The sequence below is a fragment of the Pseudoalteromonas sp. 2CM37A genome (assembly GCF_023161885.1).
Classification (GTDB): Bacteria; Pseudomonadota; Gammaproteobacteria; order Enterobacterales; family Alteromonadaceae; genus Pseudoalteromonas; species Pseudoalteromonas atlantica.
The window spans coordinates 1-57671 of record NZ_JALNTJ010000014.1; the positions used below are offsets into that span (position 1 = coordinate 1).

A 57671-nucleotide genomic window follows, 5' to 3' on the forward strand; every position below is an offset into this window, starting at 1 on the left:
TCCTTTATTTTTCGAGTCAACACTTAATTTTAAACTTTCTTTTTAGAAGATTTAAAACCGAAGTTTTACTTAACTCTGTGAGCAGCTCCTGCCTCGCTATGCGTTGGCGTTCCCCGTCTCAGTGGGGTCGCATTATAGGGAGAACAGATTTTTACGCAAGCACTTTTTTAAAGAAAAACCAAAAAAAAGCACTGTTCGGTCAATATGTGAACTAAACCCTCTATAACTGGTAGTTTTATAATCAAAACAGGCCTTTTCTGGCCTATATTTAAGTGTTGCTGTTACACTCAAGCGACTATAACTGGTATTTAAAAGGTATATATATGGCTATCCGTTCTTATAAAGGTGTGACTCCCTCTTTTAATTCGTCTGTTTATGTTGATGAGTCGTCTGTTTTGGTAGGAGATATTACGATTGGTGACCACTGTAGCGTATGGCCTTTAGTGGCAGCGCGAGGAGATGTTAACTATATACGTATTGGTGAACGTACAAATATACAAGACGGTAGTGTTCTTCATTTATCACGCGCGACTAAAAGTAACCCAGATGGTTACCCACTTATTATTGGTGATGATGTGACAGTAGGACACAAGGTGATGCTGCATGGATGTACGCTTGGAAATCGTATACTTGTCGGTATGGGCGCTATTGTAATGGATAATGTAATTGTAGAGGACGACGTTATTATTGGTGGGGGGTCATTAGTACCGCCAAATAAACGATTGGAGTCTGGTTATTTATATGTTGGTAGTCCAGTAAAGCAAGCTCGCCCATTAACAGAGCAAGAGCTTGCCTTTTTAAAAGTATCTGCAGATAACTATGTGCAATTAAAAGATGAGTATTTAGCAGAGATCAACTAGATTCACTTCTATCTGCCCTGCCGAGTTATAACTTTCATCTTCTATAAGTTGCTCGGCACATTCTTCGTAATCAAACCGGTATTTGTCAAAATGCTGCGTTGCATGGCTTTCATCTTGAAGCCCTAGCTTTCGTAAATCTATAATACACTCCACCAGCATCCCTGTTACTTGTGCAAAAAAGACTAGTTGGTGGGAAGGTTCTCTAAACTCGAGTCTATCTATAAACTGTATGGCTTGATTCATTTAAGCATGCCTTGTTTTAGTGCTTTAACAACAGGAAGTATGGCGGGCATTTTATTACGCCATACATAATATGCCTGTGCAGCTTGGCCTACTAACATACCACTGCCATCTAACAGCTTAGCGTGGTTATTATGCTCTGCAACCCAGTTCATAAATACGGTATTTTGCTGGGAGTAAAACATATCGTATGCCACCGCGCACTGGCTTAGGTGTTTTTCGTCAAGTGCTGGTAACTCGTTGTTCATACTGCTAGAGGTAGAATTTACGATAAGTGAGTAATCGCTTACAGGTAATGTATCAAACCCATAGCCTGTTACCTTGCCATATTCAGCAAATAGTTGTGCTAAGTCTTGCGCTTTTTTTGCCGTGCGATTAACAATCGTTATTTCAGCTGGATTATGCTCAAGTAGAGGTAGTATCACCCCTCTTGCTGCACCACCAGCACCAATAATTAAAATACGCTTATTGGTAATTGTCACTTCATTGGCAAGTAAATCATTAACAAAGCCCACGCCATCGGTGTTATCGCCTAACAAAGTGCCATCATCGCGTTTTTTAAGTGTATTAACTGCACCAACAATTTTAGCAAGTGGGGTGAGCTCATCAGCCATGGCATACGCTTGCTCTTTAAATGGCATAGTAACATTGGCACCTATTCCGCCTTGCTCAAAAAAGGTGGTTACTGTTTTTTCAAAGTGATCGATAGGTGCTAATATTGCGCGGTAGTCGATTTGCTCACCCAAAGATACAGCAAATTGTTTATGTATCGCGGGGGATTTTGAATGTTTGATTGGATTTCCAAAAACCGCATATTTGTCCATTTTAAAGCAACCTCTTTGCAGCTATACACTGCCTATTAACGATGATAAGTAATATGATTAAACGACTTTTTTCAAAATCTAAACCAGCTCCTGAGCAACCAGCGCCCACTCCTGAGAAAACACCGTATGAAATTATTGGTGGAGAAGCAGGTACCCGTGCTATTGCTAATAGATTCTACGACATAATGGCCAGCGATGAATACGCCAAACCATTATATGATATGCATCCTCTGCCATTAGATAGAATTCGCCAAGTGTTTTTTGAATTTTTATCGGGTTGGTTAGGCGGGCCTAACCTATTTACTGAAAAGCATGGCCAACCTATGCTGCGAAAACGCCATATGCCTTTTACTATAAATAAAGACCTGCGCGATCAGTGGATGTATTGCATGAATAAAACGCTCGATATAGAAGTAGACAACCCCCTACTGCGCGAAGGGTTAAAGCAATCTTTTGGACAACTTGCCACGCATATGATTAATGAGCACTAATTGTAACTACTTAGCAAAAAGGCGCTGTTAAGCGCCTTTTATTAGGGTTTGTTGAGCTTTGCGGATTAAACAGCCCCTACCTTAATTTAATATTTATAATTGCCACTCTCTGGCTATCAAATCAGTAGGTTTAGTGCTTAGCCACTCTTGTGGACGTAAATAGTATTGATACAAATTAGCCTCTGCGCTGTCGGGCGCGGGCTTATAATTGTATTCCCAACGCGCCAGTGGCGGCATCGACATTAATATAGACTCTGTGCGCCCACCGCTTTGTAAGCCAAATAGAGTACCTCTATCCCACACAAGGTTAAATTCTACGTAACGACCGCGGCGATACAATTGAAAGTCGCGCTGCTGTTGCGTGTATTCATCATTTTTACGACGCTCAATAATAGGTAAGTACGCATCTAAAAAGCCATTACCAACCGATTGCATAAATGCAAAGCTCTGCTCAAACCCTAGCTCGTTTAAGTCATCAAAAAATAAGCCGCCTACACCGCGTGTTTCGTCGCGATGTTTTAGGTAAAAATATTCATCACACCACGTTTTGTATTTTGGATACACTTGTTCACCAAATGGTGCACAAATGTCGTGTGCGACTTGGTGCCAATGCTGTACATCTTCAAAAACGGGGTAAAAAGGCGTTAAGTCAAACCCTCCGCCAAACCACCAAATAGGCTCTTCGCCTTCTTTTTCAGCTATAAAAAAGCGTACATTGGCATGACTTGTAGGAACATGTGGGTTTTTTGGATGAATAACTAATGAAACACCACACGCATGAAAGCTTCGCCCTGCAAGCTCTGGTCTATGAGCGGTCGCAGAGCCCGGCATAGATGCACCAAACACATGCGAGTAGTTAACGCCGCCTTGCTCTATTACATTACCGTTAGTGGTAACACGCGTACGCCCGCCACCGCCTTCGGCACGTTGCCAGCTATCTTCTACAAATTTTGCATTGCCATCGGCCTGCTCTAAACCTTGGCAAATGGTGTCTTGCAAAGCCATAAAATACGCTTTTACTTGTTCTAATAATTCGCTTTGCATATTAACCTCTAAATACTTTGCCGGTCATGGCATCTTTAATTGTGCTTGGCTGCGTGTTGCCCCCTAAGGGCTCATCAATGTAACAGCCTACCTTATCTGCAAATTGCTGCTTGGCTTGTTCAATACTTGTTACCGTTGGCTGTCCGGTTAAATTAGCACTAGTAGAGACAAGAGGCTTGCCTAATTGCTGGCATAAGCGCTTAACACTTGGATGATCAGTAACCCGTACGGCAATCGTATCAAACTGCCCTGTTAACCATTTAGGCGTATTTTCAGCTGCAGGCATTACCCAGGTAATAGCACCGGGCCAACTAGAGAAAATATCAGCGCGCTTGTCCATTGGCAGCTTTACATCGTCAACATACTTTAATAACTGGCCGTAGTTATCGGCGATTAAAATAAGGCCCTTTTCAACGGGACGCTGTTTTATTTCTAGCAACTTCTCAACAGCTTGCTGATTATCTGGATCACACCCTAAACCATAGACAGCTTCAGTAGGATATAAAATAACTTTACCTTGTTCTAAGCAAGATATAGCCGTAGGCAATGTAGAAAGGTCTGACAAAATATGCTCCAGAAATTTATATTAATCAGTAGTGGTAAGTTTATGCAGGCAACTTTTTTGTGGGCACTGTAGCACAGTACCATTAGCCATTTTTTTCTCAATAACAAGCGGCCAATCGCACTTAGGGCATGGCTTGGCTATGGGTTTGTTATTTAGAGTATATTTACAGCTTGGGTAACAATCGCATGAGTAAAACGTTTTACCAAATTTATTGCTGCGTGCAACTAGCTGCCCTTTTTTACATTTAGGACACCCAGGTAATTCATCATCGTTATTATTAGGTTCGTCATCGTGGGCGATATAATGACACTCAGGGTACCCTGTACACCCAATAAACATACCATAACGGCCGTTTTTAACCACCAGCGGTTTTGTGCACTGTGGGCAGGCTGAATCTTCAAGAACCTTTATTTCGTTGCTGTCGTGATGCGCTAATGGACGAATAAAGTCGCATTTAGGGTAACTAGCACAACCCAAAAACGGACCTGTTTTAGAGTTACGGATCACTAATTCAGAACCACATTGTGGGCAGACTTCGTATTCTTTTTCTAAGGCGTGTTTATCCGCCGAGAAAAGCGAATGGTCGATTTTACTCATGAGGTTCCTAATGGGTTGCTGAATTTTCGCCTAATATACCCAAACCACTTAAAGATACAAGCTGTGCATATATGTTTAAGTGGTTTGGCATACAATTTTAATGTAGAAGTTCGGTGGGTTCGTCAAATATAAGGTCTTCCATTTGCTCGTAAGCCTCTTCTGAGCCAGGTACGTTAAATAACACCATAAGCACCACCCACTTTAAGTCGTCGAGCGAAATATAAGGTTTATCTAATGCGGCAAGGCGGTCCATAACCATTTCGCGGGTTACACTGTTAACCACCCTTATTTGCTCTAAAAACATCAAAAAGCCACGGCATTCAACGTTTAACATTTTGCATTCGCTATCGGTAAAAATGCGCATTGCTTGGTGAGGCTTTGTAATTAAGTAGGGCGACTCGTCGCTGCGTTGTAAATCGGCCAATTGTTCAAGCCAGTTTAACGCTTTAAAAATTTCGGTCTTATTAAAGCCCGCGCGAAGTAATTCATCGGTAAGCTCGTTTTCTTCAATATAAATATCGGCTTCACTGTGAATGTAGTTTTCAAAAAGATACATGAGAATATCAAACATATTACCTTCCTGTGCTTAGCTTTATATACCCGTCTAACACTCGCTCTATTTCGTCGTCTAACTCTAAATCGAGCAACCTTGCCAGCACTTTATCAATTGGCCACTTGGCGCGACGTACAATTTCATCAACACTGGTTACCTCATACCCTATACTATTTAACACCTCACACTGTGACTGTTTGTTTACAGGCTCCTCTTTATTATATAGACCGCTTTGATAAGAAAAGCTCACCTCATCTAAAATATCTGTTACATTTTCGACTAACTTAGCGCCCTGCTTTATTAAAAAGTGACTCGCTTGCGATAATGGGTTTTTAATAGAGCCTGGTACTGCAAACACTTCTTTATTTTGTTCAATAGCGTAACGTACCGTGATCAATGAACCGCTTTTAATTTCAGCCTCTACAATAACCACGCCTAAAGACAGCCCAGATATAATACGGTTTCTGCGTGGAAAGTTATGCGCATTAGCAGCGGTACCCGGTAAAAACTCGCTTATTAATAAGCCATGCTCTAATACTTGGTCTGTTAATAATTTATGGCGTTTGGGGTAGTAAATATCAACCCCAGTCCCTAATACACCAATTGTTTTGCCATTATTGGCCAATGCACCTTTGTGCGCGGCACCATCAATACCCCGCGCCATGCCCGAGGTAACAGTAATACCGGCTAAAGTAAGCTGATAAGCAAGCTCCGAAGCTATTTCAAGCCCCGTAGGGGTCGCGTTTCTACTGCCAACAATAGCCACTTGCGGGCTAGATAATAGCGATATATCGCCTTTACAAAATAACAGTAAAGGGGCACTGGCTATGTGTTTTAGCTCGTTTGGGTATAGCGCATCAAAAATACACACCACTGTAATATTAAGCTGCTGTATTTGTTGCTCGTAATGGTTTACTTGCTGCCAATTGGTATTGAGTAAGTTGCAGGCTTGGTTTTGGGTAAGGCCAAGCTGTTGTAATTCACTTTGGTTTAAATCAAATAATGATTCGAGGGGGTGAGTATGTGATAAGGCTAACAGTGTTTTAATACCTAAGCCTTTACACATATAAAAGGCAAGCCAGTGGGCTAGCTTGCCAGATGACTGATCCATGCTCTCTCCTAGAGCACCGACTCGCTACAACTTAATGAATTACTACACTATCTCCAACGCGAATTGGGTGCTGATTTTTTGTTATTAATGCATAACTCACTTTGTCATACACTTTAAATACAATTAACTCACCCACTTTTTCGTGTGGCATTGTCCATGTTGTGGTGTCTTCATCTGGCTCGCTGCCAAATAATTCACCTGCATCAGATAAAAGCTTTTCAAATTTGCTCGAATCCTCTGGATAACGCGGTCCTCGAGGGCCATCAATAACGGTGGGTGATTGGCGTTCTAAATCGAGGATATGACCAACTTCAATTTGTTGCTCAGCACCTAAGTTTAGCACCACTACATCCATTGTGCTGAATTCTCTTACTTGGCGCGGCGAGTCAATAACACTGCCGGATATACTTTGCTTAGGACGATGCATATTAAAGTACGCTGGTAACATTTGCCCTTGCATAGCAGGGAGTAAAAAATCGCCCTGTTGTATTTCTTGTTTAACTGACTCAACCCGTAAAGACGATGGTACGCCATTGCTTTCATCGCCCGTTCTAAATGCACGAGCCATACCGACATAAGTAGCGCGAGTGGCTAGCTCTTCACCGGTTTGTGTATCTATGTAAGGTTCGCCTTTGTGATAAATAGCATACGCTTTATGTACTTTTAAATCGCCCTTAACGTATAAAATATGCCCGAGAGTTTGCGTTTTAGTATTTTCGTTTGCCCCTAAAATATACGGCTTATCATCTATGTCATCGCTGTTAATCGCTTGCTCATAGCTTAAATAAGGTTTAATTATTTCAAGTGGCAAAGTGGTGATGGCGTTATTACCTTTTGGTGTAATACGCCCTTGCGGCGATAACTTTCTGTACGCTTTATTAATCACCAAACGCGGGTTACCGTCGGCGTCGTACACTAACGCGAGTGCATCGCCTGGGTAAATTAGATGCGGGTTATCTATTTGCGGGTTCATTTGCCACAACTCTGGCCACAGCCATGGTTCTTCTAAATAAATGCCGGAAATATCCCAAAGGGTATCGCCTTTTTTTACAACATATTGTTTTGGAGCATCTTTTTTTATTTGTAAAACATCAGCGACTGCAGGAAAAGCAGTACTTAGTGCAAACATAATTGCAGCCAATTGAGATTTCATTGGGCTTCCTTGTATTGTTTTTTCATTATTATTGACCAAAACCTGTTAAAGGGGAACGCGAATGGCTAAAATAAGAGCATACAATACCCTAAATTAAGCACAAGTGTAAAAAGGTAACTATGGCTAGGTTAGAAGTTTTAAGATTTCCAGATGAGCGTTTACGTACGGTAGCAAAAGAAGTTGCACAGGTTGATGACAACGTTCGCCAAATTGTAAAAGACATGCTAGAGACAATGTACGATGAAAACGGCATTGGGCTAGCTGCTACACAGGTTGATATTCATCAACGTATAGTGGTGATCGACGTATCAGAAGAACGCGACGAACCACTGGTTTTAATTAACCCACAAATTATTAAAAAAGATGGTGCAACAATTAGCGAAGAAGGCTGTTTATCAGTGCCTAACTCTTACGCAAAAGTAGACCGTGCTGAAACCGTAACCGTTGCTGCTCTTAACGAAAATGGTGAAGAATTTGTACTAGATGCAGATGAGCTATTAGCTATTTGTATTCAACACGAACTAGATCACTTACAAGGTAAACTATTTATTGATTACCTATCGCCATTAAAGCGTCAACGTATTCGCAAAAAGCTTGAAAAAGAAGCTAAATTTGCAGCGAAGTAATAAGCACCTTAGGAAAACTCAGTGACAAAACCACTACGCATTATATTTGCCGGTACGCCGGACTTTGCCGCTCGTCACCTACAAGCGTTAATTCAAAGCGAACACCAAATTGTTGGAGTTTACAGCCAACCAGATCGCCCTGCTGGGCGTGGTAAAAAGTTAAAAGCCAGTGAAGTAAAAGCGCTTGCGCTTGAACATGAGCTACCTGTTTTTCAGCCACAATCATTAAAAAATGAAGACGCACTCACTGAGCTTAAAAGCTTAAATGCCGATATCATGATAGTGGTGGCTTATGGCTTAATTTTACCAAAAGCCATTTTAGAGGCGCCACGCTTAGGGTGCTTAAATGTGCATGGCTCTATTTTACCGCGCTGGCGCGGTGCTGCCCCTATACAGCGCGCAATTTGGGCTGGCGATGAAGATACCGGCGTAACCATAATGCAAATGGATGAAGGGCTTGATACCGGCGACATGCTGCACATTAGCCGCTGCCCTATTGCTGCGGATGAAACCAGTGCCAGTTTATACACTAAACTGGCTGAACTTGGTCCCGGAGCACTTGTTCAAACCATTAATAAGTTAGCCAATGGCGAGCTTATAGCAGAGCCGCAAAACGACGAGCTGGCAAATTACGCTAAAAAGCTTTCAAAAGAGGAAGCAAATATTGATTGGACGATGGATGCTGTACAAATTGAGCGTAATATTCGTGCATTTAATCCATGGCCAGTGTGTTTTACTCAAATGGGTGAGCACAGCGTAAAAGTTTACCAAGCCTCAGTCGTTGAGCAAACAGGCCCTGCGGGCGTTGTTTTATCAAGCGATAAAAACGGCATTGTAGTGGCGTGTGGCAAGCAGGCATTAAGTATTACACAGCTGCAACCCCAAGGTAAAAAACCAATGGCAATTAGCGACTTTTTAAACGGTCGCAGTGACTGGGTAACTCCTGGTACCGTATTAGGCGAAAACAATGAGTAATGTTCAAAACGTACGTGCGCTTGCCGCTGAAACTTTATATAACGTGGTTGATAAAGGCGCTTCGCTAAATCAAGAGCTACCATTTGCCAGCCAAGGCCTGCCCCCTAAAGACAAAGCGCTATTACAGCAAATTTGTTACGGCGTGTTGCGCTACCTACCTAGCCTTGAAAACTACTGCCAACATTTAGTAGAACAGCCACTTAAAGGTAAGCGTCGTATTTTTCAGTTTTTGTTGTATGTCGGTATCTATCAGCTGCAGCATATGCGCGTGCCACCGCATGCCGCCATTTCTGAAACCGTTAATGCCCTTGGCCAAATGCGTGCATTAGGCTTAAAAGGCTTAATCAACGCTATTTTGCGTAGTTTTCAGCGCCAACAAAGCGAGCTTGAAGAAAAAGCCAAGCAAATACCAGTGTGTTTATATAACCATCCAAATTGGTTTATTAAACAAGTGCAAGCTGCCTACCCAGACAACTGGGAAGCGCTTCTTGAAGAAAACCAACAACAAGCCCCTATGTGGTTACGTGTCAATCAAGCCCAATACAGCACGCAACAATACAGCGAAATGTTAACGGCTAACGATATAGAGCACACGTTAAACCCTGAGTTTGTTGATGGTATTAAACTAGCTAAGCCGCGTGATGTATTTTCGTTGCCAGAATTTGATGTGGGCGCCTGCTCAGTTCAAGACGCCGCAGCACAATTAGCCGCACGCTTTTTAGCACCTCAAGCTGATGAATACATTTTAGATGCCTGTGCAGCACCTGGCGGTAAAACATGTCATATATTAGAGCTTGCTGATGCAGAAGTATTAGCACTTGATAGTGACGCCACTCGCCTAGAACGTGTTAAACAAAATTTAACCCGTATCGGTTTAGGCGCAGACCTACAATGTGCAGACGCTTCGCAGCCACACACATGGTGGGATGAGCAACAGTTTGACCGCATTTTATTAGATGTCCCTTGTTCGGCAACCGGTGTTATACGCCGCCACCCAGATATAAAATGGCTTCGCCGCGCATCAGACATTGAAGATTTAGCCACACTACAAAGCGATATACTCAATAGCATTTGGCCGCTACTTAAACCAGGCGGCACAATGATATACGCAACCTGTTCGGTACTGCCGCAAGAGAACCAACAGCAAGTCGCTAAATTTTTAGCTAATAATAGTGACGTTGAGCATATACCACTGCACGACAACGACACAGTTACCAACCCTGGTTTACAATTACTACCAGGTGAAAGCGACGGATTTTATTACGCTAAGCTAGTTAAAAAAGCCTAATAGCCGTACACTCAATAGCCATTTATTAAACAGTAAATGGCTATTTTTTTAATTAAACAGTAATTCGGGTAAATAATGAAAATAATCATACTCGGTGCCGGACAAGTCGGTGGTACGCTTGCTGAAAACTTAGTTGGCGAACAAAACGAAATAACCGTTGTTGATATAGACGGCAACCGCTTACGAGAGCTACAAGATAAGTACGACTTACAAGGGGTCACGGGGCACAGTGCTCACCCAGATGTGCTCAGACGTGCAGGTGCTGAAGACGCCGACATGATTATTGCGGTAACCAGCTCAGATGAAGTCAATATGGTGGCGTGCCAAGTCGCGTATAGTATTTTTAATACGCCAACTAAAATAGCCCGTATCCGATCAGAGCAATATTTAAAATACCGCGAAAAGCTATTTCATAACGATGACCTCCCGGTTGATCACTATATTGCCCCCGAAGCACTTGTTACCAAATATATTCGCCGTTTAATAGATTACCCAGGCGCGTTGCAAGTGCTGCAATTTGCCGATGGCATGCTCTCTCTTGTGGCTGTAAAAGCTTACTACGGTGGCTTATTAGTGGGTTATGCGCTTTCTGCTTTAAAAGAGCATATTCCGAATGTAGAAACCCGTGTAGCAGCAATTTATCGCCAAGGTAAAGCTATAAAGCCACTGGGCACCACGGTAATAGAAGCGGACGATGAAGTATTTTTCATTGCTGCCACTAAGCATATTCGCGCAGTTATGAACGAGCTACAAAAACTTGAGCGTTCTTACAAAAAAATTATGATAGCCGGTGGCGGTAACATTGGTGCAGGCCTTGCTCGCTCACTGGAAAAAAACCACAGCGTTAAGTTACTAGAGCGTAGTAAAGAGCGTGCTGAGCAACTCTCTGAAATGCTAGATAACACCGTCGTGTTTTGTGGAGACGCCTCAGACCAAGAACTACTATCTGAAGAGCACATAGAGCAAGTTGATGTGTTTATTGCCGTAACCAACGACGATGAAGCAAATATAATGTCGGCCATGCTTGCAAAACGCATGGGCGCACAAAAAACCATGGTGCTTATTCAGCGTGGTGCGTATGTAGATTTAGTGCAAGGGGGTGAAATAGATATTGCTATATCACCACAACAAGCAACTATTTCGGCGCTACTTACACACGTACGCCGTGGCGATATTGTTAATGTGTACTCGTTACGTAAAGGCGCGGCAGAGGCCATTGAAGCCGTTGCCCATGGCGATGAAAACACATCAAAAGTAGTTGGCCGTGCGATTGCCGATATCAAGCTACCTGCAGGTACAACGATTGGCGCTATTGTACGTAATGACGACGTACTGATTGCCCACGACGACACGGTTATTATGTCTGGTGATCACGTTATTATGTTTTTAATCGATAAAAAGCATATAAACGTAGTAGAAAAGCTATTCCAAGTTAGCGCTATATTTTTATAGTTAAACACAAAAAAGCCGCTGACTAAGGCGGCTTTAGTGGAGTATGTTTTTTTAATGCTAGGCAACCCTGCTTAGCAGCTTCTAATTACTGTACTTTTGAAAACTCTTGCTCAGAAATTTCACCATTACCATCAGTATCTAGCTGGTCAAAAATTTTCACTAGCTGTGAATTTACCTGCGCTTCTTGCTTTGAAATTGCACCATCACCATCGGCATCAAACGAGGCAAAGTCGACTGCAGCGTACGCCGCTGATGAAGAAGCTAATACGATAACGGCAAGTGCTGTATTTAATGTTTTCATAGTTGTGTCCTAATTAAGAGGAAATCCTTTTCTAAGATCCATGGGTTTAAAAATTAACTAAAAAGTGCTTTTGCCAATGTGCATTACTAAGTTTTAATGCACATTGGGTTAGAGCAAATGACTCTTTGCTAAGTGAACATGCGCTGTCCTGCCTCAATTGGCAAAGATCATCACACCCTAGTATTTAGAGAACTCTTGCTTTGAAAGCTCACCATTTCCATCGGTATCAAGCTCAACAAACTCAGCCATTAAATCCGCATCAACCGATGCTTCAGCTTGGCTAATGGCGCCATTGCCATCTACATCTAGCGTGTCAAAATCAGTTCCTGCAAAGGCAGCAGAAGAAGAGGCAATAGCCATAAATGCGAGTGCTTTATTTAAATGCTTCATAATTTAATCCTTCAATATAAACAAATTAGTTAAGTTCACTACGTGGTGTACGCAATCCTTGTAATCCTTTTTCGTAAGCTCCCTTGCCTACTTAGGTTGTCATTGGCAACTCAGGATTGTTACCACACTTTAAGCTTCTGAAAATTCTTCTTTTGATAGCTCACCATCTTGGTCAGTATCTAATTCTGAGAACATGCTCATCAGTTTTGCATCAATTGATGCCTCTGATTTGCTAATCGTGCCGCTGCCATCTACATCTAACGTATCAAAATCGGTTGCTGCAAATGCCGCTGATGATGAAGCAAGGGCGATAAGTGCTAAAGTTTTATTAATGCTTTTCATAATATAATTCCTTCAAGTATATGTGTGCGATTAAGTGTTTTACTTTAAATCACGTTATTGTTCAGTACAGCCAGACTATTACAACTTGAATGCCAAGTTTTAAAAGCTCATTAATTTCAATCAGTTAAAAGAGTGCTTGGCTATTTTTGATAAATCTGCGGGGGTTTCATGTTGCAAACTAGCAACAATGGGTAAAGCTAAGTTTTTAAATGCAATAAAAACAGCTAGTTACATAAGAGAAAAAAGCTACAATTTTCGGCGTAAATTGTAAGAATGAAGTTTTATCGAAAAAAGAGACTAAATTTTAGCCGTGAGGGGAGCTAACGTATTAAAATAACTCACTCGTAAAACTAATCTATACAGCTGATTTTTATAGAAAATAAAAATTATTTTTTGAATTTTTAAAAAATATGACTGCCACTCAAATAAAAAATGGCCATTTGTTGCTATTAAGCGAAAGTGCTTATTCTAATGGCAGCTCAAGCATCGCGGGATCGATAAAGTGCTCTTTCATAAATGCCTTCATTTCATCTTCACTGGCTAGAAGTTTAATACCACAATTAACTCCTGCGGCGTGTTCTTTTACACTGCATATTTCGCCAGTAAATGCTTTATTGTTGGTATCAACCGTCACCGTGCATTGCATATCTTTAATATTTTCATCGTTTTGATCGCCGCGTACATCAAACATCACCCCGGTAAGCGAGATGTCTTTAATCACCCCTTCAAGTACTCTATCGTCACTGAGAGTTAATTTTGCAGGTAATAAGGTAGGTATGCGTGTTTGCGCGCGCAGTGCAAATAACTGCACTTGCGTAGGGTAATTAATAAAAATGAGCCTAGCAGGGTGTGAGGCAACCGACATAAGTTGCTGCCTAAATGCTATTACTTGTCCGCCACTGCCTTCTATAACCGCTCTTACCACCACCATTACACCATCACGTAGGTAATCACTTGCAGCAGCTAAACGCTTTGAACTTGGGTAATTTAAAATAATAAATTTATTTTCTAGCAAGCCAATAAACTCTGTTTTCACGCGTTTACTACTGGTAGGCGTAACAATTTCCAAGTCGACCAATCGCCCTGTTGTTAACTGGTGTAATTTATATAAATTAGAATGTGGCATGCCTGTTCCTAAGCATCATTTGTATATTATTACCCACGCCAAAAGGTCGGCGTAAATAGCACGAGTAAAGTGAATATTTCTAAGCGACCAAATACCATGGCAATGGTTAATAGCCATTTGGCACCATCGCTCACCGCCCCATAATGCGAGGCAACATCACCTAAGCCTGGGCCTAAATTATTTAAACATGCCGCTGTAGCAGAGAACGCGGTAATGTTATCCATGCCGGTTCCCATTAGCGCCAGCATTATAATAATAAACACCAATGCGTACGCTGAGAAAAACCCCCAAACCGCTTCAACTACTTTATCGGGCAGGGCTTTACGACCAAGCTTAATAGAGTATATAGCACGTGGGTGCACTAAGCGGTTAAGCTCACGTATGCCTTGTAGGTAAAGTAAAAACACGCGTACAACTTTCATACCGCCACCGGTTGAACCTGCACAGCCACCTATAAAGCTCGAAAAAATAAGCAATATAGGTAAAAACAGCGGCCAAGTAGAAAAGTTATCGGTGGCAAAACCGGCTGTGGTACTCATAGACACCGCCTGAAATAAGGCCTGATCGAGGGTTTCATCACCATCGGCAAATATTTCGTTAGATGAAAGCACCGTAAAACAAATCACCACCAGCGCTAACTGAATCAGTAAAAAAACTTTAAATTCAGGGTCGCGAATGTATACCTGAATATTACGACTCGCTACCGCCGCGTAATGCAGTGAAAAGTTCACCGCAGCAATAATTAAAAAGAAAACACATATAAAGTTAATGACAGGGCTATCAAAGTGCCCTATTGAGGCATCGTAAGTAGAAAAACCGCCAATCGCCACTGTAGAAAACGCATGGCATATAGCATCAAACCACTCCATACCTGCCGCCCAATACGCCAACATACAGGTTACCGTTAACGACACATAAATGTACCAAAGGTGCTTTGCGGTATCGGCAATGCGGGGGGTCATTTTTGAATCTTTTACTGGGCCTGGGATCTCAGCTCGGTATAACTGCATGCCACCGACCCCAAGCATGGGCAGTATAGCAACAGCAAGTACAATGATCCCCATACCGCCAAACCACTGTAATTGCTGGCGATAAAACAAAACAGACTTAGGCAGGTATTCAATTCCGGTAAGTACCGTGGCCCCAGTGGTTGTAAGGCCAGAAAAGGCCTCAAACACCGCATCGGCCATAGACAAATTAGGTTCTTGTAAAAAAATCAGCGGTAACGATGCAAACGCCCCTAGTACCAGCCAAAACAGAACAACAATTAAAAAGCCTTCGCGTGCTTTTAAGTCGCCGTTTTCATGCCTGTTTGGGTAATAAGCTGTTAAACCAATAACCACACTAAATATAAACGCTAATACAAAAGGAACACCACCACCATCTTTATAAAATAAAGACACCACCGCAGGCGGCACCATGGTAATACTAAACAGCGCAACAAGTTGGCCAAGGATTTTTATGATGGTACGAAATTGCATGTAGCTTATCGCTTTTATTATTAGTAAATATAAGTGTGTAAGTTATTGTCTTACTCTTTGATAGTTAACTCAACTGCGCCATGGCTTAAATCAAAAATATCTTTAATGGCCTGTTTTGCTTGGCGGCTATCAATAGTAATAACCCATTCAATATTAGCAGTAAATTGTTTTTCTATATTAAGTACTTGATAATTGGTTTTTAACAATTGCTCTATTGCGCCCTGCATGCTGTATTCACTCTGGCCTACAATCTCGATACTCGGTACTTTAGTCACCGTTTTTAGCTGCGAAAGTGCATTATTAAGCGACCCACCATAGGCACGTACTAACCCACCGGTGCCCAGCTTTATACCGCCAAAATAACGGGTGACAACCGCAGTAATTTCGCCAAGTCCAGAACCCACCAGCACATTAAGCATGGGCTTTCCTGCGGTACCATTTGGCTCGCCATCATCAGAAAAACCATAAACATGGCTTCCGCCTGGGTTACCCGCTACGTGCGCCCAACAATTATGACGAGCATCTGGGTACTTTTCTTCAATGCTTTTAATAAATGCTTTAGCAGCCTGTAGGTCTGGCGTATGCGCGATATGAACTATAAAGGTGCTTTTTTTAATTTCTTCTTGATGAAACACATCATCGGCGGGGTATTTATATTCAGACATAATTAAAGCTCAATTAAAAATGGGGCCAAAAGGCCCCTTTGCATTCGCGTATTTTAGCGCGTATTGGCGAGCTCGTCTTTATTAGCTTAGTCGAGCGCTAAATCACGAGTCATATTTTCTAGGCTGTCTTCGTGAACAATAATATTGTCTTCAATACGAATACCGCCGTATGGTTTTAACGACTCGATTTTTTCCCAGTTAATAAACTGCTTACTGTCGGTTTGCGCTAAATCACCTAATAATGAGTCTATAAAGTAAAGCCCTGGCTCAATAGTAAACACTTGGTTTTTCTCTATTTTACGAGTACAACGCAAGAATGGGTGCCCTTCTGGCGATGGCTGGTGGGTGCCTTTATCATCACGCATAAAGCCGCCCATATCGTGCACTTGTAAGCCAAGGTGATGGCCCAAGCCATGAGGGAAAAATGTTGAGGTAATTTTACGTTCCACAATTTCTGTTGCAGGTAAGTTTACAATATTGAAGTCGCTAAGAATTTGCGCAATACGGTTATGGCAATCAACGTGTAAATCGCCATATAACATGCCTGGCTTTAATGCGTTGCCTAACTCAATTTGTATTGCCGTCATAGTTTGTACTAGCTCAGCAAATTCGCCCTGTTTTTTAAAATCGTACGTACGGGTTATATCTGCGGCATACCCATTAAAGTTTGCGCCAGCATCGATTAAAAATGAATTATGAGTAAGCGGTGCTTTTGGCTCAAAATGTGTGTAATGCAAAATAGCGCAGTTTTCGTTAAGCGCTACTATGTTGCCATACGGCATTTCGTTTTCGCTTTGGCGTGTAGCCATAAGGTACGCTTGCTGAATATCAAATTCGCTACCACCATTATAAAACGTATCGCGTGCTGCTTTATGTCCATCTACCGCAATGCGGTTGGCTTGGCGTAAACATTCAAGCTCGTACTGCGTTTTATAAGCGCGGTTATAATGAAAATAGTTAAGTACCGGCTCAGGGTTCATAATACTAAAGCCAAGCGCTTGCGCTACCTCTAGGTATTCGCCCATGTAAGCGTATTTAGCTTTATCGTAAGGTAATAGTTTTTCAACTTGATCAGGCTGTAGCAATAATTCTATATCAAAGTACTCAGCCCAAAAATCACGCGGCTCATCTGGCACTTTGTGCCAAAAATCAACTGGGCGGTAAAAAATAAGCTTAGGTTTATCGCTACCATTTACCACAATCCAACAATGTGGATTATCAATAACAGGAAGCCATGCTTTAAAGTGTGGATTAACTTTAAATGGGTAATACATGTCGTCTAAAAACTGGCGCTTAGCTTGGCCTGAGTGAATAACTAAACCCTCGAGCCCTTCACGGTCACAAATTGTACGCGTACGTTGTTGTAATGTGGCAATATGCTCTGCATATAAAACGGCTAATTTATCCATTGTTAATCCATCTGTTAAATTTAACTTGCTTTGAGTCTACCACTTAAACGTAAAGCGCTCAAAAAAGGGGGATATTTAACATGTAAATATCCCCCTAATACTTATACCCATCATGTTAAGTTATTAGCCCTTTATTTAGCACGCTAGAATGGCTAAATATTTTAGGCAATTGGTATTACATAATTTACCCGCCCATTTTCATGTTGAGTAACGGCGCGAGCACGTTTCCTTCTCGGCCCATCCGGGTGTGATAAACTTGGCGATAAGCAAACACATTTTTTACGTAATCTCGCGTTTCTCTATACGGGATCAGCTCAACCCATAGCTCTGCTGGTATGGCTTCGTCAGGTAACCAGCGTTTAATACGATGATACCCTGCGTTGTAAGAAGCCGTAGCAAGTATTTCATTCCCTTTGTTTTTCTTTTTTAAGTACTGCAAGTAACTAGTACCTAAGCGTATATTGGTTTTAGGTTGGTACAAACGCGTACTCGATACCCTTGCTTTGTTAACGTATTCTGCCGTACTAGGGAGCAATTGCATTAAACCACGCGCATTTGCATGCGAACGCGCATCTGGTGCAAACGAGCTTTCGCGCCGTGCAATTGCAATACTCCACGCGGGGTCTATTTTGCTGCGTTTACTGTAGCGCTCAAATATATCTTGAAATGCAAACGGAAAACGCAGTTCAACATAATCCCATGCTTTAATTTTAGCTAACGTGAAAATAACGTTATCGTGCCAATTGTTTTGCGCTGCAACCTTTGAAGCAGCTAGTTTTTCTTCATCTGTAGAGGTGTTCGTTAAGTAATTCCATTCTCGGCGTGCAGAGGTAAAACGCTCGAGTTCGTAAAGTGCTTTTGCACGTTTAAAGCCCGGCGCATTCTTCACCTTCTCTACTAATTTTTGATCAACCTGCAAAGGCTGATTATTTAAATCAACTGGCAGCCCTAATCGTGCCGCCGCTAAAAAACCATAGTAATCGCGGTTAGCGGCCACTTTAGTCCAAATTTCGTCTGCTTTTTGTTGCTCGCCTCGCTTAGCATAGCTATAAGCAAGCCAATATTGCTGACCTAAACTTAAATCGTCTTTACCTGTAAAAAAAGCCGCTATGCCTTCCCAGTCTTGGGTTTTAAGCATATTACCAAGTTGCCACTGAATTAACTTTCTGTCTTGTCGCGCTTTAGGCACTTTATTAAGCCAAAAACTGGCCTGTTTATGCCCACTTGAAGCAAGCGATAAAGCAAACGTGTAATACAAATCTGCTTTTTCTTCATCGCTGAAGGTAAACATTTTTTCTAGCTTTTGCCAGGCTCTTAAAGCCAGCGCTTTATCGCGCCAAATTAAACGCTTAACACCATAAATGGCTATTTGCGCTTCTTTTGCCGACTTAGTTTTATAACGATACAAGCCTGCGGCCGCACTAGGGTCGCGGCGTACTTTTAAATATAAATCGGCTAAGTAACGCTCGTTTTTAGGTAACAACGTTTTTAAATAAGGGAGTAAACTTTGCGTACCGCCCTGCGCTGCAAGGGTTATGCGCTTCCATACAAGCTCATTATTTAAATAACCTTTTTTGCGCCAAAGCGAAAATAGTGAGTCGCATTCATTCGGTTGCGACTTACCCACCGTCCATAAATCGGTAACCTGATTAAAAATGGCTTTTTCTGGCGCCCCTAAATCAAGCTGAAAATCTAAAAACGTGCATGTTAGCGCTGCGTTAGACGTTTCTCGGTAGTTTTTTATATACGCTGCTTTTTTATTGTTTTTTTCAAGATACTCTAACCACGCTTTACGTACCGGCCACTCAAGCGGGGTATGTTCATAAATGGTTAGGTAATCTTCAATTTCGCTTTGGTATTTAAAATTGGGATGGCGTTGCCAATATGTTTTTTCGACATACGGCTTTAGCGGGTGGTCTAACCCGTTTATTGCTTCTTTAAAGTCTTGGTAGCTTCCATAGCGCACTTTTTTTTCAGCATCTAAAAACGCGTCATTATCGATACTCGCTTGGGCAGAACTAAAAGGAAGAATAAAGGCAGCTGCCACAGCGCTTAATAAAATTTTTTTCATAATATCCTTTAGGTTTAACGACCTGTCAGGGTTAATAATTTCCAGTTTGAGACACTAAAACAATAATGAGAGTGCCTTTAATAAAGTATGAACAACATTTAATTTACGCACTCATAATAATTAATGAGTACCTTTAGCACATTCCAGTACACCTTAGCACCAAACCAGCTATATTTTAACCAACCGTTTGTAACCGAGTTAAATTTTTCGTTGCATTTTAATTTTAAAGCAAGCACACTGGTCGAAATGCAAACTCATCGTACCAGTCTTAGTTCGTCAACTAGGGAGAATAATAATGTTATATAAAAGCGATTCCTTTGAAGTTAGCTTCCTAAAGGAAAACATCGCCGAGTTTAAGTTTTGTGTTGCAGGTTCTGTAAACACACTATCTCAGCAAACTCTTTCAGATTGTGCAGCAGCATTAAAAGAATTAGCGTCTAATTCTGATATCAAAGGCATGATTTTTACCAGTGATAAAGATCACTTTATTATTGGTGCAGATATCTTCGAATTTTTACCAACATTTACTAAACCAGAAGAAGAATTAGTAACGTGGATCAAAAACGCAACCGACGTTTTTGACGCAATCGAAGACTTACCATTCCCAACTCTTAGCGCTATAAATGGCTTGGCACTTGGCGGCGGCTGTGAGTGGGCACTTGCTACCGATTATCGCGTTGCAAGCGAAACCGCTAAAATGGGCTTACCAGAAGTTAAACTAGGTATAATGCCTGGTTTTGGTGGCACAGTGCGCTTACCACGCATTATTGGCGCAGATAACGCCATGCTTTGGATCACCTCAGGCAAAGAAAACCGTGCCGCTGACGCCCTAAAAGTAGGTGCGTTTGACGCGGTAGTTAGTGCTGACAAACTTTTAGAGTCAAGCCTAGCAACACTTGAATTAGCAATTGCCGGCAAGCTAGATTGGCAGGCAAAGCGCGATGTTAAACTTCAGCCACTTAAATTAAACCGTGTTGAGCAAGGCATGAGCTTTGCAATGGCAGAAGGTATGGTAATGGGTAAAACCAAAGGCCACTATCCTGCTCCGGTTATGGCAGTTCGCACTATTAAAGCAGCGGCCAACTGTACTCGCGATGAAGCAATGGCAATCGAAAATGCTAACTTTGCAAAACTTGCGCGTACTAATGAAGCTGCAGCGCAAACCGGTATTTTCTTAAATGACCAGTTTATTAAAGGTAAAGCACGTAAGCTTGCTAAGCACAGCGATGTTGAAATTAAACAAGCGGCTGTATTAGGCGCAGGTATTATGGGCGGCGGTATTGCATACCAGTCAGCTTATAAAGGCACACCAATCATAATGAAAGACATCCAACAGGATGCGCTAGATTTAGGTATGGGCGAAGCATCTAAACTACTTGGTGCAAAAGTTAAACGCGGCCACATGCCAATGGAAAAAATGCTGGCAACGCTTAGCAAAATTAAGCCAACGCTTAACGATGCAGACCTACAAAACGCCAACATTATTGTTGAAGCGGTTGTAGAAAACCCTAAAGTTAAGCAAGCGGTATTAGCTGACCTTGAAAAGAACATGCCAGAAGGCACGGTACTTACATCAAACACATCGACTATTTGTATAGACTTACTTGCAGAAGCACTCGATAAGCCAGAAAACTTCTGTGGTATGCACTTTTTCAACCCAGTGCCAAAAATGCCATTAGTAGAAATTATCCGTGGTGCAAAAACCTCTGATAAAACAATTAATGCAGTTGTTGATTACGCGCTTAAACTTGGCAAGTCTCCAATTGTTGTAAACGATTGCCCAGGCTTTTTTGTAAACCGTGTTTTATTCCCGTACTTTGCGGGCTTTAGTAAATTAGTTGTTGAAGGCGCTAACTTTGCAAAAGTAGATAAAGTAATGGAAAACGTATTTGGCTGGCCAATGGGCCCGGCTTACCTGCTTGATGTTGTAGGTATTGATACGGCGTATCACTGTACTGGCGTAATGGCTGACGGTTTCCCTGAGCGTATGGCACGTGCAGAAAAAGATCCGGTAACTGTTTTTGCTAACGAAAAACGTTTTGGTCAAAAGAACAAAGCAGGTTTTTACAAGTACGAAACAGACCGTCGTGGTCGTCTTAAAAAATCAAGCGATGCAACAGCAGTTGAGCTACTAGCGCCAATTACTGATGCACCTAAAGAATTTGATAAACAAGAAATTATCGACCGTTGTATGATCCCAATGATCAACGAAGTACTACTTTGTTTACAAGAAGGCATTGTTGCTTCTCCTCAAGAAGCTGATATGGCCCTTGTATACGGCGTTGGTTTCCCTCCATTTAGAGGCGGCGCGTTCCGTTACTTAGATCAAACAGGTTTAGCTAACTTTGTTGCAGCAGCAGACAAATATGCTCACCTAGGTGCGATTTACCAAGTATCAGAGCAAACTCGCAAATGGGCCGAAGAAGGTCGTGTTTTCTATAAGGTGGAAGGTTAATATCATGAATAATCCAGTAATTGTAGATTGTATCCGCACACCAATGGGTCGCTCAAAAGGCGGCGTATTTAAAAACAAGCGTGCGGAAGATTTAAGTGCTCACCTTATGAAAGGGTTATTAGAGCGCAACCCAGCAGTTGACCCTGCATCAATTGACGATATTTATTGGGGCTGTGTACAGCAAACATTAGAGCAAGGCTTTAACGTTGCACGTAACGCATCACTGCTTGCGGGTATTCCACATTCAGTACCAGCTACAACCGTTAACCGTTTATGTGGCTCGTCAATGCAAGCATTGCATGACGCAGCACGCGCTATTATGACAGGCGCTGGCGACACTTACCTTATTGGTGGTGTTGAGCACATGGGTCACGTACCTATGACTCACGGTAACGACTTTCACCCAGGCTTAGCAACTTCAATTGCACAAGCATCTGGCTCTATGGGTTTAACTGCAGAATACCTTGCTACTATTCACGGAATTAGCCGCCAGCAGCAAGACGAATTTGCATACCGCTCACATCAACGTGCACATGCTGCAACAGTTGAAGGCCGTTTCCGCCGCGAAATTTTAGCAATGGAAGGTCACGCAGCTGATGGCTCTTTAATTTTAGTTGAAGATGATGAAGTAATTCGCCCTGAAACAACGGTTGAAGGTTTATCTCAGCTTCGCCCAGTATTTAACCCTGCCTCTGGCTCGGTTACTGCGGGTACATCTTCTGCACTTTCTGATGGCGCATCAGCCATGTTAGTAATGAGCGAAGAGAAAGCAAAAGAGCTTGGCTTACCAATTCGTGCACGCGTTAAAGCAATGGCTGTTGCCGGTTGCGATCCATCAATCATGGGTTACGGCCCAGTACCAGCAAGTAAAAAAGCACTTGCACAAGCTGGTATTACTATTGATGACATTGACGTAGCAGAGCTTAACGAAGCATTTGCAGCACAATCACTGCCTGTACTTAAAGACTTAGGTTTAGCAGACGTGGTTGATGAAAAAGTGAATTTAAACGGCGGCGCAATCGCACTTGGCCACCCACTAGGTTGTTCAGGTTCGCGTATTAGCACCTCGCTTATACACTTAATGGAAGACAAAAATGCAAAATATGGTCTAGCAACTATGTGTATTGGTTTAGGCCAAGGCATCGCGACTGTATTTGAACGTGTTCAAGACTAATTATTAGCTTAAACATGTAAACCATCTTTGTGATTAAAAAGGCGAACTAGCGCAAGTTAGTTCGCCTTTTTTTATGCCACCAGCTTATTGCTGATATGAATAATGTGATCGGGTGTATTAAATTTAAACCAGATTATTTTTTACTGTATTACGCTTACCCGTTATATGCAAAACAGTTAACCAAACAGATTAATTGCGCTAAACTACCCGACCAAACCAAGCCGCGACTATTTTTACAGGTAACTTTTTATGAGCTTTGATAATCCCGATCACCAATTAGACGCCATGGGCCTACGCTGCCCAGAACCTGTAATGATGTTACGCGCTGCAATTCGTAAGATGAACGACGGTGAAACGTTATTAATTACCGCTGATGACCCATCAACCACCCGTGATATTCCAAGTTTTTGTACGTTTATGGATCACACGCTGGTGGCTACAGACGCCAATGAAGCACCTTATAGGTATGTGGTGAAGAAAGGGTTATAGGTTTGAAAGTTGGTTTAGTAAGTTAGGTTATTTTTGTATATTTAACGCATCGTTAAGAACTTAAACCAAATGTAGGTTGGGTTGAGTTTTAGGAAACCCAACTTGTTTTATAACACCGAAATTTTATTCATCATACAAAGTGGTTGAATCATTATTGCACTCCCAATCTTGGCTTAGTTTTGATTTTTTAACGTATTGATGAAAGCTTGAAAATGGCCAATCACTCACTTTAATAACATGGTTATGTTTCACCGGGTTGTAGTGAATATAATTAATATGATTATTTAAGTCTTCTTCATCTCTAATTTTATGTTCCCAATAGCGACGCTGCCAAATCCCGCGCTCTCCTTTCGCTATTCGACTTTTATTACAAAACTCTGTTGCTGGCAGCTCTCGAGAAAAGCCTGATTTTATAAGTCGCCAACGCATTGCGTAATTACTATCACCTTTAGGTAATTGCCAAATAGCATGAAGGTGATCGGGCATGATAACAATTGCAATCGTCTTTATTGGATGCTTTTTTGCCACCTTTGAATATACACGGCGTAATAACTCTATATTTTCCACAAGCAAAGGCTGAGATCTATCTTCTAAATTTACCGTAAAAAAATAACATGCGCCCGCCTCTAACATACGTTTATAACGCATATTTTTATCCATAAAATAAACAGATAAATAAGAGTATAGATTAGTTTTGTTAATTATAATCAAGACAAGTTTACGTAACTCAACGTATTTGATAACCAGCAGCACAGTTTTATTCGCAGCATATGTTGGGTTTCGTTTCACTCTACCCAACCTACTTAAAATCTACTTATCCATTATCGCGCTTTTGGTTTACGACTGTAATTAGACTAACTAAGCTCATTAATTTGATTGTATATTTATAGCAATCAATAAAAATTATTATTGATGTAGGTTGGGTTGAGTTTTACGAAACCCAACGTATTTGATAACCAGCAGAACAGTTTTATTCGCCGCATATGTTGGGTTTCGTTTCACTCTACCCAACCTACTTAAAATCTACTTATCCATTATCGCGCTTTTGGTTTACGACTGTAATTAGACTAACTAAGCTCATTAATTTGATTGTATATTTATAGCAATCAATAAAAATTATTATTGATGTAGGTTGGGTTGAATTTTCGAAACCCAACGTATTTGATAACCACCAGCACAGTTCTATTCGCCGCACATGTTGGGTTTCGTTTCACTCTACCTACAACATCCTTGTCGCAAATCTATAAGCCCACTCGGGCAGCTAAAAGCTGACAGCTCCCAACTAACAGCTATTTCTTCGTTATCGTCACTTTCGGCTTATCATAGTCACTGTAATCAATACTTACTATGTAGGTGCCTTTTATCGCTGGCGTGTAGCTAAAGTAGTTATAAATAGTATTACAGTCTGCCAGTACGGGTTGGCCGAGCGTTAGTTTTTGCCCTGCTGGTTGGGCATCGCTGTAGCCGCAGTTGTAGCCTTCACTAAAATCGGCATCGGCTATTTTAAATTCGTACACTTTACCTGGGGTGCTAAATTTAACTTCTGCTTGGTAAAGCGCGCCGCCTACTGGCATAAACTGGTACTGAGGCTCTGCATCCCAAAGCGTAAAATCGCCTCTTAGGTAAATTGTTTTATCCAGCTCTTGCTGTGGCAGTACGTCGTTAATAGACACTTGGCTAGTACACGCTGTGAGTAAGCCGGCAATGGCAAGCGTTAAAATTCGTTTCATTGGCATCATTAATGGGTTTCCTTCGTTCTGTTAAAACTAAAAAGCCAGCAATACGCTGGCTTTTTATTGGCTTAAGCGGTGTTATTTTTGTAGTACAGATATATCTGCAATATCTAAAAATAAGCGGCTTAACTGGCTTAATAGTGCGAGGCGATTTTGCTTTACAGCTTCATCGTCGGCCATAACCATGACGTTGTCAAAAAAGTTATCAACACTTTGGCGAATACCCGCCAATTGGCTTAATGCCTCTTGGTAGTTTCCATCGGCGTAAAGTGGTGCAAGCTCAGTTGCAAATTTTGCTACTTGTGATGCTAATACTTTTTCAGCGTCATCGCTTAATAGGCTCTCATCAACATCACCTTCGGTGGTAATGTTATTTTTAGCTAGTATGTTACCTACACGCTTATTCGCTGCTGCAAGCGCTTCTGCGGCGTCTAACGTACGGAAGTGGCTTACTGCTTTAACACGACGGTCAAAGTCAGTAGGTTTAGTAGGACGACGTGCCAGTACTGCCTGAATAACATCTACTTCAATGCCTTCGTCTTGATACCATGCGCGGAAGCGCCCTAGCATAAAGTCAAATACGTCGGTTGATACATTTAGGTTAGTAAGCTTTTCGCCAAACAGTGTTTGTGCTTTTGCTACTAGGTCTAAAATATCAAGCGGTAGCTCTTTTTCTACCATGATACGCAGTGCACCAATGGCAGCACGACGAAGTGCAAATGGGTCTTTGTCACCTTTTGGTGCTTGGCCTATACCAAAAATACCCACCAGCGTATCAAACTTATCTGCAATTGCTACTGCACAGCTGATTAGGTTTGTAGGTAAATTGTCGCCTGCAAAACGCGGCATGTATTGCTCGTTTTGTGCAATAGCTACATCTTCTGCTTCGCCATCAAAGCGTGCATAGTGCATACCCATTACACCTTGCACGTCGGTAAATTCCATTACCATTTCGGTCATTAAGTCTGTTTTACTTAATAGGCCAGCACGTTTTGCAAGGTCTTTGTCGGCACCTAGTTGCTCTGCAATGTAGCCGGCAAGCTCGCTAATACGTACAGATTTATCTTTAAGCGTACCTAACTGCTTTTGGAATAAAACAGTATCAAGTGATTCTAGGCGGCTTTCTAGGGTTTTCTTTTTATCTGTTTCAAAGAAGAACTGCGCATCAGCTAAACGTGGGCGCACTACTTTTTCGTTACCAGATATAACCACACTTGGATCTTTACTTTCGATGTTAGATACAAACAAAAACTTATTTAAAAGTTTGCCGTTTTGATCTAATAGCGGGAAGTATTTTTGATCATCCTTCATGGTGTAAATTAGCGCTTCGGCAGGTACATCTAAAAATGCTTCTTCAAATGTTGCCGTTAACGTTACTGGCCACTCTACTAGTGAAGTAACTTCTTCTAATAAGTCTTCATCCATTGCAACAACCGCATTCACTGCGCTTGCCGCTTCTTCTATTTGTGCACGGATTTGCGCTTTACGTTGTTCGTAATCAGCAATAACGTAGGCTGATTTTAATACGTCGAACACGTCATCAGCATGGTTAATGGTGATTTTTTCTGGATGATGAAAACGGTGGCCTTGTAACTGATTAGTTACTTGCTTACCTAAAATTTCGCCTTCAATAAGTTCATCACCAAATAAAATAGTTACGGTATGAACTGGGCGAATAAATTGTGTTTTATTCGCGCCCCAACGCATTGGCTTAGGTATTGGCAGCTTTGCTAACGACTTTGCAATGGCATCGCTCATCAGCGTTTTGGTTTCTTGTCCTGCTACTTTAGCAATATGTAAAAGCCAAGCGCCTTTGTCGGTTTCAAGAGTTTGTGCTTCACTTACGTCAATACCACAACCACGTGCCCAACCCATTGCTGCTTTAGTTGGGTTACCTTCACTATCGAACGCTGCTTTAGTTGCAGGGCCACGCTTTTCTACTTCTTTATCTTGCTGCTTTGCTTCAAGCGCTTTTACTTGTAAACCTAAACGACGAGGCGATGCATACCAGCTTACGCCTTCATGCCCAAGCTCTAGTGTTTCAAGCTCTGCAGTTAAGTTTGCGGCAAAGGCTTCTGCTAATTTGCGCAGTGCTTTTGGTGGCAGCTCTTCGGTGCCAATTTCTACTAATAAATTTTGTGCTGACATGCTTACTTATCCTTACACAGCGGGAAACCAAGCGCTTCACGTGCATCGTAATAACTTTGTGCACACGCTTTTGATAACGCTCGAACGCGTAAAATATAACGCTGACGTTCGGTTACTGAGATTGCATGGCGCGCATCGAGTAAGTTAAACGCGTGCGATGCTTTCATTACTTGCTCGTAAGCAGGCAGTGGTAAATTTGCTTCTATTAGCTTTTGGCTCTCAGCTTCACACTTATCAAATTGTGCAAATAAGTCATCTACGTTTGCGTGTTCAAAGTTGTAAGTAGATTGTTCTACTTCATTTTGATGGAATACATCGCCGTAAGTTACACGCCCTAATGGACCGTCTGCCCATACTAGGTCGTAAATACTGTCTACGCCTTGAATGTACATTGCTAAACGCTCTAGGCCGTAAGTAATTTCACCAGTTACAGGAGAGCACTCTAAGCCCCCTACTTGCTGAAAGTATGTAAACTGCGTTACTTCCATACCGTTTAGCCAAATCTCCCAACCTAAGCCCCATGCGCCTAGTGTTGGCGATTCCCAGTTATCTTCTACAAAGCGTACTTCATGCGTTAGGGTATCAATACCCATCGCTTCTAGTGAGCCTAGGTAAAGCTCTTGAATGTTATCTGGTGATGGCTTTAAAACTACCTGAAATTGGTAGTAATGCTGTAAGCGGTTTGGGTTTTCGCCGTAGCGGCCATCGGTAGGACGGCGACACGGTTGTACGTATGCGCTCGACATTGGCTCAGGGCCAATAGATTTTAAGAATGTTTGCGGGTGAAATGTCCCTGCGCCCACTTCCATATCAAGTGGTTGAATAATGACACAGCCTTGCTGCGCCCAATAATCCTGTAAAGCCAGGATCAAACCTTGAAAGGTTTTAACGTCATATTTTTGCATATTTGGCTTTTTACTATCTGAAAGTAGCGTGAAAATTACCCTCAGTATACCTTGTGCACACGCAGGTTTTAAGCAGTTTGTGCGGTTGTTAAAATAAAAAAGGAGCCATTAGGCTCCTTTTAAGATGTAAGTATAATTTTTTACACGTCTAAGTTAACTACGCGAAGTGCGTTGGTTTCTATAAACTCACGACGTGGCTCAACTTGATCGCCCATTAATGTTGCAAACAATTGATCTGCCGCTACAGCATCTTCAATTGTTACTTGTAACATACGACGAGCTGAAGGATCCATTGTGGTTTCCCACAGTTGGCTAGGGTTCATTTCGCCTAATCCTTTATAGCGCTGAATGTAGATCCCGCGCTTAGATTCTGCGATCAACCATTCCAAAGCATCCACAAAGTTATCAACAGGTTTTGTTTTCTCACCACGTTGAACATATGCGCCTTCTTTTAAGATGTTTGCGATCTTCGTGCCAGTCACAGCAATGCGTTGGTAGTCACGTGAGGCAATAAAGTCGTAATGTAATACGTGTGCTTTATCCACACCATGCTGACGAATATTCACAACCGGGAAGTACAAGTTGCGCTCTGCATCATGCTCTGTTCCAGCGTGGAAAATTGTCGCATCTTCATCACGTTCAACTAAGTCGTCAACTAGCTCTTTCGTCCACTCAATTACTTTAGCTTCGTTAGATAAGTCTTCTACTTTTAACTCGCTTTGGTAAATCAAACGTTCCATTACCGTGTTAGGGTATTTACGTTTTAAGCGCTCAATGACTTTAACTGTGTTTTGGTAATCTTGTACTATTTGCTCAAGCGCTTCACCTTCAATTGCACTTGCATCTTCGCTTGTGTAAAGCGCTGCATTATTTAGTGCAAGTGATGTTAGGTAATCTACTAGTGCAGGATCGTCTTTAATATAACGCTCTTGCTTACCTTTTTTCACTTTATAAAGTGGCGGTTGTGCAATGTAAATATAACCACGCTCAACAATTTCTGGCATTTGGCGATAGAAGAATGTTAGTAGCAATGTACGAATGTGAGAACCATCCACGTCCGCATCGGTCATGATAATGATGCTGTGGTAACGTAGTTTTTCTGGGTCATATTCATCACGGCCAATACCACAACCTAGGGCTGTTATTAGCGTCGCTACTTCTTGTGAAGAAAGCATCTTATCAAAGCGTGCTTTCTCTACGTTCAAGATTTTACCTTTAAGTGGTAAAATAGCTTGGTTTTTACGATTACGACCCTGCTTGGCTGAACCGCCAGCTGAGTCACCCTCCACTATGTATAGTTCAGATAATGATGGGTCTTTTTCTTGGCAGTCAGCTAATTTACCAGGTAAACCTGCTAAATCCATAGCGCCTTTACGACGAGTCATTTCACGGGCTTTACGCGCCGCTTCACGTGCTCGTGCTGCATCAATAATTTTACCAACAACAATTTTGGCATCCATTGGGTTTTCTAATAAGAAATCAGAAAACTTTTCAGCCATTGCTTGCTCAACCGCAGATTTAACTTCGCTTGATACTAGCTTGTCTTTAGTTTGTGATGAGAACTTAGGATCAGGTACTTTAACACTTACAACCGCTGTTAAGCCTTCACGCGCATCATCGCCCGTTGCATTACTAGTTGTTTTAGCTTTTTTGTTAAAGCCTTCTTTTTCCATGTAGTTATTAAGTGTACGTGTTAGCGCAGATCTAAAGCCGGCTAAGTGAGTACCACCATCACGTTGTGGAATGTTATTAGTAAAACAGTAAATGTTTTCTTGGAAGCCATCGTTCCACTGCATTGAAACTTCAACGCTAATCCCATCTTCTTCACGCTCGTGAGTAAAATGGAATACACCTTTATGTACAGGTGTTTTATTGCGGTTTAAGTATTCAACAAACGCTTGAATACCGCCATCATATTTAAAGTGGTCGGTTTTATTTTCTTCGCGTTCATCAGATAAGATGATGCTTACACCAGAGTTCAAAAACGATAGCTCGCGTAAACGCTTAGCTAAAATATCATAATGAAAATCAAGGTTTGTAAATGTTTCGCCACTTGGCCAAAAACGCAGTTCAGTACCCGTAGTGTCAGCATCGCCAATAACAGTTAATGGAGCGTTAGGTACGCCCATGCTGTAAGTTTGCTCGTGCAATTTGCCTTCACGACGAATAGTAAGAGTTAGTTTTTCTGATAATGCATTTACTACCGATACACCAACACCGTGTAAGCCACCTGATACTTTATAAGAGTTATCATCAAACTTACCACCAGCATGAAGTACCGTCATGATAACCTCGGCAGCAGACACACCTTCTTCTTCATGGATAGAAGTTGGGATACCACGACCGTTATCTCTTACAGAGACTGAACCGTCTAAGTGAATCGTTACATAAATATCATCACAATGACCTGCTAAGGCTTCATCGATAGAGTTATCAACGACCTCAAACACCATGTGGTGTAAGCCTGTGCCATCATCGGTGTCCCCTATATACATTCCAGGACGCTTTCTTACTGCGTCTAATCCTTTAAGTACTTTAATACTCGACGAATCATAATTCTCAGACATGGTTAATCCCACTTATCTTGTTATTAGGTTGCCATGTTTCACGTGGAACATTTGTAGTTCTCGTTGCATGGGTTCCACCACAGCAGAAATACTTTCAGACAAAATTGAAGAAATAAAAATTTGAGAACTGCAATGAGCCAATAATTGTCCCACTTTCTCTTTTGTATCCTCGCCTAACTCTGAAGGTAGATCATCTATTAGCAATATAGATTGCTTATCTGTCTCTGACTCAATTAAACTATTTTGCGTTACTTTTAACGCATAAAGCAATAACTTCAATTGACCGCGTGAAAACGTATTCTCTACGCTGTTGCCAGCGACACTAAAACTAAAATCGGCCTTATGAGGGCCTTTACTTGTAAAACCTTGGCGAGCGTCTCGCTCAAAGTTTTGCTCTAATGCATCACTTAAAGACTCACTGTCTTTCCAACCTGCATTAAAGTTGATTTCTAAATCGCGTATAAGCGTTAACTCTGCACACATTTTATCAAAAAACTGCTGCTTAAACCTACTTATATACGCCATTCTTAATTTATTTATTTGTTCTGCCAGTCTAACAAATTCTTTGTCCCAAAACCTAATTTGGTCAAAATAATTCTTTGGCTTACTTTTTAATAATGCATTGCGTTGTTTAAGCACTTTATTAAACGACTGCCATAAGTAAAAAAACTCATGTTCCACGTGGAACAAACCCAAATCTAAAAACTTACGTCGCTCTTTTGGACCACCAAAAAACAATGAATAGCTTTCGGGTGTAATAATTTGCACAGGCATTAACTGTGCAAGTTCAGAGATTTTTCTACTGGCTTTGCCTTGTATTTTTAAATTAGTTTCACCACTTTGGGTTTTACTAATCCCAATAGGAATAGACAAGTTGTGTAGCGCTTTGCGGCCGTGTATTACAAACTGATCTTGCTGATGTTGAATAATACTTTTATGTTTAGGTGTTCGAAAAGATTTGCCGTGAGAAAGGTAATAAATAGCCTCTAAAAGGCTGGTTTTTCCGCTGCCGTTTTCACCATAAATTATATTAACGCCGTTGACTGGTTCTAGCGTCAGTGCCTCAATATTACGAAAATACTTGAGGCTCAAGTGACTTAAACTCATTTATAATGGGTATCTTATAATCGCATAGGCATAACCACGTACATTGCTTCTTCATCGCCTGCACCTTCAATAAGTGCACTGCTGTTTGAATCTGCTAATGTAAATAGTACATCTTCTGTTTTTAATGTATTTAGTACATCTAATACATACGATACATTAAAACCAATTTCTAGCTCATCACCCTCATACATTACTTCTACTATTTCCTCAGCCTCTTCTTGCTCAGGGTTATTAGCCGTAATTTTAAGTAAGCCATTAGCAAGGTTTAAACGCACACCTCTAAATTTTTCGTTAGATAAAATAGACACGCGTTGAAACGCATTACGTAACCATTCACGGTTAGCAGTAATTACTTTATCTCCACCACGCGGTAATACGCGGCGGTAATCAGGGAAGCGGCCATCCACTAACTTACTGGTAAAAGTAAATTCCACATCGATAATACGAATATGGTTAGCGCCAAATTGAATAGTAACTAATTCTTCATCGGCAACCATAAGGCGCATAATTTCTTGCACACCTTTGCGCGGTATTATTAATTGGCGCTGCGTATTTAACGATTGGCCTAATTCTTTTTGCGCTATTGCCAAACGGTGGCCATCGGTTGCCACTGTTTTAATGTCGGTATTATCTACTTCAAACGACATGCCATTTAAGTAATAGCGAACGTCTTGGTTAGCCATTGAAAAATGCGTGCTTTCAAGTAACTTACGTAACTCTAAACGCGTTAGCTGAAACTCAACCTCGCCATCCCACTGCTCTAAATTAGGAAAGTCTTCCGCGGCAAGCGTAGTAAGTGAAAAGCGGCTTTTACCACTGGTTAAAAGCAGTTGGTGCTCTTGTAAGCTCAATGTAAGCTCAGAACCATCAGGCAGGCTTTTACAAATATCGAGTAATTTTTTAGCTGGTAGTGTTAACTTTGTATCGGCAATATCATCACCAACAAAAACACCTGCAACTAGTTCAATTTCAAGGTCTGTGCCTGTCATTGAAAGTTGCCCGTTTTCTACCACTAACAATACATTAGATAATATAGGTAACGTATGTTTACGTTCAATTGCACCCGATACTTGCACTAATGGCTTTAAAAATTGTTCTCTTGAAATGGTTATTTGCATAATAAAGTCAGCCCTAAGATGACAACGTTCTTATTAAATTTTGATAATCTTCTTTTATTTCGTGGCTTTCATCACGAAGTGATTTAACCTTTCTACACGCATGTAATACCGTGGTGTGGTCACGTCCACCAAATGCGTCACCAATCTCAGGTAAGCTGTGATTAGTTAATTCTTTAGATAATGCCATAGCTACCTGGCGCGGCCTCGCGATAGAGCGGCTACGGCGCTTAGATAACAGATCTGATACACGTATTCTGTAATACTCAGCCACAGTGCGCTGTATGTTGTCTATAGTGACAAGCTTATCTTGTAGCGCCAATAAATCACGCAGCGCTTCTTTTACAAAGTCGATAGAAATAGGACGTCCGGTAAAATTAGCATTAGCTATTACACGGTTAAGCGCACCTTCTAATTCACGTACGTTTGAGCGTAATTTTTTAGCGATAAAAAAAGCGACTTCGTGCGGTAAATTAATTTTACTCTGCTGCGCTTTTTTCATCAAAATGGCAACGCGAGTTTCAAGCTCTGGCGGCTCTATAGCAATCGTTAAACCCCAACCAAATCGTGATTTAAGCCTGTCTTCTACGCCCTCAATTTCTTTTGGGTAGCGGTCAGAGGTTAAAATAATTTGCTGATTACCTTCTAATAATGCATTAAAGGTATGAAAAAATTCTTCTTGTGAGCGCTCTTTATTAGCGAAAAATTGAATATCATCAATCATTAGCGCATCAACACTACGGTAATAACGTTTAAATTCTTCAATGGCGTTATTTTGTAGTGCTTTTACCATGTCTTGCACAAAACGCTCAGAATGCATGTAAACAATTTTAGCATCGGGCTTGTTAGCCATAATGCCATTACCTACTGCATGTAATAAGTGAGTTTTACCTAAGCCTGTGCCACCGTAAATAAATACTGGGTTAAAGGCAGAGCCAGGGTTATCTGCAACTTGTGTTGCAGCCGCTTTTGCTAGCTGGTTAGATTTACCCTCAACAAAGCTGTCAAAGGTATAGTTATCTTTTATATTAGATTTATAGCCTGATTTAGGCGCAGGCTCTACTGCTGCTTTTTGTTCTACAGGTTGCTGTTTAGCAGGTGCCTGTGAACTAGGTGATGCAGGGGCTTCAACACTTGGCGCCGCCGCTTGAGTATTTAGTAGTGGTTTACTACCTACATCAAAACGCAATTCGGGCGCTTCATCACCACAAATTTCTACCAGTAACTCATTAATACGGTTTAAATACTTTTCTCTTACCCAATCAAGAACAAAGCGATTAGGTGCGTAAATCGTTAAGGTATCTTCGGTACTTTCTGCTTGTAGTGGTCTTACCCACATACTGAATTGTTGCGAAGGCAACTCATCTTGCAATACATATAAACAACTTTGCCAAACCGACAGATACACAGTTAAACTCCCAGAGGTATAATTTTTATTCCCGCACATCAATAATGATTAAAAATCATGCATTTATTGCGTTCAATTGGCCAGCTACCCGACCCAAGACCGGGTATTATGAAGGCACTTTATCCACAAGTAAAAGATTGATTTTTATAAAATTGTTGATATCAGTGTATAAATATCTTAACAGACTGATTTATAGCGACTTTTATTTTAAAGCCTGATAACAGATCATAACAAAAACACACTGAGATCGCGAACCAATTTTACGATCTAAATGAGTTTTCCCATGCTTTTATTCACTTTTTAAACACCAGCTGTGGAAAACTTCTTAATTATGATGATCCTAGTTGATCACCCTACTTTATTACGATCCACATTCTTTTAGCCAGTCTCGGCCATTAATTCGCCTTTTTGCGTAAAAGCAGACCATTTTGCTTTAAAATTAATCCATAAATATCAAGCCAGCGTACAAAAAATGTAATAAACACGGTGTTTACAGCGCAATTATGATTGACTTTAAAGTGCTTAATCTATAATATCTCGCGCTCGCAATGGCACCTGTGCCAGGATCGCGACCTGCATAGGATGTTTTAACTTTAACCGATCGGATGAGATTGTTATGAAAAGAACTTTTCAACCTAGCGTTTTAAAACGCAAACGTGCACACGGCTTCCGTGCTCGCATGGCAACTGTAAATGGCCGTAAAGTATTAGCACGTCGCCGCGCTAAAGGCCGCAAAGTTCTTTCTGCTTAATATATAAGTGGAAGACTTTAGCTTTAGCAGGGAGTTACGTCTGTTAACTCCCTCGCATTACTCTCGCATATTTAATGAACCCGCTCGGGCTGCAACTCCTTTATTTACTCTTTTAGCTAAACCTAATGACCAAGATAAACCTAGGTTAGGACTCACTGTTGCTAAAAAACGTGTAAAAAAGGCATGCCAACGTAACCGTATTAAACGACTCGCTCGCGAAAGTTTTCGTTTAAATCAACACACCATCGATAATATCGATATTGTGCTTATGGTAAAAAGTGGTATTGATGAGCAGTCTAACGAAGAAATAACCAAACAACTTACAAAGCTGTGGCGTAAAATAAATGAACGCTGCAAACCTGGTGCACCTAAACCACCACCTTTTAAAAAACGCCCAAACAAATCAGCTAAATCTAATAAACAAACCCGATAGCAATAGAATTGCAGGGTTAATTAGGGTATCTTTAGCTCACCTTTTAATCATGCGTTTAAAATCTCTAATTGAGCCTTTAAATACATGGTATCTATTCACTAAATATACGCAGGGGTATAAACACCATGAGGTTACTTAAACCACTTGTTGCTATTCCAAAGCGTTGTTTAGTGTTATTTATCCGCGGTTATCAAATGTGGATAAGCCCACTACTAGGCCCGCATTGTCGTTTTAATCCAAGCTGCTCTCATTACGCTATTCAAGCAATTAATTTGCATGGATTTGTAAAAGGGAGTTGGTTAGCACTTAAACGCATATTAAAATGCCATCCTTTACATTCAGGCGGAGAAGACCCCGTTCCTGAAAAATTAACCCGTATTAACCACCAACACGAGAAATAAGAGCTGTTATGGAATCGCAACGCACGTTTTTATTAATCGGTTTAATGTTAGTGTCGTTTTTATTATTTCAAGAATGGAATAATGACTACAACACTCCTAAAGCCGATCCTAGTGCCACTACACAAACACTAAACACAACGTCACCAGAGTCAGATGATTATATACCGTCATCGTCAGATTCAGGTTTACCTGCTTCGGCTACCGCTGCTAAGCGTTCAGTTATTGACATTACGACTGACGTTTTCAAAGTAAAAATAGACACCAAAGGCGGTGACATTGTTGAAGCAGACTTACTCCAATACGAAGAAGTAAAAGGTGAAGAAACACCATTTATGCTTCTAGGCGAGTTTGATGGCAATCAATACTTCTCACAAAGTGGTTTAATTGGTTTAAATGGCCCAGACGCATCAGCGAATGGTCGCCCTACTTACCAAGCAACGCAAAAAGCCTACACGCTAAGCGGTGATGAGCTACGTGTACCACTTACCTATGTAGATAGTAATGGCGTTAGCTTCACTAAAACATACGTATTTAAAAAAGGTCAATACGATGTAGGCCTAGAGTACACAGTAAATAATGCTACAAGTGCGCCAGTGCAAGTACAGCTATACACGCAAATTAAGCGTACCGTACAAGAAAAAGGCAGCTTAGTAGATCAAAACTATTTAGGTGCAGCTTACGGTACTGATGAAGAGTCGTACGAAAAATACAGCTTTTCAGATATGGCTGACAAAAACCTAAATAAAAACACCCAAGGCGGTTACGTTGCATTTATTCAGCATTACTTTGTAAGTGCATGGGTACCTAAGCAAGACGAAACACACACGCTTTACAGCTTAATTACTAAAAGTAATGCCGCTATTATTGGTACAAAAGCAGCGCCTATAAATGTACAAGCCGGCAGCGAGCAAACTCTTAATGCGACTTACTACATGGGTCCTAAAGAGTCAGATATTCTTGAAGCGATTCACCCAGATTTAGACTTAACTGTAGATTACGGTTGGTTATGGTTTATTTCGCAGCCTTTATTTGTACTTCTTAAATGGTTACACAGCATTTTAGGTAACTGGGGTGTCGCTATTATTGCCATCACTATTATCGTTAAATCATTAATGTACCCACTGACTAAAGCGCAATACACGTCAATGGCTAAAATGCGTGCCCTTCAGCCTAAAATGGCTGCTCTTAAAGAAAAATATGGTGATGACCGTCAAAAGTTCGGCCAAGCTACTATGGAAATGTACAAAAAAGAAAAAGTTAACCCTATGGGTGGCTGTTTCCCTATTTTGCTACAAATGCCAATTTTCTTAGCGCTATTTTACGTATTCTTAGAATCAACAGAGCTGCGCCATGCAGAGTTCATTCTTTGGCTAACAGACCTTTCTACAAAAGACCCGTACTACGTATTACCAATATTATTTGGTGCAAGTATGTTTGTGACGCAAAAACTACAACCAATGACGGTTACCGATCCAATGCAGCAAAAAATGATGACCTTTATGCCGGTTATCTTCTCTGTATTCTTCTTATGGTTCCCATCTGGTTTAGTACTTTACTGGTTAGTGTCTAACCTTATTTCTATTGTCCAGATGCTTATCATCTACCGTGGCATGGAAAAGCAAGGTATAAAAGTAAGAGGCTAGCTCAACGGCTACTCATATAAAGGCGACTTAGGTCGCCTTTTTTATTGCCTATTTTTTACCACAGCTATTCGCTACCAATAAATGCATAGGTTACAATAGCGCCATTAAAGTTACTCTCGTTGGCAAATAAATAGCATGATCAATCAAGACACAATTGCAGCACAAGCGACCGCTCCTGGGCGTGGTGGCGTAGGTATAATTCGGGTTTCTGGCAGCCTTGCTAAAAGCGTGGCCGAAAAAATAATAGGTAAAGTACCTAAGCTTCGCTATGCCGACTACGTTCCTTTTAAAAGTTTAAGCGGCGAGCAACTCGACCAAGGCATCGCTATTTATTTTGCAGGGCCAAATTCATTTACCGGCGAAGACGTACTTGAACTGCAAGGTCACGGCGGCCCTGTTGTACTCGACATGCTATTAAAAGAAATTAGCCAAATAGAAGGCGTTCGCTTAGCTAAGCCTGGTGAGTTTTCTGAGCGCGCCTTTATGAACGACAAGCTTGATTTAACCCAAGCAGAGGCTATTAGCGATTTAATTAATGCAACCTCAGAGCAAGCAGCTAAAAGCGCCCTACAGTCGCTACAAGGTGAGTTTTCTAAACACATTGAAACCCTAGTAGAAAAAGTTATTCATTTACGTATGTATGTAGAGGCAGCCATTGACTTCCCTGATGAGGAAATTGATTTTTTATCCGATGGTAAAGTATCGGGCGATTTAGATGCCATCATCAGTCAATTACACACAGTAACGAGCCAAGCTAAGCAAGGCAGTATTATGCGCGAAGGTATGCGCATTGTTATCGCAGGGCGCCCTAATGCGGGTAAATCAAGCCTACTTAATGCCCTAGCAGGACGCGAAGCTGCCATAGTAACCGAAATAGCCGGTACTACTCGCGACGTACTACGTGAGCATATTCATATTGATGGCATGCCACTGCATATTATCGATACCGCAGGCCTACGTGAAAGCCCAGACCGCGTTGAACAAATAGGTATAGAGCGCGCGTGGGATGAAATAAATCAAGCTGATCGCGTGTTGTTTATGCTTGATGGCACCGACACCACCGACACCGACCCACACGCAATTTGGCCTGAGTTTATGGCAAAATTACCGCAAGGTATGGGTGTTACCGTTATCAGAAATAAAGCCGATTTATCGGGCGATGCAGTAGGTATGAATGAAAACCAACAATACCCAGTAATTAGTTTAAGCGCTAAAAATGCGCAAGGTATTGAGCTTGTACGCGATCACTTAAAAGCTTGTATTGGCTTTCAGGGCGCAACAGAAGGTGGATTTATGGCGCGTCGCCGTCATTTAGATGCACTTGAACATGCGGCCTATCACTTAGATACTGGTAAAACGCAGTTAGAAATGCACGTAGCCGGCGAAATATTAGCCGAAGAGCTACGCTTAACGCAGCAGTACTTAAACGAAATAACCGGTGAATTTACCTCAGACGACCTACTAGGCAAAATATTTAGCTCGTTCTGTATTGGTAAATAACTCGCTAAAGCAGCATAAAATAACACTTACTTTAGGGCACATTAGTGCCCTTTTTTATGCCCGGTATAAAAATTTAAAAAGCAAAATGGGTTAAAATTAAATAAAAACGCGCCTGATTTTAGCGTATACAACTCACCTGTTTAATCTCTCACAGTATAAAAAAACACCACGTTAAGCGCGTAATTGGCGCTCGATATAGCTTAAAAAAGTACCAATATGACGCTAAAAAGTATCCTTAAGTAGATCGTTTTAACTACGGTTTGTGAATTTATAAGCAAAAGTAACCGGTACTATTAAGGCCAGCGGGCTCGTTTTTAATTGCTCCACCAGCAAAACTCCTCGCTGAACTTGAAAAATAATAAGACTAATTAAAAAAGGTTATCCACAATCGCCTACTTTATGGCTAATAAATCAAAAATAGCGGCACATTTATAAGCTTAAACCGTCACGATCTATAAAAAAGCGTGGTTTATTACACTTATTTTCACTTTTTTAGGGCAGATCTGCTTAATCGGATCGTTTTTAAAAATTATTTTTGATCGCCTTTTTAAGTTATCAACAAGATTACTATCCACATTATGATCAACAACAGCTTAGCTATATAAAAACGTGGGCTGGTGGCCTCACTTATAATAAAAAATCAATGACTTAGCTATATTTAGATCTACAAAACATACTAGTTAAGCAGAGCTTTCCCCAACCTTATCAACAACTTGATCAGAAGATTACATTTAAATAGTTTTTGTTAATTCATTCATATTCAATAACTTATATAAGCGATTGCAACAAAGAGCAAAAACAACTCAAAAATAGTTATACAAAATTACAAAGGTTTCCTTTACTGCAAGCCTAACTCAGTTATCATAGCGGGCAAATAAGTAAAGTGTGATCAGTTTAAATATGAGTTCTGTAAATATAATCGTTGGTAGTCAAATGGGATCTGCAGAATATGTAGCAGAGCAACTATGTGATGAGTTAAATAACCAAGGTATAAGTGCTGAACTACATGATCAACCTAATTTATCTGATATTGATCAACACAATACAATCTGGCTTATATGCACATCGACCTATGGCGCGGGCGATTACCCCGACAACCTTTTACCATTTATTGAGCAGCTAAATCAGCAAAGTGACTTATCTGCAATTAAATATTCAGTCATTGGCTTAGGCGATACCAGCTACGACACCTATAACCTTGCTGGGCGTAATATAAATAGTTTAATGGCAAGCCTTGGCGCAACATGCATAGCGCCAAGGCTTGAATTAAATATTCTTGATGAGGCATTACCCGAAGATACCGCCCTAGAGTGGTTAGATTCGTGGATAGAGAAAACACAATTAAAGTAATGTGATCGATTAAAATGCATAAACAAAGTTACCCACAATTTACTAATAATTTAATAGTTTTTGTGGATAACCGCTGATCAAACTGCGTTTTTAAGCATGCTTATCCATGGGATAAGATCCAATCGATATTGGGCTGTGTATAAACCCCCTTTTTGATCAGAGCTTATTTGCCTGATGATCCGATCATATTAACACCTTTAGATCTGATCTAATTTTATGTTTTAAATGAATAAATAGAGCTTATCAACAGAAAACCCGATCACTAGTAGTAATAGTATTAAAAGATCTCTTTAAAAGATCCTTTATATTATAAGTGATCAGTGACTTAGATCTTGCCCACTGTTTAATCATTTATCTTCTGCTAATTTCTAGGTAGAATACGCTCCCTTTTGAAGTTTACTGGTTTGATTAAGTAGGATCCCATTAATGATTTTTCACGAAAAGTTTGACGTTATCGTAGTAGGTGGTGGACATGCAGGCACTGAAGCCTCATTGGCTGCTGCACGTATGGGGATGAATACCCTGCTGCTAACTCATAATATGGATACACTTGGTCAAATGTCTTGCAACCCTGCAATTGGTGGAATAGGCAAAGGCCATTTGGTTAAAGAAATTGATGCGCTAGGCGGTGCTATGGCACAAGCTATTGATAAAGGCGGTATTCAATTTCGTACCTTAAATTCTTCAAAGGGACCTGCTGTTCGTGCAACTCGAGCACAAGCTGATCGCGCTTTGTACAAAGCTGCAATTCAAAACACATTACAAAACCAAGAAAACCTAAAAATATTTCAACAATCGTGTGATGATCTTATCGTTGAAAACGACAAAGTTGTTGGCGTAGTAACCCAAATGGGATTACGTTTTAGCGCACCTAGTGTTGTATTAACCGTAGGTACTTTCTTAGGTGGCCAAATACATATTGGTTTAGAGAATTTTAAAGGTGGTCGTGCAGGCGATCCCCCTTCAATTGCACTTGCTGATCGTTTACGTGAGTTACCTTTTAGAGTAGACCGTTTAAAAACAGGTACTCCACCACGTATTGATGCCCGTACAGTTGATTTTAGCAAGATGCAAGAACAACCCGGTGATGCGCCCACACCGGTATTTTCGTTTATTGGTAAACAAAGCGATCACCCACAGCAAATACCATGCTATATCACCTACACAAACGAAAAAACCCATGAGGTTATTCGTAACAATTTACATCGCTCGCCTATGTACTCTGGCGTAATTGAAGGTATAGGACCACGTTACTGCCCTTCAATAGAAGATAAAATTGTGCGCTTTGCTGATAAAGACAAGCACCAAATATTTGTAGAGCCTGAAGGTTTAACATCGTACGAGCTTTACCCTAACGGTATTTCAACCAGCTTACCTTTTGATGTGCAGTTACAAATTGTGCAATCGATAGATGGTTTTGAAAACGCACATATTTGTCGTCCTGGTTATGCTATTGAATATGATTTCTTTGACCCACGTGATTTAAAACAGTCATTAGAAACCAAATTTATAGACGGGTTATTTTTTGCAGGCCAAATAAATGGTACTACTGGTTACGAAGAAGCCGGTGCACAAGGTTTAATTGCCGGCATGAACGCCGCTTTACAAGTACAAGGCAAAGATGCATGGACTCCACGTCGTGATGAAGCGTATGTGGGCGTACTAATAGACGACTTAGCAACGCTTGGTACAAAAGAACCGTACCGTATGTTTACTAGCCGTGCGGAATACCGTTTATTATTGCGTGAAGATAACGCTGATATTCGCTTAACAGAAAAAGGCCGTGAACTTGGTTTAGTTAGCGATGAGCGCTGGCAGGCATTTAACGAAAAAATGGAAGTGATCGAAAAAGAGAAACAGCGTATTAAAGAAACCTGGATCCACAAAGATCATGCTGTGGTTGATCAAGTAAACGCCTTATTAAAAACACCGCTTACTCGTGAAGCAAGTTTAGAGGATCTACTTCGTCGTCCAGAAATTCGTTACGACGATTTAATGGCTATTGATGGGCTTGGATCTGAGTTTACAAACCAAGCTGCACTTGAACAAGTTGAGATCCATACTAAATACGCAGGCTACATTGCGCGCCAGCAAGATGAGATCAATAAACAGCTTCGTCATGAAGAAACCATTTTGCCTAAAGAGTTCGATTACTCAACGGTATCGGGTTTATCAAACGAGGTAGTTGCTAAGCTAACAGATGCGCGTCCAGACACTATTGGCCAAGCTTCTCGTATTTCTGGTATCACCCCAGCGGCGATTTCGCTATTATTAGTGTATCTGAAGAAGCAAGGCTTATTACGCAAAACTGCGTAATGGTAAAGGTAAACTGTGTTACAGCAACAATTAACAACATTGTTAGCGCAAACTGATATTGCGCTAACCGAAAAACAACAACAGCAATTAGTTAAATACGTTGAGTTACTAAACAAATGGAACAAAGCGTATAATTTAACGTCTGTACGCTTACCAGAAGAAATGATGATTAAGCACATTATGGATAGCTTAGTTGTTGCACCTCATTTACCCGGTCATCATTATATTGATGTAGGCACAGGTCCTGGCTTACCAGGTATTGTATTAGCTATTGCACTACCTGATACGCAATTTGTATTGCTTGATAGCTTAGGTAAACGTGTTCGCTTTTTAATGCAAGTTAAACACGAGCTCGGGCTAAATAATGTCACCCCTGTGCAGTCAAGAGTTGAAGAATATCAACCAAGTGTTAAATTAGATGGCGTACTAAGTCGTGCGTTTGCTTCACTGCAAGATATGGTTGATTGGTGTTCACACTTAATTGATCACTCAGGCAAATTTATAGCGCTTAAAGGTGTGTTTCCTAGTGAAGAGCTAGAGTCACTTCCTGAGGGGGTAAAATTTGAAGATAAAATCTCGCTAGTAGTGCCTGAGCTTGATGCACAACGACATTTAATTATTCTTTCTAAAGACTAGGGATCAGAGACATAGTGGCAAAAGTCATCGCATTAGCAAATCAAAAAGGCGGCGTTGGTAAAACAACAACGGCTGTTAATCTCGCTGCATCTATGGCTGCAACGAAGCGTAAAGTGCTGTTAATAGATCTCGACCCCCAAGGCAACGCTACGATGGGTAGCGGTGTAGACAAATATGGCGATGTTGCCACCATTTACGATTTACTCATTGAAGAAAAACCAATGGATGAGGTGATAATCACTGAAACCTCGGGTGAGTATCATATGATAGCGGCCAACGGCGATGTAACCGCAGCCGAAGTAAAGTTAATGGAATTGTTTGCACGCGAAGTACGCCTTCGTAATGCGCTTGAAAAAATACAAGATAAATACGAATTTATTTTTATCGACTGCCCGCCTTCACTAAATATGTTAACAGTAAACGCCATGGCTGCTGCTGATTCTATTTTAGTACCTATGCAATGTGAATATTATGCGCTTGAAGGGTTAACCGCATTAATGGACACTATTACGCAACTTGCAAAGTTAGTTAACCCTAACTTACAAATTGAAGGTATTCTTCGTACTATGTACGATCCGCGCAATCGATTAGCAAATGATGTATCAGAACAATTAAAACAACATTTTGGCGATAAAGTATACCGCACCGTGATCCCACGTAATGTGCGTCTTGCCGAGGCACCTAGTTTTGGTGCACCAGCAATGTACTACGACCGCGCATCAAGTGGCGCAAAAGCCTACTTAGCACTTGCGGGCGAAATGCTACGCAGAAAAGAAAAAACAGCGCCGGTAGTCGCCTAACTTTAAGGTAAAAAAATAACATGTCTGCTAAAAAACGAGGTTTAGGCCGAGGACTCGATGCCCTTTTAAGTTCATCAAAACCAGCGCCGAGCTCAAGCAAGGAACAAGACACAGTAAATGTGACTGAGGCTGTACAAACTGCAGCACAGCCCGTTGCGAATGAATTGCAAAAGCTGCCTATTGAGTTTTTACACTCAGGAAAATACCAGCCTCGTAAAGATATGTCTGAAGAAGCGCTTGAGGAGTTAGCAAGCTCTATCCGCTCTCAAGGCATTATTCAGCCAATTGTGGTGCGCCCTGTTGCAGAAAATAGCTTTGAAATAATTGCCGGTGAGCGCCGTTGGCGTGCTGCACAAATAGCAAAGCTAGAAAGCGTACCTTGTATTGTAAAAGATGTGCCAGATGAAGCCGCCGTTGCTATTGCGCTGATAGAAAATATTCAGCGTGAAGATTTAAACGCAATGGAAGAAGCTATCGCTTTAAACAGATTATTGAATGAATTTGAATTAACGCACCAGCAAGTTGCCGATGCGGTGGGTAAATCGCGCACGACCGTGACCAATTTACTACGATTAAACAATTTAAATAGTGATGTTAAAATTCTGTTAGAGCATGGCGACATAGAAATGGGCCACGCACGCTGTTTATTAGCACTTGAAGGTGAAGCACAATCTGACGCTGCAAGATTAGCCGTTGCTAAAGCGCTAACTGTTCGCGAAACCGAAAAGTTAGTACGCTCAATTTTAGAGCCGGTTGCTGCTAAAGAAGCACCAGAAAAAGACCCAGACGTTAAGCGTTTAGAGCAAAAATTAGCCGACAACTTAGGGGCTAAAGTAGAAATAAATTATAACGCGAAAGGCAAAGGTAAGTTGGTTATTTCTTACACCAATTTAGATGAGCTTGATGGCATTTTAAATCGTATAAATCACAGCAATACCGACCATTAAAATTTTACATGTCCGATAAGAGACATTTGTAGCTATTTTGTGTTACAAAGCGTCTACTCAAGTTGCAAAACTGGTAGGATTAAGTATAATTTCGCCAGTTTTCACACCCTAACAATTAGAACGCCATAAAGGTTAACTAAACGTGACTAATAAGTTAGCAAGACCTTATAGGCTTGCCGCATTTAAATTAATTTGTCTTCAGGGTATCGTAGCACTTGTAGCTGCAGTAATTATTTTTGTTGGTTGGGGAGTAAACGCCAGCGTATCAGCACTTGCCGGTAGCAGCGTAGCAATACTTCCTCACCTAGTATTTGCGCTTTATGCATTCAGATATATGGGTGCAAGCAAAGCAAATCAAGCGTATACCTCGTTAAAACGCGGTAACGGATTAAAATTTATGCTAACAATCGTATTGTTTGCACTGATACTCAAGTCAACCACGGTCGTTTTAGTGCCGTTTTTTTGTGTTTACGTATTTGTGCTCTTTACTGGATTGTTTGCACCCGTTTTTTTTAAACATTAACTTTTGGGATATAACATGGCTGCAGAAGAAGTTACTATATCAAGCCATATCCAGCATCACTTAACAAACGCTAAGATGTGTATGACCGACTCAGGTCTTGCCTTCAACAAAGCGTGTGCAGACAGTGGTTTCTGGACATGGAATATAGATACCCTCGCATGGTCAATCGGACTTGGTCTATTATTTTTATGGACCTTCCGAAGCGCCGCAAAGAAAGCTCACACCGGAGTACCGGGTAAATTTCAATGTTTTATTGAAATGATTGTTGAGTTCGTTGGTGACAACGTACGTGACACTTACCACGGTAAAAGCAAATTAATTGCTCCATTAGCCTTAACAATTTTTGTTTGGGTGTTCTTAATGAACTTAATGGATTTAATCCCAGTTGATTTCTTACCTGCACTTGCTGGTTTTGTTGGTGAACAAGCCTTTGGCATGGACTCACACGACGTTTACATGAAAATTGTACCTACCACAGACATAAACTTAACCGCTGCATTAGCATTGGGTGTGTTTATTCTGATGATTGGTTACTCTATTAAAATTAAAGGGGTTGGTGGCTTCATTAAAGAGCTTACACTTCACCCGTTTAGCTCTAATAGCAAAGTGGCTATGATTTTCTTAATTCCTTGTAATTTATTACTAGAAACAATCGCTCTAGTGTCTAAGCCTTTCTCGTTAGCACTGCGTTTATTCGGTAACTTATACGCTGGTGAATTGATATTCATACTTATCGGCGCAGTTGGTTTAATGCAACTTCCGTTGCACTTTGTTTGGGCTGTATTCCATATCTTAGTAATCGTGTTACAAGCATTCGTATTTATGATGCTAACCATTGTTTACCTAAGCATGGCAAGTTCAGACAATCACTAATTTATACACTTTTTATATTTAACTTTAACAATTGAAACTTTGGAGAAAAAAATGGAACTAGTATTAGGTCTTAAGTACATCGCAGTTGCTTTACTTATCGGCTTCGGTGCAATCGGTACTGCTATCGGCTTCGGTAACATGGGTGGTAAATTCCTAGAAGCATGTGCGCGTCAGCCTGAACTTGCACCTTCATTACAAGTTAAGATGTTCATCCTAGCTGGTCTAATCGATGCGGTAGCAATGATCGGTGTTGGTATCGCAATGGTAATCCTGTTCGTACTTTAATTTTATTTTTTGAACAGCTTACTATTTTAAGGAGGAGCGGTCGTGAACATAACAGCCACTCTTATCGGTGAATTAATTGCGTTTACGGTGTTTGTACTATTTTGTATGAAATATGTATGGCCACCACTTAATGATGCAATTGAGTCTCGCCAGAAGAAAATTGAAGATGGTTTAGCTGCCTCTGATAGAGCCGAAAAAGACTTAGAACTTGCGCAACAAAAAGCTGCAGAACAGCTTAAAGATGCAAAAGCTCAAGCGGCTGATATCATTGAACAAGCTAAAAAGCGTGCCGTGCTTATTGTTGACGAAGAAACTGTTCGTGGACAAGAAGAGCGTGAAAAAATTATTGCTCAAGGGCACTCTGAAATTGAATCAGAGCGTAACCGTGTAACAGAAGAGCTACGTAAGCAAGTAGCAACTCTGGCAGTGGTTGGCGCTGAAAGAATTTTAGAGCGTGAAATCAATCAAGCCGCACATAGTGACATCGTTGAAAAACTTGTCGCTGAGCTGTAATTAGGAGGGTATGAGCATGTCTGAATTGACTACTATCGCTCGCCCATACGCTAAAGCGGCTTTTGAACTTGCCGTTGAAAAAGGCACGATTGAAAGCTGGAATGACATGTTGTTTTTTGCAGGCGAAGTTGCCAGCAATGAACAAGCATCAGCCATTCTAGCTGGATTGCCTACTGCTACTGCACAAGCTGAGTTATTTATTAACTTATGTGCTGAGCAGCTCAACGAACAAGGTCAGAACCTAGTTAAGGTGATGGCTGAAAATGGACGTTTGATTGCACTGCCTGAGGTTGCTCAGTTATTCGCTGCGTTTAAAGCAGAGTATGACAAAGAAATCGACGTAGATGTGATTTCGGCAACCCCTCTTGCTGCAGCGCAGCAAGAGTCATTGGTAGCGACACTTGAAAAACGTTTCGCACGCAAAGTTAAGCTGAATTGTAGTGAAGACGCTGCAGTTGTTGGCGGCCTTATTATTAAGGCGGGTGACACTGTAATCGACGGCTCAGTACGCGGTAAATTAAACCGCTTAGCCACAACACTACAATCGTAATTGGGAAAAAGAGCATGCAACTTAATTCCACTGAAATTTCAGATCTGATCAAACAACGTATTGAGCAGTTCGAAGTTGTAAGTGAAGCTCGTAACGAAGGTACTATCGTATCTGTTACTGACGGTATCATCCGCATCCACGGTCTAGCTGACTGTATGCAAGGTGAGATGATTGAGCTTCCAGGCAACCGTTATGCTATCGCACTAAACCTTGAGCGTGACTCAATTGGTGCAGTAGTTATGGGTCCTTACGCTGACCTTACTGAAGGCGTAAAAGTATACACAACTGGTCGTATCTTAGAAGTTCCTGTTGGTGCTGGCTTACTTGGTCGTGTTGTAAACACACTAGGTGCTCCTATCGACGGTAAAGGCGCTTTAGATAACGACGGTTTTGAACCTGTAGAAAAAATTGCACCAGGTGTAATCGAGCGTCAATCTGTAGATGAGCCAGTTCAAACTGGTTACAAATCTATTGATGCGATGATTCCAGTTGGTCGTGGTCAGCGTGAGCTTGTAATCGGTGACCGCCAAACAGGTAAAACTGCACTAGCAATCGATGCAATCATCAACCAAAAGAACACAGGCGTTAAGTGTGTGTACGTAGCGGTTGGCCAAAAAGCATCTACTATTGCTAACGTAGTACGTAAATTAGAAGAGCACGGTGCACTTGCAAATACTATCGTAGTTGTAGCATCTGCTTCTGAGTCTGCGGCACTTCAGTACTTAGCACCGTTCTCGGGCTGTACTATGGGTGAATACTTCCGTGACCGTGGTGAAAACGCATTAATCGTATATGATGATTTATCTAAGCAAGCTGTTGCTTACCGTCAAATCTCATTACTACTTAAGCGTCCACCAGGTCGTGAAGCATATCCAGGTGACGTATTCTACCTTCACTCGCGTCTTTTAGAGCGTGCATCGCGTGTAAACGCTGATTACGTTGAAAAGTTCACTAACGGTGAAGTGAAAGGACAAACTGGTTCATTGACGGCATTGCCAATCATTGAAACTCAAGGCGGCGACGTTTCTGCGTTCGTACCGACAAACGTTATCTCTATCACCGATGGTCAGATCTTCTTAGAAACTGACTTATTCAACTCAGGTATCCGTCCGGCAGTAAATGCTGGTATCTCGGTATCGCGTGTTGGTGGTGCTGCACAAACTAAAATCGTTAAGAAACTAGGTGGCGGTATCCGTCTAGCCCTAGCTCAGTACCGTGAATTAGCTGCGTTCTCGCAGTTCGCGTCTGACCTTGATGATGCAACTCGTGCTCAACTTGAGCATGGTGAGCGTGTAACAGAGCTAATGAAGCAGAAACAGTACGCACCAATGTCTGTTGCTGAAATGTCTTTGTCGTTATTTGCAGCTGAGAAAGGTTATCTTAAAGATATCGAAATCTCTAAAATTATGGATTTCGAAGCAGCTTTACTTTCTTATGCAAGTAGCACATACGCAGAGCTTGTGGCTCAAATCAATGAAACTGGTAACTACAACGCCGAGATCGAAGCGCAGCTTAAAGAACTTCTTGAGAAGTTCAAGTCTACGCAAACTTGGTAATTTAGTTATTAATGGTGCGCTTTAGTTTACTAAAGCACACCTTGATTCGGAGAGAGAGTCATGGCCAGCGGAAAAGAGATTAAAAGCAAGATCGGGAGTATTAAAAATACTCAAAAGATCACTAGCGCAATGGAAATGGTTGCTGCGTCTAAAATGAAAAAGGCGCAAGAACGAGTGGCTTCAAGCCGTCCATACGCTGACAAATTACGCAAAGTAATTGGTCGTGTTGCTCAAGCAAATCTTGATTTTACTCACCCTTTCTTAGAAGAACGTGAAGTAAAACGAGTTGGTTATATTGTTATCTCTACAGACCGTGGTCTATGTGGCGGCTTAAACTCAAATGAGTTTAAAAAAGTTGCATTAGACATTAAAGCGTGGAAAGAAAAAGGTGTGGACGCTGAGTTTGCAACTTTAGGTAGCAAAGCTGCTAGTTTCTTTCAACGTTTTGGCGGTCAAGTGCTTGCTAAAAAAGCAGGCCTTGGAGATAAGCCTTCAGTACAAGACGTAATTGGTCCTGTAAAAATTATGCTAGATGCATTCTCTGAAGGTAAAATTGACCGTTTATTCCTGGTATATAACAACTTTGTTAATACCATGAAGCAAGAACCAACAATTGACCAGTTACTCCCTTTGCCAAAAGCTGAAGAAGAAGTATCTGCCCACACATGGGACTACTTATACGAGCCAGGCCCAGACGCTATATTAGAGTCTTTGCTTGTACGCTTTGTTGAGTCTCAGGTATACCAAGGTGTGGTTGAGAACGCTGCCTCTGAACAGGCTGCCCGTATGGTTGCAATGAAAGCTGCAACAGATAATGCCGGCGACCTTATGGATGAGTTACAGCTTGTTTATAACAAGGCCCGCCAAGCGGCAATCACACAAGAAATTAGTGAGATTGTTTCTGGTTCAGCCGCAGTTTAATGCTTCAGGCAAAGATTAACGAGAGGAATAGACATGAGTTTAGGTAAGGTCGTCCAAATTATCGGTGCCGTTGTGGATATTGAGTTTTCTCAAGACAACGTGCCAGCCGTATATGACGCGCTAAAAGTAACAGATGGCGATTTAGCTGGTTTGACTTTAGAAGTTCAACAACAGCTAGGTGGCGGTGTTGTTCGTACTATCGCACTAGGTACTACTGACGGTTTACGTCGTGGCGCAGCGGTAGAAAATACAGGTGAAGCGATTCAAGTTCCAGTTGGTAAAGCAACGCTTGGTCGTATCATGAACGTACTTGGTGAGCCAATCGATGAAGCTGGCCCAATCGGCGAAGAAGACCGTATGTCTATTCACCGTGCAGCGCCTTCATACGAAGAGCAATCAAGTTCAGTAGAACTTTTAGAAACTGGTATCAAGGTAATCGACCTTGTATGTCCATTTGCTAAAGGTGGTAAAGTTGGTTTATTCGGTGGTGCCGGTGTAGGTAAAACCGTAAACATGATGGAACTTATCCGTAACATCGCAATCGAGCACAGCGGCTACTCAGTATTCGCAGGTGTTGGTGAGCGTACTCGTGAGGGTAACGATTTCTACCATGAGATGAACGATTCAAACGTACTTGATAAAGTATCGCTTGTATACGGTCAGATGAACGAGCCTCCTGGTAACCGTTTACGCGTAGCGTTAACTGGTCTTACTATGGCTGAGAAGTTCCGTGACGAAGGTCGCGATGTACTTTTCTTCGTAGATAACATCTACCGTTACACGCTTGCTGGTACAGAAGTATCTGCACTTCTTGGTCGTATGCCATCAGCGGTAGGTTACCAGCCTACACTTGCTGAAGAAATGGGTGTACTTCAAGAGCGTATCGCTTCAACGAAGACAGGTTCAATTACATCAATCCAAGCGGTATACGTACCTGCGGATGATTTAACGGATCCATCTCCAGCAACTACCTTTGCTCACTTAGATGCAACAGTAGTACTTTCACGTGATATCGCATCACTTGGTATCTACCCAGCGGTAGACCCACTTGATTCATCTTCACGTCAACTTGACCCATTAGTAATTGGTCAAGAGCACTACGATACAGCACGTGGCGTTCAAACAGTTCTTCAGCGTTACAAAGAACTTAAAGACATCATTGCTATCCTAGGTATGGACGAGCTTTCTGACGAAGATAAGCAACTTGTATCTCGTGCACGTAAAATCCAGCGTTTCCTATCTCAGCCATTCTTCGTGGCAGAGGTATTTACAGGTGCGCCAGGTAAATACGTTTCACTAAAAGACACAATTGCTGGCTTTAAAGGCATTCTAAGCGGTGAATTTGATGACCTTCCAGAGCAAGCGTTCTACATGGTTGGCTCTATCGAAGAAGCTCAAGAAAAAGCTAAAAGCATGTAATTAGGAGGGTAGTATGGCAGCTATGACTGTACATCTTGACGTAGTAAGCGCAGAGCAGAGCTTGTTCTCTGGTCTAGTTGAATCGATTCAAGTATCTGGTAGTGAAGGTGAGCTTGGTGTTAATGCCGGTCACGCCCCACTACTAACTGCCCTTAAACCTGGTATGGTACGTTTAGTTAAGCAACATGGTGAAGAAGAACTGATCTATATTGCTGGCGGTACACTAGAAGTTCAACCGAACATAGTAACCGTACTTGCTGATACAGCTGTTCGTGGTGAAGACCTAGACGAGCAAGCCGCAGAGCAAGCTAAGCGTGACGCAGAAAGCCAAATGGCTAATGCGTCAGCAGCTGAATTTGATTATCAAAAAGCAGCTATGCAACTAGCAGAAGCTATTGCACAACTTCGCGTAATTCAGCAATTACGTAAAAAGTAAGCCTATCCGGTTTTTAAAAGCCCACGTTATGTGGGCTTTTTTGTGCCTGTAATTTGGCTTTACACTTATATCGGTTAGCAAAGCTGGTTACAATAAGTGTAATTATTATGAATAGTTTGTTTATCATAGATTCAGCCATTATTTTTTATAATACGGCTGAGTATGTATACATGGAGTGACATGCGTAATCTAGTTAAGCTACTTTCATTAACTCCTCACTAAAACAACGGAAAAAGGAAATTGTTTTAATGGCTCTAACAACAGTAATTCTTGCTGCGGGTAAAGGTACTCGTATGCGCTCTGCTCTACCAAAAGTACTGCATAAAGTGGCAGGTAAACCAATGGTGCAGCATGTTATAGATAACGCAAAGGCACTTGGTGCAACCACCACTAACTTAGTTTACGGGCACGGCGGCGAACTATTACAACAACAACTTGCCGATAACGACGTAAACTGGGTACTGCAAGCAGAACAACTTGGTACTGGCCACGCAGTAGCACAAGCAAACCCTCATATTAATGATGACGACACTGTACTTGTTTTATATGGTGATGTACCTCTTACAAAGCAATCAACACTTGAGCGCTTACTAGCTGCAACACCTAAAAATGGTTTGGCGGTATTAACAGTTAATTTGGTTAACCCAAATGGCTATGGCCGTATGCTACGAGAAGAGGGCAAGCTTGTAGGTATTATTGAGCAAAAAGATGCAAGCGCTGAGCAGCTACTTATCAGCGAAGTAAACACCGGCATTATGGCGGTTAACGGCAAGCTTTTAAAAACATGGTTAGGCAATCTATCTAACAATAATGCGCAGGGTGAATACTACCTTACAGATATTGTTGCTATGGCGCACAGTGAAGGTGTAGAAATCACGTCAGCACAGCCCGATCATGCAATGGAAGTTGAAGGCGCAAACAACCGCGTACAACTTGCAGGCCTAGAGCGTGCTTATCAAGCATGGCAAGCAGAAGAGTTAATGTTAAATGGTGCCACCCTAGCCGACCCTGCTCGTATTGATGTACGTGGCAATGTTAAAACAGGCGAAGACGTATTAATTGATATAAATGTTATTTTTGAAGGTAATGTAGCCCTAGGCAATAACGTACAAATTGGCCCTAACTGCGTACTTAAAAACTGTACCATAGGCGATAACGTTGTAATAAAAGCGAATACCCTAATTGAAGATGCAAGCGTAGCGGCTAAATGTACGCTAGGCCCATATGCTCGCCTGCGCCCTGGTGCGGTAATGGAAGAAGACTCGCACATTGGTAATTTTGTAGAGATGAAAAAAACCCGACTAGGTAAAGGCTCTAAAGCAAACCACTTAAGTTACTTAGGCGATGCTGAAATTGGTGAAAAAGTGAATATAGGCGCTGGTACTATTACCTGTAACTACGATGGAGTTAATAAAGCAAAAACCATTATTGGTGATAACGCCTTTATTGGTTCAAATTCATCACTTGTTGCTCCTGTAAATATTGGTACAACAGCAACTGTAGGTGCAGGCTCTGTGATCACCAGTACCGTTGAAGATGAACAACTTGCAATAGCACGCTCTAAACAGCGTAATTTAACGGGCTGGAAACGCCCGGTTAAAAAATAGCAACGATCATTACTTATTAAATAATTACAGCGAGTTTAACACTCGCTTTTTTATTGCTTAAATTTTGACTATTATTTAAACTTATAGTTAACGGATTAAAAATTACACTCAAGGAAGTCTTATGTCTGCATATGCTCGTCGTGCTGTCGCCGAAAGGCAGCGCCAAAATCAAATCAAAAACATACTATCAGGTAATAATCACACGCTTATCCAAATGAACTCAGCAGAGTTTGTAGACTACATTATTTCTGTAAAGATGAAGCAAGGTAAATCTCGTTCAGAAGTGGTTGATTGGCTTGATGAGTTACTGGAAGAGCATAATTCACTATCAAGTAAATGGAAACGAATTAAAGATCAATTAAAGACTGGAGGTGGACTCTATCCTTTATTTAATGATGTGAAGGCATTAGCCATTATAGCGGTTGCAATGCACCGCCAAGGTAATGTTTTCGGTAAGTTTAAAATTAAAGTTTATAATGGTTCCCCCGCTATTATAATGTCCTCTTACCCCGGTATCAAAGCTCATTTAACGGGTACTCGTTATTTAGCAAGCAACCCCAAACTTTTTACTATCGGTGTCGGTAAATTAGAAGCTGCAAAAGCTATGAAGGGTGGGTTTGTGCTTACTCTAGTAATTTCAGTGACATTTCATGCTACAGACTATTTATTAAACGATCAAAAAACATGGCATGACTTAGTAGCAGGTGTAGCCGTAGACATGGCTGTAGTTGGAGCTGCTATTGTGACTACTAGTACAATATTAGGTGTTGCATCATCAGCATCAGCAGGTTTAGCAACAATAATTGCTGGTACAGTATTAGTGCCCTTGTTGGTTGTTGTAGTCGTTGGGGTGGCTTTTTCAATTGCATTTTCGGATACCAGTGGTTATGTAAAAGTACTTTCTGAAGAGTTAAGAAATATTGAAAATAAGATACAAAGTGATGTAGTTAAAATTAGGGCTGGAGCGCAGAAAATTAATAACGAATATAAAGAAAATCCAAATGAATTTTTACATGAGGTTTTTGGGGTTCCTATGTTTAAAAAAAATAGGTCTTATAACTTTTGAAGTTTTTAGAATGGAAAAAAGCAGATAAGAAGTTATCTTTTGCAAATATGAAGGAATTAGCATCTGTTTTTTTCTTGTTAATTATTAGTGGAGGACTGTGCTACAAAATAGCCTTAAACTTTTTTTCCGAAGTGGAAACTATATTTTTAGTTAGTCAGCCTCAATTTTTTATCAAAGAGCAGGCCACCATACTATTATCTTTTTTATTATTGCCTTGCTTATTTCTAACGTTTTTATCGACTTTACAGCGCTTTTTGGGGTTTGATATAAAGTTAACTTTAATTAATGCATTTAAAACTGCAGTTGTAGGTTTAATTGTTTTATTAATTCTATCAATCCCGACGAATCTCGTTATAGAGGCTAATTTAAAAAGCAGAGGTTACACTTATTGTAGTTGGTATACTGAACCCTCACTTCGATCGCCTGATGTTTGGCTAAAAAACGATGAGTTATGCTTACAAGATGGCTCTGTCATAATCAGTGATCTAGCCGATTGGTTCGAGCAAAAAAACCAACAAGGTATTGAGCCTTCGGTTGATGAGCTAAAAGAGTTTATAAAAGAAACTCGAAATTAATAGCTTTTAGCTACAAAGCTGCTTTCATGGGTAATAAGCTACTCCTTAGCTTCAAGCGAGTTTAACACTCGCTTTTTTATTGCCGAAATCTAATGAAAATAAAAGTGCCATAGCTTTGTCATACCTGTGTGTTGTTATTTTGTTCAATACCACACTAAGGAAAATAACAATGTTAAAAAGGTCACTTATAGCACTTTCACTCATATCAATATTAACGGGTTGCTCACTAGATGGAGATGACGGCCAAGACGGCACGCAAGGTATCCAAGGGGAGCAAGGCACAGCGGGTCAAAATGGTACTAACGGCACTAATGCAAACTCTGCGTTAAATATAAGTTTAGTAGGCCGCGCTGTACTTAATGCCCAAAGCCCCGAAGGTGCAGCCGAAATAGTCGCTTATCAAGCATCTAAAAAGTGGATATACGCCATTAATAGTTCTGGTGATGAAGCAGTAGTGAATATTATACCCGCCGACACCTTTGATACGGCGGCCCTTGTTCAAGATAACGAAGGGATAGTGAGTGCAACTAACCTAACATCAACCATTACCCTTACCTTAAACGACAACACCCTAGGCGATGCAAACAGCATAGCAATAGATGAAAACAACCAAATGCTAGCTGTGGCTATGGCTGCTAAAAATGTGGGCGAAGCGGGTCAAATTGCATTTTACGACATAAGCGGCGATACACCCGCCTTCATAAAAAATGTACCAGCGGGCTTTTTACCAGACATGGTGACTTTTAACCACGACGGTACAAAAGTAGTTGTAGCCAATGAAGGTGAACCTAATGGCGATTACAGTATCGACCCAGAAGGCTCTGTAAGCATAATTAATATAGTAGAAGGTGTAGTAGCTGATACGGCAACTAATATTGACTTTACTACTTACAATAGTCAGCAAGCTGAACTTGAGTCTGATGGATTTGTGTTTGCTAACCCTACAGGGCGCACTATTAACGGAAATGTAATAAATACGACAGTAGCTATGGATTTAGAGCCTGAGTACGTCAGCATTTCTAAAGATAACAAATATGCCTACGTATCAATTCAAGAAAATAACGGTCTCGCTATTATTAACCTAGAAGATAATAGCGTAGAGCTAAAAGCGCTAGGCTTTAAAGACTGGTCAAATTTACAAATAGATGCATCAGATAAAGACGGCGGTGTTAATTTTAAATCGTACCCAGGGCTTTATGGTATGTATCAGCCAGATACAATTTCAAGCTTTAGCTGGAAAGGCGCAAACTTTATAGTATCGGCAAATGAAGGTGATGCACGCGAGTACTTCTTTGATGTAACAGATGAAGCAGACTGCACAGCAAAGGGCGGCCTAGATTACGATGAAAATGATGGCTGTCTTGCCTATATAGATGAAAGCCGTGTTGAAGATTTAACGCTTGCAGCTAATTTTGACTACTTAAATAACGACGATGACGATATAGGCCGCTTGAAGGTAAGCACTGTAAAAGGTGATACGAATGACGACGGTCAATACGAATCGTTTTATGCCTATGGTGCACGCTCATTTACTATTTGGGACAGTAATGGGCTGGTGGTATTTGACTCAGGCGATGACATAGGTCGTATTACCGCATCGGTTCATGGTGAAGCCTTTAATAACAATGAAGATGAAAACGAAGGTGACACACGCTCAGATGATAAAGGCGCAGAACCCGAAGCGCTAACAATAGGTACGATAGACGAACGCACTTTTGCCTTTATAGGTCTTGAGCGCATGGGCGGGATTATGGTTTACGATATTACCAACCCTTACGATGTGCAATTTGAAGATTACTTTTATAACCGTGGTGTAATAGAAGGGGCAGGTATAACCGGCGACCTTGCACCCGAAGGCATGGTGTTTGTAACTGCCGAACAAAGTGCGACAGGCGAGCCACTGCT

At 41.2% G+C, this 57671-nt stretch carries 56 protein-coding genes and 1 pseudogene (1 of these 57 running past the window's edge); 33 read left to right on the forward strand and 24 right to left on the reverse strand.

What is annotated here, in order from left to right; all coding sequences use genetic code 11:
• Positions 1-215, forward strand: a pseudogene (locus MTF68_RS18670) (hypothetical protein); the annotation flags it as partial.
• A 108-nt stretch (positions 216-323) separates the two neighbouring features.
• Complete coding sequence (locus MTF68_RS18675; protein ID WP_029773008.1) at positions 324-860, forward strand: gamma carbonic anhydrase family protein; 537 nt, start codon at positions 324-326, stop codon at positions 858-860.
• Here MTF68_RS18675 and MTF68_RS18680 read toward each other — a convergent pair.
• Both MTF68_RS18680 and aroE read right to left on the reverse strand, forming a co-directional pair.
• Positions 843-1103, reverse strand: a complete 261-nt coding sequence (locus tag MTF68_RS18680) for a DUF1488 domain-containing protein (RefSeq protein WP_024031321.1) — start codon at positions 1101-1103, stop codon at positions 843-845. The two genes, MTF68_RS18675 and MTF68_RS18680, sit on opposite strands and share 18 nt — an antisense overlap.
• Entirely contained in the window at positions 1100-1924 is an 825-nt protein-coding gene (gene aroE, locus MTF68_RS18685; protein ID WP_248463322.1) for a shikimate dehydrogenase, read from the reverse strand. Before aroE ends, MTF68_RS18680 begins: the two co-directional genes overlap by 4 nt.
• 53 nt (positions 1925-1977) lie before the next feature.
• Here aroE and MTF68_RS18690 point away from each other — a divergent pair, with 53 nt between their 5' ends.
• Positions 1978-2415: a group II truncated hemoglobin gene (locus tag MTF68_RS18690; RefSeq protein WP_029773006.1), complete on the forward strand. Its 438-nt coding sequence runs from the start codon at positions 1978-1980 to the stop codon at positions 2413-2415.
• Between the two features lie 93 nt (positions 2416-2508).
• Here MTF68_RS18690 and hemF read toward each other — a convergent pair whose 3' ends face one another.
• The 6 genes from hemF to MTF68_RS18720 form a co-directional block, all read right to left on the reverse strand.
• Positions 2509-3459, reverse strand: a complete 951-nt coding sequence (gene hemF, locus MTF68_RS18695; RefSeq protein ID WP_248463323.1) for an oxygen-dependent coproporphyrinogen oxidase — start codon at positions 3457-3459, stop codon at positions 2509-2511.
• Position 3460: 1 nt separating this feature from the next.
• The gene (locus tag MTF68_RS18700) at positions 3461-4024 is read right to left on the reverse strand and encodes an L-threonylcarbamoyladenylate synthase (protein ID WP_248463325.1); all 564 of its coding nucleotides are present in this window, start codon (positions 4022-4024) and stop codon (positions 3461-3463) included.
• Between the two features lie 21 nt (positions 4025-4045).
• A complete protein-coding gene (locus tag MTF68_RS18705) occupies positions 4046-4621 on the reverse strand; it encodes a type I DNA topoisomerase (RefSeq protein WP_004588033.1) in 576 nt (191 codons plus the stop codon).
• Positions 4622-4718: 97 nt separating this feature from the next.
• Positions 4719-5192 carry a DUF494 family protein gene (locus tag MTF68_RS18710; RefSeq protein ID WP_004588034.1) on the reverse strand — a complete coding sequence of 158 codons (474 nt, stop codon included), beginning with the start codon at positions 5190-5192 and terminating at the stop codon, positions 4719-4721.
• Between the two features lies 1 nt (position 5193).
• On the reverse strand, positions 5194-6285 hold the full coding sequence (gene dprA / locus MTF68_RS18715) for a DNA-processing protein DprA (RefSeq protein WP_004588035.1): 1092 nt from the start codon (positions 6283-6285) through the stop codon (positions 5194-5196).
• A 31-nt stretch (positions 6286-6316) separates the two neighbouring features.
• Entirely contained in the window at positions 6317-7438 is a 1122-nt protein-coding gene (locus MTF68_RS18720) for a LysM peptidoglycan-binding domain-containing protein (protein WP_096738862.1), read from the reverse strand.
• Between the two features lie 119 nt (positions 7439-7557).
• Here MTF68_RS18720 and def point away from each other — a divergent pair, with 119 nt between their 5' ends.
• From def to trkA, 4 genes are all read left to right on the forward strand, one after another.
• Positions 7558-8064: a peptide deformylase gene (gene def / locus MTF68_RS18725; RefSeq protein ID WP_004588037.1), complete on the forward strand. Its 507-nt coding sequence runs from the start codon at positions 7558-7560 to the stop codon at positions 8062-8064.
• Between the two features lie 21 nt (positions 8065-8085).
• Positions 8086-9039 carry a methionyl-tRNA formyltransferase gene (fmt, locus tag MTF68_RS18730; protein WP_096738861.1) on the forward strand — a complete coding sequence of 318 codons (954 nt, stop codon included), beginning with the start codon at positions 8086-8088 and terminating at the stop codon, positions 9037-9039.
• Positions 9032-10327 (forward strand): 16S rRNA (cytosine(967)-C(5))-methyltransferase RsmB, encoded by a 1296-nt coding sequence (gene rsmB, locus MTF68_RS18735; protein WP_004588039.1) that lies wholly within the window; start codon positions 9032-9034, stop codon positions 10325-10327. Before fmt ends, rsmB begins: the two co-directional genes overlap by 8 nt.
• Positions 10328-10402: 75 nt before the next feature.
• Positions 10403-11779 (forward strand): Trk system potassium transporter TrkA, encoded by a 1377-nt coding sequence (trkA, locus tag MTF68_RS18740; protein ID WP_004588040.1) that lies wholly within the window; start codon positions 10403-10405, stop codon positions 11777-11779.
• Between the two features lie 85 nt (positions 11780-11864).
• Here the strand turns inward: trkA and MTF68_RS18745 are convergent, their stop codons facing one another.
• From MTF68_RS18745 to MTF68_RS18780, 8 genes are all read right to left on the reverse strand, one after another.
• Entirely contained in the window at positions 11865-12080 is a 216-nt protein-coding gene (locus MTF68_RS18745; protein WP_004588041.1) for an EF-hand domain-containing protein, read from the reverse strand.
• 177 nt (positions 12081-12257) lie between these two features.
• On the reverse strand, positions 12258-12470 hold the full coding sequence (locus tag MTF68_RS18750) for a calmodulin-like protein (protein ID WP_004588042.1): 213 nt from the start codon (positions 12468-12470) through the stop codon (positions 12258-12260).
• Between the two features lie 129 nt (positions 12471-12599).
• A complete protein-coding gene (locus MTF68_RS18755; RefSeq protein WP_004588043.1) occupies positions 12600-12812 on the reverse strand; it encodes an EF-hand domain-containing protein in 213 nt (70 codons plus the stop codon).
• A gap of 463 nt (positions 12813-13275) precedes the next feature.
• A complete protein-coding gene (locus tag MTF68_RS18760; protein WP_096738860.1) occupies positions 13276-13938 on the reverse strand; it encodes a flagellar brake protein in 663 nt (220 codons plus the stop codon).
• Positions 13939-13967: 29 nt separating this feature from the next.
• Positions 13968-15419 carry a TrkH family potassium uptake protein gene (locus MTF68_RS18765; protein WP_004588045.1) on the reverse strand — a complete coding sequence of 484 codons (1452 nt, stop codon included), beginning with the start codon at positions 15417-15419 and terminating at the stop codon, positions 13968-13970.
• 50 nt (positions 15420-15469) lie between these two features.
• Complete coding sequence (locus MTF68_RS18770) at positions 15470-16084, reverse strand: YigZ family protein (RefSeq protein ID WP_024032141.1); 615 nt, start codon at positions 16082-16084, stop codon at positions 15470-15472.
• An 86-nt stretch (positions 16085-16170) separates the two neighbouring features.
• Positions 16171-17493 carry a Xaa-Pro dipeptidase gene (gene pepQ, locus MTF68_RS18775; protein ID WP_004588047.1) on the reverse strand — a complete coding sequence of 441 codons (1323 nt, stop codon included), beginning with the start codon at positions 17491-17493 and terminating at the stop codon, positions 16171-16173.
• A 184-nt stretch (positions 17494-17677) separates the two neighbouring features.
• Positions 17678-19564, reverse strand: coding sequence for a transglycosylase SLT domain-containing protein (locus MTF68_RS18780; protein WP_096738859.1), 1887 nt, complete (start codon positions 19562-19564; stop codon positions 17678-17680).
• Positions 19565-19859: 295 nt separating this feature from the next.
• On the opposite strand from MTF68_RS18780, the gene fadB reads away from it, so the two are divergent.
• The 3 genes from fadB (at position 19860) to tusA (ending at position 23682) form a co-directional block, all read left to right on the forward strand.
• Positions 19860-22019: a fatty acid oxidation complex subunit alpha FadB gene (gene fadB, locus MTF68_RS18785; RefSeq protein ID WP_096738858.1), complete on the forward strand. Its 2160-nt coding sequence runs from the start codon at positions 19860-19862 to the stop codon at positions 22017-22019.
• Between the two features lie 4 nt (positions 22020-22023).
• Entirely contained in the window at positions 22024-23193 is a 1170-nt protein-coding gene (gene fadA / locus MTF68_RS18790; RefSeq protein WP_004588050.1) for an acetyl-CoA C-acyltransferase FadA, read from the forward strand.
• A gap of 249 nt (positions 23194-23442) precedes the next feature.
• Positions 23443-23682, forward strand: a complete 240-nt coding sequence (tusA, locus tag MTF68_RS18795; protein ID WP_248463327.1) for a sulfurtransferase TusA — start codon at positions 23443-23445, stop codon at positions 23680-23682.
• A gap of 123 nt (positions 23683-23805) precedes the next feature.
• On the opposite strand, the gene MTF68_RS18800 is transcribed toward tusA, so the two are convergent.
• From MTF68_RS18800 to dnaA, 8 genes are all read right to left on the reverse strand, one after another.
• Positions 23806-24330, reverse strand: a complete 525-nt coding sequence (locus MTF68_RS18800; protein ID WP_248452300.1) for a transposase — start codon at positions 24328-24330, stop codon at positions 23806-23808.
• A 641-nt stretch (positions 24331-24971) separates the two neighbouring features.
• A complete protein-coding gene (locus tag MTF68_RS18805; protein ID WP_248463329.1) occupies positions 24972-25421 on the reverse strand; it encodes a hypothetical protein in 450 nt (149 codons plus the stop codon).
• 72 nt (positions 25422-25493) lie between these two features.
• Positions 25494-27563, reverse strand: a complete 2070-nt coding sequence (glyS, locus tag MTF68_RS18810) for a glycine--tRNA ligase subunit beta (protein ID WP_004588054.1) — start codon at positions 27561-27563, stop codon at positions 25494-25496.
• 2 nt (positions 27564-27565) lie between these two features.
• Complete coding sequence (gene glyQ, locus MTF68_RS18815; RefSeq protein ID WP_004588055.1) at positions 27566-28468, reverse strand: glycine--tRNA ligase subunit alpha; 903 nt, start codon at positions 28466-28468, stop codon at positions 27566-27568.
• Positions 28469-28608: 140 nt separating this feature from the next.
• The gene (gene gyrB / locus MTF68_RS18820) at positions 28609-31035 is read right to left on the reverse strand and encodes a DNA topoisomerase (ATP-hydrolyzing) subunit B (RefSeq protein WP_029772815.1); all 2427 of its coding nucleotides are present in this window, start codon (positions 31033-31035) and stop codon (positions 28609-28611) included.
• A 12-nt stretch (positions 31036-31047) separates the two neighbouring features.
• Positions 31048-32142, reverse strand: a complete 1095-nt coding sequence (gene recF, locus MTF68_RS18825) for a DNA replication/repair protein RecF (protein ID WP_248463331.1) — start codon at positions 32140-32142, stop codon at positions 31048-31050.
• A 14-nt stretch (positions 32143-32156) separates the two neighbouring features.
• Positions 32157-33260 (reverse strand): DNA polymerase III subunit beta, encoded by a 1104-nt coding sequence (dnaN, locus tag MTF68_RS18830; protein WP_004588058.1) that lies wholly within the window; start codon positions 33258-33260, stop codon positions 32157-32159.
• Positions 33261-33273: 13 nt separating this feature from the next.
• Positions 33274-34665, reverse strand: coding sequence for a chromosomal replication initiator protein DnaA (gene dnaA / locus MTF68_RS18835; protein WP_004588059.1), 1392 nt, complete (start codon positions 34663-34665; stop codon positions 33274-33276).
• A gap of 616 nt (positions 34666-35281) precedes the next feature.
• Between dnaA and rpmH the strand changes: the two genes are divergently transcribed.
• The 23 genes from rpmH to MTF68_RS18950 form a co-directional block, all read left to right on the forward strand.
• The gene (rpmH, locus tag MTF68_RS18840) at positions 35282-35416 is read left to right on the forward strand and encodes a 50S ribosomal protein L34 (RefSeq protein ID WP_004335215.1); all 135 of its coding nucleotides are present in this window, start codon (positions 35282-35284) and stop codon (positions 35414-35416) included.
• Between the two features lie 7 nt (positions 35417-35423).
• Positions 35424-35849, forward strand: coding sequence for a ribonuclease P protein component (gene rnpA, locus MTF68_RS18845; protein WP_248463332.1), 426 nt, complete (start codon positions 35424-35426; stop codon positions 35847-35849).
• Positions 35850-35974: 125 nt separating this feature from the next.
• The gene (gene yidD / locus MTF68_RS18850) at positions 35975-36250 is read left to right on the forward strand and encodes a membrane protein insertion efficiency factor YidD (RefSeq protein ID WP_004588061.1); all 276 of its coding nucleotides are present in this window, start codon (positions 35975-35977) and stop codon (positions 36248-36250) included.
• An 8-nt stretch (positions 36251-36258) separates the two neighbouring features.
• Positions 36259-37893, forward strand: coding sequence for a membrane protein insertase YidC (gene yidC, locus MTF68_RS18855; protein ID WP_024032130.1), 1635 nt, complete (start codon positions 36259-36261; stop codon positions 37891-37893).
• 135 nt (positions 37894-38028) lie between these two features.
• Positions 38029-39393: a tRNA uridine-5-carboxymethylaminomethyl(34) synthesis GTPase MnmE gene (mnmE, locus tag MTF68_RS18860; RefSeq protein WP_248463333.1), complete on the forward strand. Its 1365-nt coding sequence runs from the start codon at positions 38029-38031 to the stop codon at positions 39391-39393.
• Between the two features lie 900 nt (positions 39394-40293).
• Positions 40294-40743 carry an FMN-binding protein MioC gene (mioC, locus tag MTF68_RS18865; protein ID WP_024032128.1) on the forward strand — a complete coding sequence of 150 codons (450 nt, stop codon included), beginning with the start codon at positions 40294-40296 and terminating at the stop codon, positions 40741-40743.
• Between the two features lie 426 nt (positions 40744-41169).
• On the forward strand, positions 41170-43059 hold the full coding sequence (mnmG, locus tag MTF68_RS18870; protein ID WP_004588065.1) for a tRNA uridine-5-carboxymethylaminomethyl(34) synthesis enzyme MnmG: 1890 nt from the start codon (positions 41170-41172) through the stop codon (positions 43057-43059).
• A gap of 15 nt (positions 43060-43074) precedes the next feature.
• A complete protein-coding gene (rsmG, locus tag MTF68_RS18875; protein ID WP_004588066.1) occupies positions 43075-43695 on the forward strand; it encodes a 16S rRNA (guanine(527)-N(7))-methyltransferase RsmG in 621 nt (206 codons plus the stop codon).
• Between the two features lie 14 nt (positions 43696-43709).
• Positions 43710-44495 carry a ParA family protein gene (locus MTF68_RS18880; RefSeq protein ID WP_004588067.1) on the forward strand — a complete coding sequence of 262 codons (786 nt, stop codon included), beginning with the start codon at positions 43710-43712 and terminating at the stop codon, positions 44493-44495.
• Between the two features lie 20 nt (positions 44496-44515).
• Complete coding sequence (locus MTF68_RS18885; RefSeq protein WP_004588068.1) at positions 44516-45442, forward strand: ParB/RepB/Spo0J family partition protein; 927 nt, start codon at positions 44516-44518, stop codon at positions 45440-45442.
• A gap of 142 nt (positions 45443-45584) precedes the next feature.
• Positions 45585-45965, forward strand: coding sequence for an ATP synthase subunit I (locus MTF68_RS18890; protein WP_024032126.1), 381 nt, complete (start codon positions 45585-45587; stop codon positions 45963-45965).
• 15 nt (positions 45966-45980) lie between these two features.
• On the forward strand, positions 45981-46838 hold the full coding sequence (gene atpB, locus MTF68_RS18895) for a F0F1 ATP synthase subunit A (RefSeq protein WP_004588070.1): 858 nt from the start codon (positions 45981-45983) through the stop codon (positions 46836-46838).
• A 51-nt stretch (positions 46839-46889) separates the two neighbouring features.
• A complete protein-coding gene (gene atpE / locus MTF68_RS18900; protein ID WP_004588071.1) occupies positions 46890-47123 on the forward strand; it encodes a F0F1 ATP synthase subunit C in 234 nt (77 codons plus the stop codon).
• Positions 47124-47165: 42 nt separating this feature from the next.
• Positions 47166-47636 (forward strand): F0F1 ATP synthase subunit B, encoded by a 471-nt coding sequence (gene atpF / locus MTF68_RS18905; RefSeq protein ID WP_004588072.1) that lies wholly within the window; start codon positions 47166-47168, stop codon positions 47634-47636.
• 16 nt (positions 47637-47652) lie between these two features.
• Positions 47653-48186 carry a F0F1 ATP synthase subunit delta gene (gene atpH, locus MTF68_RS18910; RefSeq protein ID WP_004588073.1) on the forward strand — a complete coding sequence of 178 codons (534 nt, stop codon included), beginning with the start codon at positions 47653-47655 and terminating at the stop codon, positions 48184-48186.
• 14 nt (positions 48187-48200) lie between these two features.
• Complete coding sequence (gene atpA / locus MTF68_RS18915; RefSeq protein ID WP_004588074.1) at positions 48201-49742, forward strand: F0F1 ATP synthase subunit alpha; 1542 nt, start codon at positions 48201-48203, stop codon at positions 49740-49742.
• A 60-nt stretch (positions 49743-49802) separates the two neighbouring features.
• On the forward strand, positions 49803-50663 hold the full coding sequence (gene atpG, locus MTF68_RS18920) for a F0F1 ATP synthase subunit gamma (protein WP_004588075.1): 861 nt from the start codon (positions 49803-49805) through the stop codon (positions 50661-50663).
• A gap of 33 nt (positions 50664-50696) precedes the next feature.
• Positions 50697-52082, forward strand: coding sequence for a F0F1 ATP synthase subunit beta (gene atpD / locus MTF68_RS18925; RefSeq protein ID WP_004588076.1), 1386 nt, complete (start codon positions 50697-50699; stop codon positions 52080-52082).
• Between the two features lie 13 nt (positions 52083-52095).
• Entirely contained in the window at positions 52096-52518 is a 423-nt protein-coding gene (locus MTF68_RS18930; protein ID WP_004588077.1) for a F0F1 ATP synthase subunit epsilon, read from the forward strand.
• Between the two features lie 248 nt (positions 52519-52766).
• A complete protein-coding gene (glmU, locus tag MTF68_RS18935; RefSeq protein ID WP_138576252.1) occupies positions 52767-54125 on the forward strand; it encodes a bifunctional UDP-N-acetylglucosamine diphosphorylase/glucosamine-1-phosphate N-acetyltransferase GlmU in 1359 nt (452 codons plus the stop codon).
• A 121-nt stretch (positions 54126-54246) separates the two neighbouring features.
• Positions 54247-55191: a hypothetical protein gene (locus MTF68_RS18940; protein ID WP_248463334.1), complete on the forward strand. Its 945-nt coding sequence runs from the start codon at positions 54247-54249 to the stop codon at positions 55189-55191.
• Positions 55188-55766: a DUF1240 domain-containing protein gene (locus tag MTF68_RS18945; protein WP_138576256.1), complete on the forward strand. Its 579-nt coding sequence runs from the start codon at positions 55188-55190 to the stop codon at positions 55764-55766. Before MTF68_RS18940 ends, MTF68_RS18945 begins: the two co-directional genes overlap by 4 nt.
• A gap of 169 nt (positions 55767-55935) precedes the next feature.
• Positions 55936-57671, forward strand: the 5' portion of a protein-coding gene (locus MTF68_RS18950; protein ID WP_248463335.1) for a choice-of-anchor I family protein. The gene runs 58 nt beyond the window's last position; 1736 of the gene's 1794 nt are visible here — the first part of the coding sequence; its start codon is at positions 55936-55938; its stop codon lies beyond the right edge, outside the window.

Coding starts and splice junctions, on each gene's coding strand:
- MTF68_RS18675 (WP_029773008.1), top strand. CDS start 324: ATGGCTATCCGTTCTTATAAAGGTGTGACTCCCTCTTTTAATTCGTCT.
- MTF68_RS18680 (WP_024031321.1), bottom strand. CDS start 1,103: ATGAATCAAGCCATACAGTTTATAGATAGACTCGAGTTTAGAGAACCT.
- aroE (WP_248463322.1), bottom strand. CDS start 1,924: ATGGACAAATATGCGGTTTTTGGAAATCCAATCAAACATTCAAAATCC.
- MTF68_RS18690 (WP_029773006.1), top strand. CDS start 1,978: ATGATTAAACGACTTTTTTCAAAATCTAAACCAGCTCCTGAGCAACCA.
- hemF (WP_248463323.1), bottom strand. CDS start 3,459: ATGCAAAGCGAATTATTAGAACAAGTAAAAGCGTATTTTATGGCTTTG.
- MTF68_RS18705 (WP_004588033.1), bottom strand. CDS start 4,621: ATGAGTAAAATCGACCATTCGCTTTTCTCGGCGGATAAACACGCCTTA.
- MTF68_RS18710 (WP_004588034.1), bottom strand. CDS start 5,192: ATGTTTGATATTCTCATGTATCTTTTTGAAAACTACATTCACAGTGAA.
- dprA (WP_004588035.1), bottom strand. CDS start 6,285: ATGGATCAGTCATCTGGCAAGCTAGCCCACTGGCTTGCCTTTTATATG.
- MTF68_RS18720 (WP_096738862.1), bottom strand. CDS start 7,438: ATGAAATCTCAATTGGCTGCAATTATGTTTGCACTAAGTACTGCTTTT.
- def (WP_004588037.1), top strand. CDS start 7,558: ATGGCTAGGTTAGAAGTTTTAAGATTTCCAGATGAGCGTTTACGTACG.
- rsmB (WP_004588039.1), top strand. CDS start 9,032: ATGAGTAATGTTCAAAACGTACGTGCGCTTGCCGCTGAAACTTTATAT.
- trkA (WP_004588040.1), top strand. CDS start 10,403: ATGAAAATAATCATACTCGGTGCCGGACAAGTCGGTGGTACGCTTGCT.
- MTF68_RS18745 (WP_004588041.1), bottom strand. CDS start 12,080: ATGAAAACATTAAATACAGCACTTGCCGTTATCGTATTAGCTTCTTCA.
- MTF68_RS18750 (WP_004588042.1), bottom strand. CDS start 12,470: ATGAAGCATTTAAATAAAGCACTCGCATTTATGGCTATTGCCTCTTCT.
- MTF68_RS18755 (WP_004588043.1), bottom strand. CDS start 12,812: ATGAAAAGCATTAATAAAACTTTAGCACTTATCGCCCTTGCTTCATCA.
- MTF68_RS18760 (WP_096738860.1), bottom strand. CDS start 13,938: ATGCCACATTCTAATTTATATAAATTACACCAGTTAACAACAGGGCGA.
- MTF68_RS18765 (WP_004588045.1), bottom strand. CDS start 15,419: ATGCAATTTCGTACCATCATAAAAATCCTTGGCCAACTTGTTGCGCTG.
- MTF68_RS18770 (WP_024032141.1), bottom strand. CDS start 16,084: ATGTCTGAATATAAATACCCCGCCGATGATGTGTTTCATCAAGAAGAA.
- pepQ (WP_004588047.1), bottom strand. CDS start 17,493: ATGGATAAATTAGCCGTTTTATATGCAGAGCATATTGCCACATTACAA.
- MTF68_RS18780 (WP_096738859.1), bottom strand. CDS start 19,564: ATGAAAAAAATTTTATTAAGCGCTGTGGCAGCTGCCTTTATTCTTCCT.
- fadB (WP_096738858.1), top strand. CDS start 19,860: ATGTTATATAAAAGCGATTCCTTTGAAGTTAGCTTCCTAAAGGAAAAC.
- fadA (WP_004588050.1), top strand. CDS start 22,024: ATGAATAATCCAGTAATTGTAGATTGTATCCGCACACCAATGGGTCGC.
- tusA (WP_248463327.1), top strand. CDS start 23,443: ATGAGCTTTGATAATCCCGATCACCAATTAGACGCCATGGGCCTACGC.
- MTF68_RS18800 (WP_248452300.1), bottom strand. CDS start 24,330: ATGCGTTATAAACGTATGTTAGAGGCGGGCGCATGTTATTTTTTTACG.
- MTF68_RS18805 (WP_248463329.1), bottom strand. CDS start 25,421: ATGATGCCAATGAAACGAATTTTAACGCTTGCCATTGCCGGCTTACTC.
- glyS (WP_004588054.1), bottom strand. CDS start 27,563: ATGTCAGCACAAAATTTATTAGTAGAAATTGGCACCGAAGAGCTGCCA.
- glyQ (WP_004588055.1), bottom strand. CDS start 28,468: ATGCAAAAATATGACGTTAAAACCTTTCAAGGTTTGATCCTGGCTTTA.
- gyrB (WP_029772815.1), bottom strand. CDS start 31,035: ATGTCTGAGAATTATGATTCGTCGAGTATTAAAGTACTTAAAGGATTA.
- recF (WP_248463331.1), bottom strand. CDS start 32,142: ATGAGTTTAAGTCACTTGAGCCTCAAGTATTTTCGTAATATTGAGGCA.
- dnaN (WP_004588058.1), bottom strand. CDS start 33,260: ATGCAAATAACCATTTCAAGAGAACAATTTTTAAAGCCATTAGTGCAA.
- rpmH (WP_004335215.1), top strand. CDS start 35,282: ATGAAAAGAACTTTTCAACCTAGCGTTTTAAAACGCAAACGTGCACAC.
- yidD (WP_004588061.1), top strand. CDS start 35,975: ATGAGGTTACTTAAACCACTTGTTGCTATTCCAAAGCGTTGTTTAGTG.
- yidC (WP_024032130.1), top strand. CDS start 36,259: ATGGAATCGCAACGCACGTTTTTATTAATCGGTTTAATGTTAGTGTCG.
- mnmE (WP_248463333.1), top strand. CDS start 38,029: ATGATCAATCAAGACACAATTGCAGCACAAGCGACCGCTCCTGGGCGT.
- mioC (WP_024032128.1), top strand. CDS start 40,294: ATGAGTTCTGTAAATATAATCGTTGGTAGTCAAATGGGATCTGCAGAA.
- mnmG (WP_004588065.1), top strand. CDS start 41,170: ATGATTTTTCACGAAAAGTTTGACGTTATCGTAGTAGGTGGTGGACAT.
- MTF68_RS18885 (WP_004588068.1), top strand. CDS start 44,516: ATGTCTGCTAAAAAACGAGGTTTAGGCCGAGGACTCGATGCCCTTTTA.
- atpB (WP_004588070.1), top strand. CDS start 45,981: ATGGCTGCAGAAGAAGTTACTATATCAAGCCATATCCAGCATCACTTA.
- atpE (WP_004588071.1), top strand. CDS start 46,890: ATGGAACTAGTATTAGGTCTTAAGTACATCGCAGTTGCTTTACTTATC.
- atpH (WP_004588073.1), top strand. CDS start 47,653: ATGTCTGAATTGACTACTATCGCTCGCCCATACGCTAAAGCGGCTTTT.
- atpA (WP_004588074.1), top strand. CDS start 48,201: ATGCAACTTAATTCCACTGAAATTTCAGATCTGATCAAACAACGTATT.
- atpG (WP_004588075.1), top strand. CDS start 49,803: ATGGCCAGCGGAAAAGAGATTAAAAGCAAGATCGGGAGTATTAAAAAT.
- atpD (WP_004588076.1), top strand. CDS start 50,697: ATGAGTTTAGGTAAGGTCGTCCAAATTATCGGTGCCGTTGTGGATATT.
- MTF68_RS18930 (WP_004588077.1), top strand. CDS start 52,096: ATGGCAGCTATGACTGTACATCTTGACGTAGTAAGCGCAGAGCAGAGC.
- glmU (WP_138576252.1), top strand. CDS start 52,767: ATGGCTCTAACAACAGTAATTCTTGCTGCGGGTAAAGGTACTCGTATG.
- MTF68_RS18940 (WP_248463334.1), top strand. CDS start 54,247: ATGTCTGCATATGCTCGTCGTGCTGTCGCCGAAAGGCAGCGCCAAAAT.